The organism is Streptomyces sp. NPDC031670, assembly GCF_055580545.1.
Map to the genome: position 1 here is coordinate 166,807 of NZ_JBVILC010000012.1, position 56,683 is coordinate 223,489.

The following is a 56,683-nucleotide window of genomic DNA, read 5'->3' on the forward strand; positions in this document are numbered from 1 at the left end:
GGGGGTCCTGCTGGTGGCCGGCGTCCTCGTCCTGCTGCTCGCGCTCGGCGCCCTGGTCTGGGCGCTGGTGCACAGCGGGGGCGACTCGGAGGCCGGGAAGAGCACGGCCGCGACCTCGGTGCCGGGCCCGGCCTCGCACTCCGCCCCGCGCGGCGGCGCCGCCACGAGCCACGGCGCCACCACCGGCGCCGCGAGCAGCACCAGCCCCGGCCCGAGCGGTTCGGCGACGCCCGCGCAGTCCGTGCAGGTCTCCCTGCGGAGTCTGCGCGGAAGTTACCGGGGAACGTGCCCGCCGCCGGACGACGCCGCCCCGGCCGTGGTCGCCACCTTCACCATGGGCCGTACGCCCGTGGACGTCCAGTACCGCTGGGTGACGGCGGACGGGGAGTCGTCCGACCCGGGCTGGAAGACGCTGGACTTCGGGTCCGGCGCAGCGAGGAGCAGGCAGGTGCGGCACGTCGAGTCGGGGTACGGGGCGGCCGGGACCACGCGGAACGCGGTGCGGCTGGAGGTGCGCTCACCGGTCGCGGCGACGTCCAACTCCGTGGCCTACGCGATCACGTGCGAGAAGGAGACCCCGACGAGCGGAGCCCCCTCCTCACCCAGTTCTTCTGCTTCTTCGGCTTCTTCGGCTTCTTCTGCTTCTTCTTCCGCTTCTTCCACGCAGCCGGCGGGCGATGGCTCCGGTCCGCCCGCCGGCTGAGGTGACGCGGGGTGGGGATCAGGCCGCGTTGGCGAAGGTGGGCAGGTAGCCACCGGACTGGCCGGCGGCGGTGGGGTGGTAGGACTCGCCGATGTTGGTCCAGACGAGGCTGTTCAGCCAGGAGCTGCTGGAGCAGATCTCGTGGTTGGTGAATGCCGGGACGACCGAGGCGAAGCTGTAGCCGTGGTCGGCGGCGCGCTTGGCGGTGACCGTGTTCAGCTCGTCCGCGGCGCTGTTGATGGCCGCGCGCGAGGTGTCGCTGAGTCCGAGGAAGCAGCTGCCGCCGATCTTGTAGAAGTGCGGGTAGCCGATGACGACGACGTGGGCGTTGGGGGCCTTGGCTCTGATCGCGTCGTAGACGGAGTCGAGCTTCGCGGGCAGGACGGTGTCGGCGTAGGTGCGCGCCTGGTTGATGCGGTTGAGGCAGGTGGACTGCGAGTTCAGGACGCAGGTGGTCATGACGTCGGAGAAGCCCGCGTCATTGCCGCCGATGGTGATCGAGACGAGGTCGGTGGCGGAGTTGAGCGGGCCGAGCTGACCTGCCTTCACATCGTCGGTGGTCGCGCCGGAACAGGCGGTGAAGGCGAACGAGGCGGGGGCGTGGGACGCCGCCCACAGGGACGGGTAGGCCTTGGGCGAGCGCTTGCAGGAACCACTTGAGCTGTCGTACGTACCGGTTCCCACTCCCGAGGAGTAGGAGTCGCCGAGCGCCACGTAGTCGGTGCCCGCGGCCTGGGCGTGGGTCGCGGCACTGGCCACGCCTGCCCCGGTGAGGGCGAAAGCGGCGGTCAGGAAGATCGACGACACATGGGCCGTCATACGGGAGAGCTTCATGTGGGGGCCTCCTAGTGCGGGATATCCGCCACAGATGTGGTACCAGCGAGTAGGGATCACCGGAAGTGGACATGCCAAGAACTTTCAGAAATACGCTCCTACGGGGGAACCCCTGACCATGAGTTCCCGTCAATTGACCTTGGCAGCACGGAACTTCACTGCACGCCCCTTGCCCCGGCGGGCCTGCGGGGAGTGCGCGCGGCGCCGCCGGCGGTGCCCGGGCGGAAGGACTCCTGGGGGGCGCCCGCTACCGCACGGCTCCCCCGGCGCCCCGGCCCAACGGGACAAAACACCGTGCACGGCGGGGCGTGTTGCCGGATCATGGAAGCCATGTCCGCGAACCCTGAAGCAACGCTGCCGATCCGGCTGAACGTGGACGACAGCGACTCCCCCTCCGATGTCGTCGACGCGCTGTTCCTCGGCCGGTTCGCCACGGGCGAGCAGCCCTTCTCGCACAGCTCCTCCATCGACCGCGTCAAGAAGGGCGCCAGCCTGCTGCCGCCGAGTGCGTCCGTACTGCGCGCGGCGCGCGACGACGACCGCAGCGCCACGCTCGCCGAGGGCGAGGGCTGGACGCTGCTCGTCTCCCGCTGGAACCGGGGCGCGGACGTCACGGTGACCGCGACCAGCGAGGAGCTCGCCGAGCGCGTGCTCAAACAGGCCACCGAGGGCGCGGAGGACGAGCCGGAGCCGGTCCCGGAGAACGTGACCATGGGCTTCTGGTACGTCTCACCGCGCCGCGGCCCGCACCGGACCACCCGTCAGATCGCGGCCGGTACCTGGGACGAGGTCCGCCCCAACTACACCGCCCCGGTGGCCGAGGCGATGGACCGCCTGATGAAGGTGACCCCCGACGACATCGCGGGCCGGCTGCTGCTCCTCCACGGCCCGCCGGGCACCGGCAAGACATCGGCGCTGCGCACGCTCGCCCGCTCCTGGCGCGACTGGTGCCAGGTGGACTGCGTACTGGACCCCGAGCGCCTCTTCAACGACGTCGGCTATCTGATGGACATCGCGATCGGTGAGGACGACGGCTCGGCGAAGGGCCGCTGGCGGCTGCTGTTGCTGGAGGACTGCGACGAACTGATCCGGGGCGAGGCCAAGCACACGGCCGGGCAGGCCCTGTCCCGGCTGCTGAACCTGACGGACGGTCTGCTCGGCCAGGGGCGCAACGTCCTGGTCGGCGTCACCACCAACGAGGACCTGGAGCGCCTGCACCCCGCGGTCGTCCGCCCCGGCCGGTGTCTGGCCCGTATCGAGGTGGGCCCGATGACCCGCCGCGAGGCGGTCACCTGGCTGGGCACGGAGGAGGGCGTCGGCCGCGAGGGCGCGACCCTCGCGGAGCTGTTCGCACTGCGGCGCGGGACGGCGCCGCCGAGCGTCCCGGATCCGAGGGAGAACGCGGACGCGGGGCTGTACTTGTAGGAGGGGTTGGAGGGGTTGGAGGGGTTGGAGGGGTTGGAGGGGTTGGAGGGGTTGGAGGGGTTGGAGGGGTTGGAGGGGTTGGAGGGGTTCCAGAGGGGTTTGCAGGAGGGGTCAGTCGCCGTACACCGCCCGTACCGCGTCCGCCACCGCCGCCTGCGCGGCTTCGCGGCCGAGGCCCAGGCGCCGCACCTCCTGGGCGTACGTCCGGGCCGCCGCCGCGGCCCGGCGCTCCGCCGCGTCGCCCGCCGCCGCGACGAACGTGCCGTTGCGGCCACGCGTCTCGATCACCCCGTCCGCCTCCAGCGCGCGGTAGGCCTTGGCCACGGTGTTGGCGGCGAGCCCGAGCTCCTCGGCGAGGCCGCGCACGGTGGGCAGTTTGTACCCCACGGGCAGCACCCCCTCCCGGGCCCGCTCGGCGATCTGGGCCCGCAGCTGCTCGTACGGCGCGTCGGGGGCTTCCTGGTCAATGACGATCTTCAGGGTCACAGGCCGATTCTGCCCCTCCCGCGCGCGGGACGAAAATGGGAGGCGCCCGCAACGCCCCGCGCGTAGCGTCCGACGCGATGTCCGACGACTGCGCTACGGAGACATGTCTTGTCCGCGAACTTGGCTGAACCCGGCTCCGCCCTCACCGTCACTCTGGTCAAGGGCGGCCGTACGAAGATCGGCTACCCGGCGACGGTGGTGTCCGACGACGGCGTCCGGCTCACCGTCCGCGCCCCCTGGGCCGCCGACGGCGTCCGCGACTTCGGGTTCGTCCGCTTCGAGCCGGGCGATGTCTTCACCGAGCACTACTGGCGGCACCGCTGGTACGCGGTGAAGGAGGTCCGGGCGGCCGACACCTCGCTCAAGGGCTGGTACTGCGACATCACCCGGCCCGCCGTGGTGCGTGAGGGGGCGCTGGTCGTCGAGGACCTGGACCTCGACCTCTGGGTCTCCGCGGACGGTACGACCGTGCTCCGCCTGGACGAGGACGAGTTCGCCGAGAGCGGTCTGGCCGACCGCGACCGGCAGGCGGCGGACCGGGCCGTACAGGCCCTGGACGAGCTCGAACTCCTGGCCCGGCGGGGCGGACTCACGGCGTTGACCGGCCAGTCGTCCGGGCCGGCGCGGGAGAACGGCTCTTCTTAACCGGCTCTCAGTCGTCCCTTAACGCGGCCATAAAGATCGCCGTCTCCCGCTCCCAGCAGCCGTTTTCGCGTGATCCGGCGGCTAGCGTGCTGCACGCCCACCCCCCGTGCAGCACCGAAGGAGAACGCCACGATGACCGCTCGTCGCACCGCCACCGCCGCCGCCCTGGCCCTGGCGCCGCTCGCGCTGACCGGGCTGGCGGCCGGTCCTGCCGCCGCCCACGGCTCGATGACGGACCCGGTCAGCCGGGTCTCCGCCTGTTACGCCGAGGGGCCGGAGCACCCCCGCTCGGCCGCCTGCAAGGCGGCCGTCGCCCTCGGCGGCACCCAGGCGCTCTACGACTGGAACGCGGTCAACATCGCCAACGCTGCGGGCCGGTCGAAACAGATCATCCCGGACGGCAGGCTCTGCAGCGCGGGCAACGACAAGTACAAGGGGCTCGACCTGGCGCGCGCCGACTGGCCGTCCACCCGGCTCAGCCCCGGGCGGCACACCTTCCGCTACAAGGGCACGGCTCCCCACAAGGGCACCTTCGAGCTGTACCTCACCAAGGACGGCTACGACCCGACGAAGCCGCTGAAGTGGTCGGACCTGGAGGCCGCGCCGTTCGCCAGGGTGGCGAACCCGCCCATGAGCAACGGCGACTACGTCTTCGACGCCACGCTGCCCGCCAAGTCGGGCCGCCACCTCGTCTACTCGGTCTGGCAGCGCTCCGACAGCCCCGAGGCCTTCTACACCTGTTCCGACGTGGTGTTCGGCAAGGACAGCGCCTCCGGGTCCGCCCCGGCCCCGACCGCCTCGGCGCCGACGCGGCGGCAGATCGAGGACGGCGCCGCCAAGTCGACGGTGGAGCACCACGGTCACGGTGACGACGACGCCAAGACCGGTGCGGGCGCCCCGGCGCGGCCTGCGGCCGGCCAGGGCGAACCGGGCGGCGCCGGGAAGCGGTCGGGCAACGCGCCGCACACCGACAGTGTGGCCGCGGCTCCGGCCGCCAGCGCCGTGCCCCGCACCGAGAACCTCGCCGAGACGGGCGGCAGCGGGTCCACCCCGTATCTCGCGTTCGGTGGTGCGGGGACGCTGGCCGCCGGGGCCGTGTTGCTCCTGCTGGCCGCCCGCCGCCGGCGCGGTTTCAGCCGATGACGGACGCGCAGGTGGTGGGGGTGGCGTGCGCGGGGTCGAGCGCGTTGACGACCTCGTGGTAGGTGACGCGGTCGGTGAGGCCCATCGCCACGTGCTCGGAGAGGTCCAGGGCGCACTTGTCCTGGATGAGGACGTTGTCGACGTCCGGGCCGTTCAGGAACTGGGTGCGGTACGGGGTGACGACCTCGTCGTACCGGCTGGTGATGACGGTGTAGTGCACTCCGGGAACGGTGTCGCCGCCCGCGTTGAGCTTGGTCAGGAACGGTGATCCGGCCACCTGGTCGGCGAGGCCGGGGGTGCTGAGTCTGAGCAGGTCCTCGGCGCCGGGGAAGTAGGGCAGCAGCGCGGTGAGGCCGAGCAGGGTGGTGCCGTGGTTGTCGGGCGCTATGCCGACCAGGGCGTTCACCTTGGAGGCGCCGCCCAGGAACTTCAGGTACCAGCGCGGCATCATCCCGCCCTGGGAGTGGCCCACGAGATCGGCCTTGGGGGCGCCGGTCGCCGCGAGCACCCGGTCCACGAAGCCGGCGAGCTGTCCGGCCGACTTGTCGATGGGGCCGAGGCCGTCGAAGAGCGGGACGCCGGGGAGCTGGCCGTAGTCGAGGGAGAAGACGCAGTAGCCCCGGTCGACCAGGTACGGGGCGAGGGCCAGCCAGTTGTCGACCGAGTTCCCGAAGGTGCCGTGGACCAGGACGACGGGGCGCGGGTGGGCGGCGGAGGGCTTGCAGGAGTAGTCGTTCCAGCCGCTGGTGGGGGCGGCGGTCTGGGCGTGCGCGGCGGTCGCGGGCACCAGGGCGGCGGCGGCGAGCAGCAGGGCTGCCAGCGGACGGGCGGACAGACGTCTGCGGGGGCGGCGGATCCTGGAGGGCAGCATGGGGTGAACTCCTTGCGGCTCAGGGGGAGTTGTGGGGGTATGCGCCCTGTGATCCGGACCACAAGTGTTGTTCTTTCGCCAAATTACGCACCAGTAGCCGGAGAGTGAAGTTACGCGTCAGTAAAAACTGCCGTGCCCCCGGTGATTGACTGGTACGGCCGGACCGGTGTCAGGCGGCGTCGGCCCGCGGGCCGTCGGAGGCGGCGGCCGGGGCGGGCCGCGCCAGCGCCCCCGGCATGATCGCGGCCGGGCCGAAGCGGGCGCGGGCCCGGTCGGCGACCGCTTCGATCCGGCGGGCCCGGTCGTCCACGGGGTCGAACGTCAGCTGCCGGGAGGCCTGCCGGGCGGGGACGAGCCCCTCGGCCCGCAGGGAGACGCTCCGGACGCGGGCCCGCTGGAGGCCGAGCGACTCATGGATCGCGTAGGCCGCCGCGATGAGCGCCGGGGAGTGGGCCGTGGGCTCGCGCAGGGTGCGGCCACGGGTGGTGGTGGAGCGGTCGGCGTACCGGACGGTGAGCGTCAGGGAGCGGCACACCTGCTCCGTGCCGCGCAGCCGGACGCCCAGCTCCTCCGCGAGGGAGAGCAGCGCCCGGCGCTGGCGGTCACGGTCCACCTCGTCGCGGGGGAAGGATCGTTCGGCGCCGAGGGAGCGGGACGCCGCGCTCGGGACGACGGGGGTGCGGTCGATGCCCAGGGCCCGTTCGTGGAGTTCGCGCCCGGCCCGCGCGCCGACGATCCGCTGGAGGGTGGCGAGCGGGGCGGCGGCGACCCTGCCGATCGAGTCGAGCCCGTACGAGCAGAGGGTGCGGGCGGTCGCGGGGCCGACCCCGTCCAGCGCCGCGACGGGCTTGTCGGTCAGGAACCGGGGCACCTCCTCCGGGGGCAGCACCAGGGTCGCGCCCGGCCGGGCGCCCCGGGCCGCCATCCGGGCCAGCATGGGGTTGGGCCCGGCCCCGATGGTGCAGTCCACCCCGCGGTGGGCGAGCGCCCTGACCCGGATGACGGAGGCGAGCTGGGCCGCGTTCCACCCGAAGTACCGCTCGGCGCCCCGCACATCGACGAGCGCGGCGTCCGGCGGGAGGGCCTGGACGACCGGGGTGAGACCGCCGAGCATCGCGAGCAGACCGGGGAGGGCGGCCTCGCAGCCGCCGGTGTCCCCGGACGGCACATGGAAGCGGACGCAGAGGATCATCCCGCACTCCCCCGGCTCTGGTGCCACAGCTTCCGGCCGGTGGCGGCGGGTTCACCGGCGGGCCGGAGGTCGGCCCAGGGGTTCAGCCGGTAGCCGGTGGGCAGCTCGATGCGGCGCCCGTCGTCGCTCTCCCCGCCGGGCGTCCCCTCGCCGTCCCCGCCGGCGCCCTCGTCTGCGTCCTCGCGGTCAGGGGCAGGGGCCGACAGCCGGGCGGCGACCGCGTCCAGGCCGCCCTCGCGGCGCAGTTCGGCCAGCTCGGCCAGGTTCCAGGCCGCGGCGCCCACCACGCTGAGGCTGCGCGGCCCGCGCCGCTGCACCACTCCGCGTACCAGCAGAAGCCAGGAGTGGAAGACGGTGTGGGCGCAGGCGGCGTGGCTGTCGCCGAAGAAGGCGAGGTCGACCAGGCCCGTCCCGTCGTCCAGCGTGGTGAAGATGACCCGCTGCCCGGACCGGACGGGCGGGGTCTGGGTGGCCGCCTTGGCGCCCGCGACCAGGACGGTCTCCCCGTGCGCGGCGTCCCGCAGCCGCTTGGCCGAGACCACGCCCAGCTCCTTCAGGAACGTCTCGTGGTCCACCATCAGATGGCGGGAGGCGTCCATGCCGAGGACGCCCAGCTCGGCGCTGAGCCGCTCCGCCTCGTCGAGGTCGGGCAGTCCCGCGCGGGCCGTCCGCCGCCCGTCGCCGAGCGGGAGCTGACCGCCGCCGGACCCGGCCGCCCGCTGGGCGCGGTGCAGTTCGGCGAGGTGCAGCAGCAGGTCGCGCCGGTTGCCGCCGAACGCGTCGAGCGCGCCGACCTGGGCGAGCCGTTCGGCGACGGGGCGGCTGGGCCTGGCCCGCCGCCAGAAGTCGAGCAGCGAGGAGTAGGGCTGCTCCTGTTCGATCCGGGCGGTCTCGGCCTCGCTGATCCCCTGGACGTCCGCGAGGGCGAGGCGGAGCCCCCAGGTCCGGGAGTCGGACACCAGTTCGATGCGATGGACGGCCGCCGACCGGTTCACGTCCACCGGCAGGATCGGCACCCCGCGCCGCCGCGCGTCCGCGAGGAGCAGCCGCTTGGGGTACATCCCGGGGTCGTGGGTGAGCAGCCCGGCGTAGAAGGCGGCCGGGTGGTGGGCCTTCAGCCAGGCCGACTGGTAGGTCGGCACGGCGAAGGCGACGGCGTGCGCCTTGCAGAAGCCGTACGAGCCGAAGGACTTGATGATCTCCCAGGTGCGCTCGACGACCTCGGGCGGATACCCGCGCCCGGCCGCGCACGCGGTGAACCAGACGCGGATCCTCTCCTGCGACTCGGGGTCGGAGAGGGCGCGCCGCGCCTGGTCGGCCATGGCCCGGTCGCAGCCGGTCATGACGGCCAGCATGTTGATGATCTGCTCGTGGAAGACGACCACGCCGTAGGTCTCCCCCAGGACGTCCGCCAGGTCCTCGTGCGGGTGGCGCACCGGGGCCCGGCCGTGGCGCGCCTCGATGAACGGCCGGACCATGTCGGCGGCGACCGGTCCCGGCCGGAAGAGCGAGATGTCCACGACCAGGTCGTGGAAGGTCGAGGGCTGGAGCCGCCCGATCAGATCGCGCTGGCCCGGCGACTCGATCTGGAAGCAGCCGAGCGTCTCGGCGGAGCGGATGAGCCGGTAGGTCGGCAGATCCCCCTCCGGGACCTGGCGCGGGTCGTCGAGGTCCGGTGTGCGGCCGGTGGTGCGGCCGATCTCGGCGACGGCGTGCGCCATCGCCGACTGCATCCGCACCCCCAGGACGTCCAGCTTGAGCAGGCCGAGGTCCTCCACGTCCTCCTTGTCGAACTGGGACATGGGGAACCCCTCCCCGCTGCTCGCCACCACCGGGGTGCGGCGCAGCAGGGTGATGTTGGAGAGCAGCACCCCGCACGGGTGCATGGCGATTCCGCGCGGCAGCCCGTCCAGCGCCTCGACCAGCTCCCACAGCCTGCCGTGCCGCCCCTGCTCCGCCGCGATCTCGCGCAGCTCCGGCAGTTCGGCCATGGCGGTGCGGGCGTCGCGGGCCCGGATGTGCGGGAAGGACTTGGCGATCCGGTCGATCTCGGCCGGGTCCATCGACAGCGCGGCGCCCACGTCGCGTACGGCGTGGCGGACCCGGTAGGTCTCGGGCATGGAGACGGTGGCGACCCGTTCGGTGCCGAAGCGGCCCATGATCGCGCGGTAGACGTCGAGGCGGCGGGCGGACTCCACGTCGATGTCGATGTCGGGCAGCACATAGCGCCGGTGGGACAGGAAGCGCTCCATCAGCAGGCCGTGCTCGACGGGGTCGGCGTGGGCGATGCCGAGGAGGTGGTTGACGAGCGACCCGGCGCTGGAGCCGCGCGCGGCCACCCGGATGCCCATCTCCCTTACGTCGTCGACGACTTGGGCGACGGTGAGGAAGTACGCGGCGAAGCCGTGGAAGGCGATGACGTCCAGCTCCCGGTGCATCCGCTCCCAGTACGCGCGGTCGCGGTCGTAGCCGCGCAGCACCATGCCGGCGGCGGCGCGGGAGGCGAGGACCCGCTGCGGGGTGCGGTCGGCGGCGCCGACGAGATGGGGCTCGGGGAAGTAGCTGTACGTCTTGATGCCCAGCTCCCGGGCGGGGTCGACCCGGCACGCGGCGGCGCTCTCCTCGGTCGTGGCGAGCAGCCGGTGCGCGGCGTCCCGGCGGAACCCGGCGGCCTCGGCGACCCGCTCGGCGGCGCGGGCCATGGCGGCCGGGTCCTTGAGCCAGCGCTCGCCGCTGTCCAGCCCCCGGCGCGGGTCGACGGGGACGAGCCGGCGGGCCGCGTCCAGGACGTCGGCGACCGGCCCGAGCCCGGCGTCCGCGTACCGCACGGCGTTGGTCAGCACGGCCGGCACGCCCTGCTCGGCGGCGAGGCCCAGGGTGCGGGCGGCGAGCCGCAGTGAGCCGGGCCCGGTGCCCGCGCGCCCGTGGTGCACGACCTCAAGCCGCAGGGCGTCGCCGTACAGCTCGCGCCAGGGCGCCAGGAGGCGTACGGCGAGGTCCGGGCGGCCGGCGGAGAGTGCCCTGCCCACCTCGGAGCCGGGTCCGAGCAGCACGGTGAGCCCTTCGGCGGGCAGCGCGGACCAGGACAGGACGGGCGGCCCGTCGGCCGTGTGGGCGGCGGTGATCAGCCGGCAGAGCTCCGCCCAGCCGGTGGCGCCGTCCCGGGCGAGGAAGGTGGCGCGCGGCGCCGACTCGTCGACGAAGGCGCCGCCCCGCACCGGGGTGCGCGGGCGCCGGGCGGGAGCGCTTCCCTTCGCCGGTTCGAGGGGGTGTTCCGGGACGGCCAGGTCGGTGCCGAAGAGCGGGCGCACCCCCTTGGCCGCGCACGCCTTGGCGAAGCGCACCGCGCCGGCGAGGGTGTCCCGGTCGGTGAGGGCGAGCGCGTCCATCCCCAGGTCGGCGGCGCGCTCGACGAGCCGTTCCGGGTGGGAGGCCCCGTACCGCAGGGAGAAACCCGAAACCGTGCGCAGATGCGTGAAGCCGGGCATCCGCACCTCCTGGACCGATCGTTCTCACTTCCCCCTCCTTTCACCATAGACCAATTTCGAACGCACGTACGACACAGATGTTCGATGCGGATCGGGGCGCTCCGCGCGACGGGTCAGCCGTTCGGCTCAGCCCCGACTGCGCCGCCCTGCGGCTCCCCGGAGCGTGAGGACATGACGTTCGTCGACGAGGTGAAGAGCGCCGTCACGGTGCGGGCCGCGCTGCTGGTCATCGGGGTACTCGGGCTGATGGTCGCGTTCATCGCGTCCTACGCCGGGGCCTTCCACAACCCCAGACCGAAGGACGTCCGGTTCGGGGTGGTCGCGCCCGCCGCGGTCAGCGACACGACCGTGGGGCGGCTGAACGCCCTCCCCGGTGGCGCGCTGGACGCCCGCGCGGTCAAGGACACGGCCACCGCCACCCGGAAGCTGCGCGACCGCGACCTCGACGGCGCGCTGATCGTCGACCCGAGGTCCACCACCGACACCCTGCTCGTCGCGGGCGGCGGCGGGGCGTCCCTCTCCCAGGCCGTCGAGCTGGTCGTCACCTCGGTGGAGAAGGCCGGGCACCGGAGCGTGAAGGTGATCGACGTCGCCCCGGCCGACCGGCAGGACGCCCGGGGCCTGTCCTCGTTCTACCTGGTCGTCGGCTGGTGCGTGGGCGGCTATCTGTGCGCCGCGATCCTGGCGATCAGCCATGGCGCCCGGCCCGCCAACATCCAGCGGGCGGTGATCCGCCTCGCCGCCCTCGCGGTGTACTCGATCGCCGCCGGGCTGCTCGGCGCGCTGATCATCGGGCCGGTGCTGGGCGCGCTGCCGGGCAGCTACCCGGGCCTGGCGGGGCTGGGCGCGCTGGTCGTGTTCGCGGTCGGCGCCACCACCCTGGCCTTCCAGGGGCTGGCCGGGATCATCGGCATCGGTCTCGCCATCCTGGTCGTGGTGGTCCTGGGCAACCCGAGCGCGGGCGGCGCCTACCCGTATCCGCTGCTGCCGCCGTTCTGGAAGGCGATCGGCCCCGCGCTGCCCCCGGGCGCCGGCACCTGGGCGGCGCGCTCCATCGCGTACTTCCGGGGCAACGCGGTCACCGGCCCGCTCCTGGTGCTGTCGGCGTGGGCGGTGGCCGGGGCGGCGGTCACCCTGGTCATGGCCGGGCTGCGCAAGAGGGACGAAAACGCGGGGAACGACCCACTGGAGGTGGGCACCCCCTAAGGGGCGTGAGGCACCGCGCGACCAGCCACAAACGGCCCGCAGCCAAGAGACCACCCGATAAGGGGCGCGGGGAACTGCGCGACCGGCCCCCCACCAGCCCGCACCCGAAAACGCCCCCCACGCGCCCTAATACGCCGCAGCCAGCAACCCCTTCGTGTACTCGCTGGACGGCGCGTCGAACACCTGATCCCGCTCCCCGCTCTCCACCAGCACCCCACCCCGCATCACCGCGACTTCGTCGCACACGTGCCGCACCACCGCCAGGTCGTGCGAGACGAACAGGAGCGAGAGGCCGAGCTCGTCGCGCAGGTCCATCAGCAGGTTCAGCACCTGCGCCTGTACGGACACATCGAGCGCCGACACCGGCTCGTCCGCGATGACCAGGCGCGGGCGGACCGCCAGCGCCCGGGCGATGCCGATGCGCTGGCGCTGGCCGCCGCTGAACTCGTGCGGATACCGGTCGAGCCGGTCCTCCGCGAGCCCCACCTGCTTCAGCAGCCCCGCGGCCCGCTCCCGCCGCTCGTCCCGGTCCATCCGGGTGTGGGCGCGCAGCGGCGTGGTGACGATCTCCTCGACCGTGCGGCGCGGGTTGAGCGAGGCGTACGGGTCCTGGAAGACCAGCTGGACGTCCCGGCTCAGCTCGCGGCGCAGCGCGGTGTCGCGGGCGGCGTCCGAGACGTCCCGGCCGTCGAAGCGCACGGTCCCGGCGGTGGGCCGCTGGAGCCCGGCGAGGACCCGGGCGGTGGTGGACTTGCCGGAGCCGGACTCCCCGACCAGACCGAGGGTGCGGCCGGGCTCGATGCGCAGGCTCACGTCCCGTACGGCCACCACCGGCTCGGGCCGGCGCACCGACAGACCGCGCCTGCCCGGGAACTCGACCCGGATTCCGGTGAGTTCGGCGAGAGGCGGGCCGTCCACCACGGGCGCGGCGGGCCGCGGCGGGGTCACCGGCGCCGGCTCGTCGACCGTCGCCAGCCTGCTGCCCGGCACCGTGGCCAGGGTGGGGGCCGCCCCGGTCAGCGCCCGGGTGTAGGGGTGCGAGGCGGCGGCGAGGAGCCGGGCCGTCGCCCCCTCCTCGACGATCCGGCCGTTCCGCATCACCGCCGTACGGTCGGTGAACTCGCCCACCACGCCCATGTCGTGGCTGACGAACAGCACGGCAGTGCCGTTCTCGCGCCCCAACTCGGCGAGCAGATCGAGCACTTGGCGCTGCACCCGGGCGTCGAGCGCGGTGGTGGGCTCGTCCGCGATGACCACGTCCGGTGCGTTGATCAGCGCGGCCGCGATCATCACGCGCTGGCGCATCCCGCCCGAGAACCGGTGCGGATGGTCCCTGGCCCGGGCGGCCGCGATCCCCACCCGCTCCAGCATCGCGGCCGCCCGCTCCCGGCCCTCGGCCCGCGAGGCACCCCGGTGGTGTATCCGGTAGGCCTCCGCGAGCTGCGCCCCGACCGTGTGGAAGGGGGAGAGCGCGGCGAGCGCGTCCTGGAACACCATCGCGATCCGGGAGCCGCGCAGCCCTCGCAGCCGGGACTCGGGAGCGCCGACCACCTCGGTCCCGGCCACCTCGACGCTGCCCTCGATCCGGGTGCGCGCGGGGTCGTGCAGGCCCAGGGCGGCGAGCCCGACGGTGGACTTGCCGGAGCCCGACTCCCCCACCAGGCCGAGCACTTCACCGGCCTTGACCTCCAGGGAGACCCCCTCCACGGCCCGTACGAGCGCGCCCCGCGGGCCGGTGAAGGAGACGGACAGGTCGCGGATGCGGAGCACGGCACTCATACGAGTCTCACTCTCGGGTCGAGCCGCGCCACCAGGAGGTCGGCGAGCGCGACGAACACCACCACGAAGAAGGCGGCGAGCAGGACGGTCCCGACGACCGTGGGCAGGTCGTTCTGGACGACGGAGTCGACGGCGAGCTTGCCGATGCCGTCGATGCCGAAGACGGTCTCGGTGATGAAGGCCCCGCCGAACAGCGCCCCGGCCTCCAGGCCGAGCAGTTGCACCAGCGGGGCTCCGGCGCCGCGCGCGGTGTACTTCAGATGGGCGCGCAGCGTGGACAGGCCCCGGGCGCGGGCGGTGCGGACGTACCCCTCGTGCATCGCCTCCAGCATCTGCGCCCGCGCGAGCCGGGCGAACACGGCCGCGTTGACGAAGCCGAGGACCAGCCAGGGCAGTGCGAGCCCGGCCGCCCAGGCCCCGGGCGAGGAGCCGAAGGGGGTGTAGCCGGGCACCGGCAGCGCGCCCGTCGCGTACACAAGGAGGTACTGGAGGGCGTAGCCGAGGAAGTAGATCTGCACGCTCGCACCGACCAGGGTGAAGCCGGACAGCAGCCGGTCGGTGCGGGTGCCCCGGCGCAGCGCGGCGGTGAAGCCCACGCCGACGCCGAGCACCACGATCACCACCAGGGCGCCCGCCGCGAGCGACAGGGTCGCCGGGAAGCGGTCCTCGATGGCGTCGAGGACCGGCTGGTGCAGGGCGTAGGAGTAGCCCAGGCAGGGCGCCGGGCAGTCGATGGGGCTGCCGTCGACGTCGGTGATGGTGCGGCCCGCCACCAGGCCGCCCAGATAGTCGCCGAACTGGGCGGCGACGGGCCGGTCCAGGCCCATGCTGTGGCGTACGGCCTCGACCTGCCCGGTGTCGCACTTGGGTCCGCAGGCGATGAGCGCGGGGTCGGAGGGGGCCGCGAAGAACAGCCCGAAGGCGGTGGCGGTGATCGCGAGGAGCACCGCCACGGCCTGCAGGGCGCGTCGGACGACGTAACCGGTCATGGGAGGGTCAGGACTTCTTCAGGTAGAGGTCGGCCGCGGCGACGGAGCCGTAGATCGGGTGGATGGCGGCGCCGCCGATGTTCTGCCCGCGGAACTGGGTGACGGCGGCGTAGAGGAACGGCACGACCGGCACGTCCGCCATGACGACCTGCTCCAGGTCGATGAGCGCCGCGGCCTTCTGCCGTGCGTCCCCGATGGTCCTGATGCGATCGAGTTCCCTGTCGACCTTCGGGTTGCTGTAGCGGGTGCCGTTGGAGAGGGCGTCCAGACGGCTGTCGAAGCTGTCGGGCAGCAGGGTCGCCGGGGTGGGCCAGTCGACCGAGTTGGTGGACATCCACAGGTCGTAGGGGGCGGGCCCGCGGGAGACCTCCTTGGTGAACGCGGCCTTGTCCAGGGGCTTCACGACCAGCTTGATCCCGGCCTTGCCGAAGGCGTCGACGAGGACCTGGGCGAGCCGGTCCTTCTCGGGCGCGTCGGCCTCGTAGGCGTAGGTGAGCGTGTCCACCTTGGTCTTCGCCTTGGCCAGGTGCTCCTTGGCCTTCTCGATGTCGCCACTGGGCCTGACCGGGTAGAGGTCGTACTTCTTCCAGCCGACGACGGCGGGCGAGGAGAGCGTGGTGGCGAAGTCGCCCAGGCGCGGGCCGCCCAGCACCTGGCGGGCCTGCTCGCGGGGGAAGAGGTAGTGGATGGCCTTGCGGACCTCGGGGTCGGTGACCCGGCTGTTCTTGATGTAGAGGTCGCTGGTGTAGGCGCCCTGGCTCCCCGACACCAGGAGCGCCTTCTTCTTCGGGTCGCGCTCGGCCTGCGCGTACAGCTCCGGCGGTACCTCGCTGTTGGTGCTGACGGTGTCCGGCCCGGCGCCGCGCCCGTTGAGGACCTCCTGCGCAGTGTTGAGGATCTTCTTGCCGAAGGTGAACTCGAAGCGGTCGGCGTACTGGTGGCGGATCGGGTCGGTCTCCGCCTTCCAGTGCGGGTTGCGCTCCAGGGTGAGCGACTGGTTCTGCTTGTGCTCGACGATCTTGTACGGGCCGGTGGCGAACGGGTGGGTGTCGTACGCGGTGCCGGTGTCCTTGTCCGCGCGCACCGGCGAGGAGGAGGACTGGGCGGCCATGTACGGCACGTCGGACTGCGGCTCGGGGAAGTGGAAGACGACCGTCTTGGCGTCGGGCGTCTCGATGGCGTCCAGGCCGCCGCTCTTGGGCCCGGCGTACTTCTTGACGGCGGCGCTGCGGTCCTCGGAGCCGGTGAGCCACTCGGGCCAGTAGCTGGGGCCGAGTTCGAATCCGGGGGCGAAGGTGCGCTCGATGCCGTACTTGATGTGCTCGGAGGTGATCGGCTGCCCGTCCTCCCAGGCGATCCCGTCCTTGAGCGTGTACGTCCAGGTGCGACCGCCGTCCGAGGAGCGGCCGGTGTCGGTGGCCAGGTCGCCGACCAGGACCGGCTTGCCGTCGACGACTTGATATTGCGTCAGCTGGCGGCCCCACAGCAGCGAGGTGCTGTAGCCCTCGCCCGCGTAGATCTTCTGCGGGTCGAGGTGGCTGTAGTCGTTGAGGTTGGCGACCTTGACGGTGCCGCCGGACCGCGCGCCCGTGACGGCGGGGGCCGGGCCCAGGCTGTCCTTCGCGGTGCCCAGGGCGGCGGTGAGCCGCTGCCCGCTCCTGACCTCGGCGGGCTTGGCCCCGCCGTCCCCGTCGCCCTTGCCCGCGCCCGCCGAGCAGGAGCAGAGCAGCAGGGCGGCGGCGGTGGCGAGAGCCGGAACGGCTGCGGTGCGCGGGCTGAATCTGGACATGACGAACTCCGGTGTGACAGAAGGTGGTCGAGCGGGAGAAGGTGGTGCGGTCAGCGGGCGGTACGGGGATCGAGGGCGTCCCGTACCGCGTCACCGAGCAGGTTGAAGGCGAGGACGAAGACGAGGATCGTCACGCCGGGGAAGACCATGTAGGTGGGGTCGTCATAGAAGACCTCCGCGCCTCGGGAGATCATCCGGCCCCAGTCGGGAACCGGCTCGTCGATGCCGACCCCCAGATAGGAGAGCGCGGCCTCGGCGGTGACGATGCCGGGCAGCGTCAGAGTGACGTTGACCAGGATCGGCGCCCAGATGTTGGGCAGCAGCTCACGGACGAGGATGTGCCACCGGCTCGCTCCCGAGGCGCGCGCCGCCTCGATGAACTCCCGCTCCCGCAGGGACTTCACGGTGGTGCGCAGCACCATGGCGAGCGGCACCCACCCGAAGGCGGCGAACACCAGGATCAGCACGGTGAACTGCATCCAGACCGGCTCGTTCTCGCCCGGGTCCACGAACCGGGTCTTGACGACCGGGCTCAGCGCCAGCAGGAGCAGCAGGGTCGGGAAGGCGAGCAGGACGTTGCAGACGAAGGTGAAGGCCCGTTCGGCGAGCCCGCCGAGGTAGCCGACGACGAGGCCGAGCACGGTGCCGAGCAGCGCGATGACGGCGGTGGCGGCGACCGCCACGACGAGCGACGTCCGCATCCCGTACAGGAGCTGGGCGAGGACGTCGCGCCCGAGCCCCGGCTCCAGGCCGAACCAGAACTCGCCGGAGATCCCGCCGTTGGGGAGCACCGGAAGCCCTTCGGGGCTGAGCAGTCCGGGGGTGTTCTGCCCGTAGTGCTCGGTGGCGTTCTTGCCGTAGAGCGCGGTGATCAGGGGTGCGGCCAGGGCGAGGACGACGAACAGGAGCACCGCGCAGAGCGCCGCCATGCCGGTGCGGTCGGCCCGCAGGGCGCGGATCGTTGACATGGCCGCTATTAGAGCCAGCGCCCGGACGCCCGGCAAATCGGGTTCGGGGCCCGCTGCGGCTTTGCGAAGTGCTTGTGTCGTACGTCCTGTTGGTGTCACATGGCCGCAATATTCCAGCCATGATCATTCGGCCGAAAAGGGGCGAATCACCCTCCGTCGGCGGCTCGCGCCTTCACAGGTGAGACTCTGCTCACAATCATGGAATCGAATGCGGCTCTACTGGTGGACCTTCCATTCCAAGATCCGAGTGGGCCTGCGCCCCTGGAGCTTCCGGAGCGGAGGCTTCCGCCCCGACCGATTCGGCCCCGACCGCTTCCGCCGCGACCGCCTCCGCCGCGGGCGCTTCCCCCGCGGGCAGCGGGGTCGCCCGCTCCAGGAACCGAAGGAGCTCCACCGGGAACGGCAGGACCAGCGTCGAGTTCTTCTCCGCCGCCACCGCCACCACCGTCTGGAGCAGCCTCAGTTGGAGCGCCGCGGGCTCCTGCGACATCACCCCGGCCGCCTCGGCCAGCTTCTTCGACGCCTGGAGCTCCGCGTCCGCGTTGATCACCCGCGCCCGGCGCTCCCGGTCGGCCTCGGCCTGACGGGCCATCGACCGCTTCATCGTCTCCGGCAGCGAGACGTCCTTGATCTCCACCCGGTCGATCTGCACGCCCCACCCCATCGCCGGGCTGTCGATCATCAGCTCCAGCCCCTGGTTGAGCTTCTCGCGGTTGGAGAGCAGATCGTCGAGGTCGCTCTTGCCGATGATCGAACGCAGTGAGGTCTGGGCCATCTGGGAGACCGCGAAGCGGTAGTCCTCGACCTGGATGACCGCGTCCGCCGGGTCGACCACCTTGAAGTAGATCACCGCGTCCACCCGGACCGTGACGTTGTCCCGGGTGATTCCGTCCTGCGCCGGGACCGGCATCGTCACAATCTGCATGTTCACCTTGTGGAGACGGTCGGCGAACGGAAGGATCAGGGTGAATCCCGGGCCCCGCACCGACCCCCTGAGTTTGCCCAGCCGGAAGACCACACCGCGTTCGTACTGCTTGACGACCCGGGCCGCCGCCATCACATACACGATGCCGGCGGATCCGACGGCCACGGCCGTCGCCACCAATGCCTCGACCATCACGGCCCCCAAGGGTCCGAATCGGACGTGTACTTCGACGGTAACTCCGCTTCCGCCCCGGGGGGAGTCCCGGTCACACTCCACTGAATGGGTAAAACGCGGACGGGAGGGGAATGCCGCAACAGTCGATGCCTGTATACGGCAAACGAAATGGGCGGTACGGGGACGGGCCCGGCGATCGGTGTCGCGATCCACTACCGGAGGGGGCACGCGTGCGCGGTCGGGTGCGAGCGGCCGACGGCCGGCATCTGATGGTGGAGCGCTTCGGGGACCCGCGGGGCAGGCCGGTCTTCCTGCTGCACGGCACCCCGGGCAGCCGTCTCGGCCCCGCGCCGCGCGGCATGGTGCTCTACCAGCGGCGGATGCAGCTGATCGCCTACGACCGGCCCGGCTACGGCGGCTCCGACCGGCTGGAGGGCCGCAGCGTCGCCGACGTCGTCCAGGACGTGAAGACGATCGCGGACAGCTACGGCCTGGAGCGGTTCGCCGTCGTCGGCCGCTCCGGCGGCGCCCCGCACGCCCTGGCGTGCGCGGCCCTGCTGCCCGAGCGGGTCACCCGCACCGCGGCGCTGGTCACCCTGGCGCCCCGGGACGCGGCCGGGCTCGACTGGTTCGACGGGATGACCGCCTACAACGTGGAGGAGTACACCGCCGCCACGCTCGATCCCGAGGAGTTCGCCGCCCGGCTCATCCCGCGCTCCGACGAGATACGCAAGAACCCCATCCGGCTCCTGGACGAACTGCGCCACGACCTCACCCATGCCGACCGGATGGTGGTCAAGGACGCGGGCGTGCGCTCCATGCTGCTGCGCAACTACCAGGAGGCGCTGCGCACTTCGGCGTACGGCTGGATCGACGACGCGCTCGCCCTGAGCAGCCCGTGGGGGTTCGACCCCGCCGACATCATCGGTGAGGTACTGCTCTGGCACGGAGTCAAGGACGTGTTCTCCCCGGTCGGCCACTCCCGCTGGCTCGCCGAACGCATCCCGGGCGCGACGGCCGTCCTGGAGCCGACCGCCGCCCACTTCGACGCGCTGCACGCCCTGCCCGCCATCCTCACCTGGCTGATCGAGGAGGACTGAAGAACGCGCGGCACCCGGTGAGGGGAGCCGGTGCGATCCCTCCGGTCGCACCGGCCGTCCCCTCGGCTCACACGGCCCCTCGGCTCACACCGCCAGCGGCTCCAGGTCCCGCTGCACCCGGCGCTCGTCCCGGGCGATCCGGACGAACGCGTGCTCGTCGCCGAGCAGGCGCTGGAGCTCCTCCACGGCCTCCGTCCGCACGTGCGACGCCTCCTCCTTGCGGCCGAGCGCGTCGAGCGTCACCGACATGTTCGACGCGCAGGCCAGCGTCTCGGGATGGTGCGCCCCCAGCACCTCCCGCAGCCGCGCGACCGTGCTGCGCTCGATCTCCAGGGCGCTCTCCAGATCACCCATGTCGGCCTTCACGTTGGCGAGGTTGATGGTCGCGAACAGGGTGTGCGGATGGTTGTCCCCGAGTATGTCGCGCATCGTCCCGATGGTGTTCGCCAACAGGGTGTCGGCGGCGTCCAGCGCCCCGCAGCCCCACTGGTAGATGCCCAGGTTGTTGGTGGCCGCCAGGGTGTACGGATGCCGCTCCCCCGGCACCTTGATGTACTGGTCGACGACCTCCTGGGCGGCGTCCCGGGCCGCCGCCGGGTCCCCGGCCGCGAACAGGTCGGCGGCCATGTTGAGGTCGCAGGCCAGCCAGTCGGGGTTGGCGGAGGTGTACTTGGCGCGGTAGCGGTTGCGGGTCGCGGTGGTCAGCCGCCGCGCGTCCTCCAGCCGGCCCGCCCGGCGCAGCGACACGGCGAGGCTCTTGGCCGCCGCCAGGGTGCCCGGGAAGGCCCGCCCCAGCTGCTGCTTGTAAAGGTCGTAGGTCCGGCTGAGCAGCGCCACCGAGTCCTCGTAGCGCCCGATCTCCCGCAGGTCGCGGGCCAGGTTCATGGCGGAGGAGAGGGTGTAGGGGTGCTCCGGGCCCAGCACCTCGGTGCGCCGGTCGTAGACGTCCTGGTCGAGCTCGCGGGCCCGGGCGTACTGACCGAGCATGCGCATGTTGAGGGCGAGGTTGTTGGCGGCGGCGAGCGTACGCGGGTGCGACTCGTCGAAGATCTGCCGGAACCCCTCGTGCGCCTCGGTCGCCAGCTCCATCGCCCTGCTGTACTGGCCGAGCGCGCCGAGGTCCATCGCCAGGGCGCTGGTGGTCATGTACGTGTGCGGGTGCGAGGCGCCCAGTACCTCCGTCTGGCGCGAGAGGGTCTCCTCGTCCAGCTCCATCGCCTCCACGTAACGGCCGCGGGAGCGCAGGATGTTGGAGAGGTGGAAGCGCAGGTACAGATACTGGAGGTCGTTGGGCCCCAGCTTCTCGCGCCACTCCTCGCGCAGGTCCTCGGCGAGGTTGGCGGCGGCGTTGAAGTCGCCGCGCTTCCACAGGTAGCGCACCCGGTCGATGAGGAGCCGGCGGGTCTCCGGCTCGTCGCAGAGCCGCGCGCCCGAGGGGGTCAGATGCGGCCAGATGGTGTTGAACTGCGCCCAGGTCTCCGGGTTGTCGATCGGCTCGTCGGCGTCCGGCCGGGCGCCCGCGAGGATGCGGTGGACCGCGTGCCGGGCGTCCATCTGCTCCTCGTCGCTGAGCTGGGCCCGGATCACGGCCTGGACGAGCCGGTGCACCTGGATGGAGCTGCCGACCTGGTCGACCTTGGCGAGGGCGAACCGGCCGATCTCGCGGATGACCCGGCCGAGCACCAGCTTCTCCTGGAGCGTGGCGTCGTACGGCTTGAGGGCGTCGATCATCTCCTTGCTGTAGAGGAGGTTGGCGGAGATCGGCTCGGGCGCGAAGAAGGCGCAGAGCTGGAGGAGGCGGACGGCCGCCGGTGAGCGCTGTTTCAGCCGCTCGATGGAGACGTTCCAGGTGGCGGCGACCGGCTCGGGGTAGCCGGCGGGCTGGTTGAGGGCGAGGACGCTCGGGGCCTGCTGGGCGAGCTGTTCCAGATAGGCGGCGACCGGCGTCGCGGTCTCCGCGATCCACGCCGCCGCCTGCTCGACGGCGAGCGGCAGGTCGCCCACCGCGGTGGCGACCTGGTCGGCGTCGTCCACGGTGAGTCCGGGGGCGCGCCGCTGGAGGTGCTCGATGGACTCCTCGCGCAGGAACACGTCGACCGGCAGCGCGTCGCCGTACTGCGACCAGGTCTGGTTCCTGGAGGTCACCAGGACGTGGCCCGGGCCGCCGGGCGGGAAGAACTTCTTGAGCTGCTCGGGGTCGTCGGCGTTGTCGAAGACCAGCAGCCAGCGCGAGGTGGGAACCCCGCGCCGCAGCAGGTCGATGGCCTCGCGGGAGGCGGAGTTCATGTCGTCGCCGCCCTGTACCCCGAGCCGTACACCGAGCTCGGCGAGGCCTGCCACCACGTCGTCGGGCTGTTCGGCGGAGATCCACCAGACTAGGTCGTAGTCGGCCATGAACCGGTGGACGTACTCCAGGGCCACCTGGGTCTTGCCGACGCCGCCGAGTCCGTACAGCGTCTGCGGCTGCGGCAGGACGACGGCGAGGCCGCCGCCGAGCTGGTCGCGCATCCGCTCCAGGACCAGCGAGCGGCCGGTGAAGCCGGGGTTGCGCGGCGGCGCGTTCCAGATCTTGGGGACGGTGCCGGGGAAGCGCGGTCCGGGCGCCACCCCGTCGCTGATCTGCACCGGCCGCTCCAGGGCCCGCAGCAGGGCGGTGGTGGCGTGCACCTCATCGAGGCGGAACAGGTCGACGGGGTTGCGGTCGATGTAGGGCGCGGTGAGCCGGACGTCGCCGACGCGCAGCGGCAGCAGCTGGCGGCGGGCGCCCGAGGGGTCCTCGGCGGCGGCCCGGGACCAGATCTCCACGGCCCGGGCCGACTTGAGGTAGGCGCTGGAGAGCAGGACCACGGTACGGGCGGCGTTCTCGGCGGCCACCGCCTCCCCGTCGGCGCTGCTGGGCTCGGCCGACACGTCGCGGGGCACCACCCGGAACCCGGCCCGGGTCAGCACGGACTCGATCCAGTCGGCCCACATCCGGTTCTCGGCCACGTAGCTGAGGAACAGATCGGCCGGAAGGGCGGGCCTGCGCCGGGTGAAGGCGTCGCGGATGCGCAGCCGGATCTCCTCGTTGACGGTGGGCATCGAGGTGATCCGGCCCTCGGTGACCACGGCGGCCAGCCGCTCGAAGGCGGAGAGCAGCGAGTTGGACAGCCCGGCCTCGTCGCCGAAGGTCGCCAGCGTCTCCTCGTAGGCGTAGTAGGGGCGGTACGGGATCTCCACCGCGCCCCAGTACGCGGTGAGTTCGTCACCGGAGAGGGCCGCCGGGAAGCGGTCGAACTTGAGGCGGGCGAGGGCCCGGCCGGCGTCCGCCTTCTCCTTCTCGCCCTCGTCGATGCGCATCGGGACCGGCAGGATGCGGATGTTCTGCCCGCTGTAGCGCTCGTCTATCTGGCGGGCCACCGAGGCCGCTCCGTCGATGGACTGGTCGCTGAGGGTGAAGCAGTCCACCAGGACGTCGGGGAGGTGGACGGTGCAGATGTCGGCGATGTCGCTGAGGCCGGTGCGGCTGTCGATCAGGACGTAGTCGTAGTTCTCCTTCATGTCCTCGCGCAGGGCGTCGAAGAAGTGGCCGCCGCCGAGCCGGTCGTAGAAGTTGTCCCAGTCGAAGGTGGAGACGGTCGCCGAGTACTCGCGGTTCTGCCGGCCGGCGGAGACGAAGTCCAGCGTGCCGCCGTCGGGGAACTGCCAGCCCAGCGCCTCGGGTGTGAGCGAGACCGCGTGCGGCTGGATGCGCGCGTAGTCGCGGTGCCAGTCGTCCGAGCGCGGCACGGGACTGGTGGCCGCCCAGGCGTATTCGGTGATGAGGTCGATGACCCCGGTGGTGGCACCGAGCGTCGAGGGGTCGAGGAACGGGTGGAAGAAGCGGTGCAGCCCCGGGGCCTCCAGGTCCCAGTCCACCGCGAGGACCCGCTTGCCGTTGGCGGCAAGGATCCAGGCCGTGTTGGCGAGGGCCATGGTGCGGCCCGTACCACCCTTGTACGAGTAGAACGTGACGATGCGTCCGTCACGACTGGCTGTCATCCGTCTCCTCCGCATCGGGCGCGTGATCGAGCCTGTCGGGGATGTACTGCGTGGTGCCGAAATCGGTGCCCATCGGCCCGACCAGGCGCGGCCGTTCGGTGTGCCCGCCCCCCGCGGGCGGGTAGACCGTCGCGTGTCTCAGATACTGCTGTGCCGCCGCCTCCACGACCTGGGGCAGTATCTGCCCGAAGGCCTCCATGCTCGGTACGCCCTTGGCGGCGGCCCGGCAGGCGGCCCGCCCCTGGCGCATCTTGGACGGCATGGTCTCTTCCAGCCGGCGCGACAGCTCCGCCTCCGCCGCCCGGCTCTGCTGGTCGTCGCGGTTCCAGGGGACGACCACGCTCACCCAGGGCCGGTGTTCGGCGTCGAAGGCCGCGAGCCGGGCCCGCCGGTCCTCGTCCTCCAGCGCCCACCGGTCCACCAGCAGGATCTCCGGCCGTGAGGGGGGCTGCTTGCCGTCGAGGTGCAGCACCTCCTCGTCGAAGGAGGAGACGGTCGTCTGGTAGTTGAGCGAGCGCACCATGTCCTCCGCCACCAGGCCCAGCGGCCGGGCGGAGAGGGGGTGGTAGGGGTTCCACTCCAGCGGGCTGTCGCCGTAGTACGCCTCGTCGCGGCCCTCGGGCAGCTCGTGGCGGGTCGGCGCGGCCACGGTGACGTGCATCGGGCGGGGGCCCTCGCCCGCGGACGCGCCGAAGGCGCTGGGCGCCAGCCGGTAGTCGACGTGGCGGCCGGGCCGGATCGCGGTGGCGTCGGCGACGCTGACGATCCGCTTGGCGAGCTCGTAGACCGCGCGTTCGTACTCCTCGGCGAATATGCGCAGTTTGATCAGCCCGTAGAGGCCGTCGGTGACATAGCGGTCGCCGAAGGCCCGGTGGTTGAACTGCAACCGCTCGGCGGGCCCGGGCAACTGCTCGGGCGGGACCGGCACCCACAGGGCCGGCACGATCGCCTCGGCCGGGCGGTTGGTATAGGCCTGGTGCTGGATGGTGCGCTGCTCGAACGCGTACCACTCGCGACCGCACATCTCGCTCGCGAAGTAGCGCGGCGAGAACAGCGGCACGAACACCCGGCAGGAGGCGAGGACTTCGCCGAGACGTTCCGACCAGCCCTCGCCGGACCGTATCTCCCAGTCCATGAAGCCGGCGGACGCACCGGCGGGCAGGTCGGTCATGGCCATCACATGACCGCAGAGATCACGGAAAAGCCGCTCCACCCACATGTCGGGGTCCGGGCCGCCCGCCCCGTACCTCGGCGTGTGCGCGTAACTCAGAAAGAAGTAGGGCCGATGTTGGTCGGCCGGACGCGGCTGCGCTGATGCGTGCACACGACCCCCGTCCTGCAGTATTGAAGAACATCATTCCGGAGCGCACGGCGCTCCATCCCCTCACCGTTCGGTCAAACAAGGCCGCTTTTCGGCCATCCAGCCCACCGCATGGTCCACCGCCCTCTTGATCGAGAACAACCGGGCGGTCCGTCGTCCCAGCGGCCACTCCCTGCGCATTTCTTCCGGAAGGTCGGCCCCGACGGCTTCGAAGTCGCTGTCGTCGAGATCGACGTCGGGATAGTGGAACCATCCCCGCCGCCCGCTTTCGTCCCGCACCACACAGCTGTACAGCTTCTTGGGCGGATTCCGCCGATATCGGTATTCCGCGAGATGAAAGGCGCTGCAGACACCGAATCCCACATTGATCATGAGCACCCGGGCGTCCGCGTGATAGAGAGCCGCCAGCGGCGACCTCTCCCCCAGATGGCAGTCGGGTTCATGGCCCTCCATCAGCTCCAGGGCGCGGCACCCCCAGGCCGCGAAGGACGTCTGGGGGTGGGTGCTGCGCACCGCCCCGTCCGAGGTCCGCACCCACTCCGCCAGCCGGCCCATGCCCTGACTGCGTGTCCGGTCCGGGTCGAAGGGCTCCATCCTGCGCTTGAAGTCCCGGTACGCGGGCGTGTGCCGGACGCCGCGGGCCCGCCGCAGATGGGAGGTGGAGGTGAGCGAGTTCTCCGGCGTGAAGGCCGGAACCACCAGCGTGCCCTTGAGCGGCCCGCCGACCGCCGCGCGCAGGGCTCTCCCCACCGCTCCCGGGCCGTGCCCCAGACCGCTCATGGAGGCGTGCACGAGGAGGGTGTCCCCCTCCCCGACCCCCATGGCGGCCAGGTCGTCGCGTAAGGCGCTCTCCGGCACTGCTCGGGCTCGCTCATCCACGGGCTGCCTCTTCCCACTCCAGCAGGACATCGGCGACCAGCCTCTTCCCGCTCACGGTGAGTTCGGCCGCCTCCTGAAGAGCTTCCAGCGCGCGCCGGGTCTCCGCCAGAGTGCGTGCGCTTCTGTCGTACGCGGCGACCGCCACCCGCTCATATGTTTCGGCCAGCAGGACCGGAACCGGTACGGGCTCCCGCTGCCGGCCGGTCCGGTGGTGCGGGCCCTCGTCCGGCGCGTACAGGTCCGTCACATCGCGCAGCGCCCGGAACCGCGCCCTGCGGAAGCCCCGCAGCAGCCCCAGCGCCAACGCGTCCCCCGTGAGCCCCACGGGCACCCCCAGCGCCCCGTAGCCGTGCCGCCCGGCCACCGTCTCACCGGCGCCCACGAGCGGGGTGAGCGTGGTCAGTCCGGCGGCGGCGTCCGCCGCGTGGCCCGGCACCGCGGCCGAAAGCAGCCCCCAGGCCGCGGCCAGGCGCCCGCTCCACTCGTCGGCCTCGGCCAGTCCGAGCCGGGGCAGCACCGCGGTGCCGAAGCAGTCGCGGTAGGGATCGAGGTCGTCGAGCGCGGTGTCGGGTGCCCCGTCCCGGCCCAGCCCCCGCACCGGCAGCCAGTCGCCGCACGGCTCGCGCGGGCACTCCACCTCCCGCTCGAAGCGCCCGCCCCGCACCCCCCGGACACGAAAGCCCTTCTCCGCCGGGACCACCTCCGCGTGGCCGGACACACCCGGGTCCGCGACCCTCAGCTCCCCGAGGGTGGGCAGCGTCAGCCGACCGTCCTCGTACCCCACGGTGACGGGGAGGTCGAGCCTGCCGCGCACGGCCGCAGCGGCGGTGTAGGCGGCCAGGCGGCGGGCGTGGGCGAGAGCGTCGGGGCGGTCCTCGCGCAGCGCCTCCAGGGCGGTGAGCAGCCAGCCGCGCGCGTAGGGGTGGGCGAGCACCTCGTCGAGGGCCGGCCCGTCCACGAGCGCGGTCAGCCGCCAGGCCTCGGCCCACTCGGCGCCACCGCGCCCGGCCAGATCGGCGTGGAGGCGGGCGAGCAGGGTGCGGGTGAGGTCGTGCTCGGCCGCGACGAGCTCCACGGGGTCGCTCAGGGCCGCGGGGACGAGCCGGGCCGCCGTACGGGCCTCGATGCCCCGTACCAGCGCCTCCAGGTCCGCGCAGTAGACCGAGGGCCCGTCGAAGGCGTCCCGGCCCGCCGCCTCGTTCGCCGGGCGGTAGCGGTGGGTGTAGAGCCCGCCGCCGCAGGAGCGGACGACCGGGCACCGCCGGCACTCGGGCCCCACCCCGGCGAGGCCGAGCTGGCGCACCCGTACGCCCGGGTGGGCGGCGACCTCGTCGAGGGAGTGGCGGAAGACGTCGAAGCCGGTGGCGGCGGCGCCGTCGTAGGCGCTCTTGAGCGAGTCGACCTGCTCCAGGGTGCCGTCGGTCTCCACCACGACCAGGTCGGTGGGGGCCAGGCCCAGGGACTCGGTGAGGCTGGGACCGCCGTTCAACGTCGACAGTACGGACTCGAACAGCCGGACCGGAACCGGCCTGCCCTGTTCCTCCCACCGGTCGAAGACCGCGAGGAGCCATTCGGCGTACTCGGTCGGGGAGCCGCGGGGCCGGGCCGGTGGCGCCGCCCAGGTGGCGTGCGGCAGCAGGTAGTCGATGCGCGGCGGGTCCAGGGCGATCAGCGCGTCATGGACGGCGACCGGGTCGTTGGCCACGTCGATGGTGCAGAGCAGCCCGAGGAAGAGATGGCGGTAGCGCTCGCTCCGGAGCAGTTCGAGGGCTCTGAGGACCAGGGGATGACTGGTGCGGCCGTCGGCGAAGCGGCGGTGGCGGTCGTTGGCGGACCTGTCTCCGTCCAGGGAGACGCCGACGCGTACGCCGAACTCGTCGAAGAGGTCGAGGTAGCGGGGGCTGAGCTGGAGGCCGTTGGTGTGGATGCGCAGATCGAGCTCCGCGACGCCGTCGAGGGCGGCGGTCAGCTCCTCGCAGACCTTTCGCAGCCGCGCCGGTCCCGCCAGCAGCGGCTCCCCTCCGTGCAGGATCACTGACACGGAGGGCAGTACGTGTTTCCCGGCGTGCTCGGCCAGTCGTCGGGCCGTCCGGGAAATCGCCTCGTCGGAGATTGCCTTGGGGCGGGTACGCCAACTCTGATCAGGTGCTTCGTAGATATAGCAGTGATCGCACGCAAGATCGCAGCGGCTGTGGACCTTGAGCACGATCTCGCGGAATGGGACCACGGGTCCAGTCATTCCGCCAGTCTAGGGCTCTCCGACTGTCTACAGCGCCGAGTTGAAGGTCGACGCCTGAACCGGGCGGCCGTTGGAGGAGGGGAGCACGCGGCCGATCTTCCGGGCGGCGTCGGCGCCGCGGACATCGATGTCGGCCAGGGGCACACGGCTCTTCTTCGCAGGGGCGAAGGAGAGAGAATTCACGGAGGTCTTCACGGCCGTCCTTGGTGGGTAATTCCTGCATGTGGACAGGGGGACCGACGACATGCACCGTTGCAGTGTCGGCGGCACGACTTTACTCTCTTGGCCACTGTTGGCAACTGAGCACGACCGCTTGCCCCGAACGCCTGACCCGGTATGGCGGAAGGTGTACGGAACAAGGCGTTCCACCGAAAGAGTGATGAACAAAACCGCAGACAGGGGTGGATGTGACGGCGATTCCCGGACCTCTGCAAAGCATGGTCTTCCGCAATGCCGACCTGCCGGGTCTCTTCCACCACGCGGACTCCCTGGCCATAGGGCGTCAGCGGGCCGCGGTGAACGACACCCGCTGGCAGCTCTGCCTGCTGGTGGCGGGGGCGGCACTGGCGGTACTGCCGTGGAAGATGACGCTCGGTGGTGACTTCCAGCTGGCGAGCGCACTCAGCGCACTGGCGTACGCGGGGGTGCTCGTGGTGAGTTTCCGCGCCACCCGCGGACACGCGAAATCGCATTGGCAACTGAATCGTTCGGCGGCCGAGTTCATCAAATCCATGTGCTGGCGCTATGCCGTGCACGGGACCCCCTTCGATTCCCACGCCGCCGATCCCGAAGGTCTGTTCACCCTCCGTCTGGAGGAAGGGCTGCGCGAACTGCGCCGGGTCGGCTGGCGCGATCCGCGCGAGGAGGGGGCGTCGGACCTGGCCGCCGCCCCGCTCATCACCGCGCCCATGCGGGAGTTACGGGCGAAGGCGTTCGCCGTACGCAAGGAGACGTACGTAAGGGACCGTCTCATCGAGCAGCGCAACTGGTACCGGCGACGGCAGGAGGCGTCCCGGCGGGCCACCGCGCTGTGGACCACCGCCATCACCCTGCTCACCGTTCTCGCGTTGCTCTTCGCGACGCTGCACATGTTCGGCGCGGCCGAGGGCGTCAAGGCCGCCGGACTGCTCTCGGCCACGGCGGCGGCGTGCCTGGCGTGGAACGAGATACGCCGCCACCAGCCGCTGATCTCGGCCCACTCGCTGGTGGAGCAGGACCTCAAGGCCATGCACGTGGCCATGGAGAACACCGTCAGCGAGCGCGACTGGCCGGCGGCGGTCTACGAGACCGAGCGGGTCGTCTCGCCCCAGCACACCGACTGGCTGGCCCGGCTCCGCAGTTGACCGTCCCGCGAGGGGCGTCAGGGGCGCCGCACCCCGTCGCACCACACCACCGTGACCGACTTCCCCAGGCTGCGGGCGTACTGGACGATGTCGCCCGTGCCGCCGAGCCCGCGCGCGGGCCGGCCGTCCCAGACGGCGACCAGCCGGTCGCAGTTGTCCGCGATATAGGCGCCGGCCGCGTAGTAGGCCTCGTCCGTGGCGTGCGGGAAGTCCATCCGGACCTCCTGTGCGGCCTGCCCCTTCAGCCCCTGGTAGCGGGCGAGTTCGCCGGGCTCCGCGAAGCCCGTCTCGTAGTCGCCGCTGGGAATGACGACGGTCAGGGAGGCCCCGCACTCCAGGGCGATGGCCGCGAACAGCTGGTCGGCGCCGACCGCGAGGCTGGAGAGCACCTCCAGGGAGCCGTCGTAACCGCACAGCAGGCTCCGCAGGCCCGCGCGGATCTCCCCCAGCGCCTCGGAGGGAATGTCGCGGTGGCCGGTCACTCCGATGCGTTTCACTGACTCACCCCGTGGGTCCGGTCCCTCTCCGCCGTGAACATCCTCCCAAAAAGGCGCATCCCGTCCAGCCGACATCGGCCATCGGGCGCAGGGAACGAGCCCCCGCCCGGTGGCCGGACGGGGGCTCTTCGCTGCCGGGGCAGCGCGGGCGTTCAGCCGTCAGAAGAGGCTGACACCATAGGCGTTCATGGCCTCGACCACGGGCTGGAAGAAGGTCGTGCCGCCGGAGGAGCAGTTGCCGCTGCCGCCGGAGGTGAGGCCGAGAGCCGTCGAGCCGGCGTAGAGCGGGCCGCCGGAGTCACCGGGTTCGGCGCACACCGTGGTCTTGATGAGGCCGTACACGATGTCGCCGTTGCCGTAGTTCACGGTGGAGTTGAGCGCGGTGACCCGGCCGCTGTGGATGCCGGTGGTCGAGCCGCGCCGGGTGACCGTCTGGCCGACGGTGGGGTTGGCCGCGCTGCTGATGTGCTGGCTGCCCACGGCGCTCGGGTGGGACAGCGAGGTGTTGCTGTATTGCACGAGGCCGTAGTCGTTGCCCGGGAAGCTGGTGCCGACCGTCGGGCCGATGCTCGTGGTGTGCGACGAGCTGGTGTAGTAGTCGGGGTAGCCCTCGGTGCAGTGACCGGCCGTCAGGAAGTAGTAGGTGCTGCCCTTCTTGACGTTGAAGCCGAGGGAGCAGCGCCAGCTCGGCGCGTAGATGGCGTCGCCGCCGGAGAGCAGTTTGCTGAACTTGCCGGCGGTCCGCTCGACGCGTATGGCGGACGCGTTGACGCCGGCCTGCCTCTTGATCCTGGCTATGTCGGCCTTGCTCACGGTGGAGTCGGCGGTCACGACGACCGTGTGGGTGGCGGGGTCGATGTTCCAGGCGGTGCCCGCGACATCGGCGCCGAGGACGGCCGAGCTCGCGGCGGAGAGCTGGGTGGCGCTGAACACCTGGGACGGGGTGGCGCTCGCGGTGGGGACCGCGAGGGCACCGGCGGCGAGCAGCCCGGCGGAGAGGGCGACTGCCTTGGTGCGTCTCGCGAGACCGCGGGTGGGGGTGGTGCGCTTGATCCTCACTTCTGTTCCTCCCGAGGGGAATCGAGGGGCCCGGGTCGGGTGGGGGGACCCCGTGAGGCGCAGCCGGAGCTGGGGCAGCACTGGTGAGCGCAAGCCGTGCTCCTGACAAGCGCTGGGAGGGAGTATTCGGCCGCCCGGCCGTGGCGCGCAAGGGCGCCTTTCGGCCGGGCGGTTGGGGTTTCGAAGGCTGTGGATCAGCGGGTGAGGACGGTCCGCTCGCCCGCGGTGACCGCCGGGGCGAGGGTGTTGCCGGGGGGCGGGAAGGGGCAGATGAAGTGTTCCGCGAAGGCGCACGGCGGAAGCAGCGCGCGGTTGAAGTCCACCGTGAGCCGGCCGTGCGCGTCCGGTGCGCCGGGGCGCAGGAAGCGGAACCGGAAGGTCGAGTCCCCGCTGGTCGCGTCGGCGAACACCGCCCAGAGCGCGCCGTCGTCCTCGACCGCCACCTGAAGGGTGTGCTCCCGGCCGTCGAGCGTGAAGACGAGCTCCCCGCCGAGGCCGAGCCCGCGCTCGACACCGTCGGCGTTCGCCACCCGCACGGTCCGCGCCTCGCCGTACGGGCGGAAGACGGCGGGCACCGCCCAGCTCGGGTCGTACGGGAAGGCCTCGATGCCCGCGAAGGCGCGGCGCCGCTCGGCCCCGGGGTCCCAGACCCGTACCGCCCACAGCCCCTCGCGGCGCAGTACCACCAGCCGCCGCGCGCCCTGAGCCAGCCGGGATGCGGCGACCGGCGTGTGGTCGGCGGTCAGCCGTGCCTCACCGGTGAAGGGCTGTCCGTCGAGGGCGATCCCGTCCTCGGAGCTCGCCGTGAGCACCAGCGCGTCGTCTTCTTCACGCCAGACGCCGGGCACGGCCGGAATTCGCCCCTCCACCGCGTCGGCGAGCCAGTGGGTACCGGTCAGGGCCAGTGGGCCGTGGGGCGCCGAGACGGACTCGACACGCCTTTCGTGCCAGTTCTCCCATTCCTGTGCCGCGTCCGAGCTCATGGTGTTCGACCCTTTCGTACGGGGGTGGGCAGGCCCCGGTGCGAGCGCGGTGCCGGGCCGGAGTATTCCGTACGGAGGCCTTCGGCTCCCTCTTCACCCCGCCGCCGTCGTCCGCGTCCCGGAAGCTCACCCTCCGAACACAAGTGACCGTGTGTGCACCTGCCGTGACGGTAGGTCAGCAGTCGCAGCCGCAGTCGCAGCAGTCGCACCCATCGCAGCACTCGCAGCCTTCACAGCAGTTACAGCAGCCGCAGTCCCCGCAGTCACAGTCGCAGTCACGGCAGAAGCCCTCATGCTTCCTGCGCGACCAGGGGCCCTCGTACTCCTTGGCGCAGCACATCTGGCAGGTGCAGCAGAGGCCCGCGAAGACCGCGCATCCCGCCAGGAACCCGCGCGGCGCGGGCGGCCGGGGGCCCTCGCCCTGCGGAGGCGCGCCGTAGGGGTTGCCGGGCACCGGCGTGTACGGCCCGCCGGGCGGCGGCGACCCGTAGGGGCCGGGCTGGTGGGAGCCGTGGGCCTCCGGGTGCCCGGAAGCTGCGCCGTGGGCGCAGCCCGCCGTGCCGAAGGACCGGTCGACCGACTGCTTCAGCTCATGGGCGAGCAGGACGTGCGCCAGCCTGCCGTCGACGAAGTCGACCTCGCGCAGGGCGAGCCGGATGCCGTGCACCGCGTCGTCGGCCAGCCGCCGGGCCTCGATCAGGTCGGTGCCGGTCGCCGTGAGCGGGTTCCAGGCACCCGACGCGGCGTCGGCGGCCTGGTCCTCCACGGCGTCCAGGAGGTGCGCGAGCCGTCCGAAGAGGCGGCCGGCCTCGGCCAGCGGCTCGGTGTTGTGCGGCCGGCCGGCGAGTACGGCGGTGTGCGCGAAGGCGGCGGCGGTCGCCGTCTCGGTCGGCTCGGTGACGGTGAGCAGGGAGGTGCCCGGCCCCGCCAGCGCCTCGATCGCGCCCTGCCGGTCGACCGCGTCGACCAGGACCGCCGTGTCGAAGCCGAGGGAGGCGCCGGTGCGGGCGCCCGCGCGGTCCCAGCTCGCGGCGATCCGGCGGGCCGCGAGCGCCACGGGCCTGCGCTTCAACAGGCCGTCCCGGTCGGCGACGTGGTCACGGACCTTCGCCGAGGCGAGGACCAGCGAGACGGCCGCGGCGAGCCGGGCGCCTTCACCCCTGGCCACCGGGGCCGTCCGCATCGCGCGCAGCGGGCAGGGCCCGGCGGTGCGCCTGCGCCCGGTGCGGCTCTCGACCTGAGCCTCCGTCAGAACCGAGACGATCAGCCCGTCGTAGTTGGTCACGATCCGGGCGAACTGGCCGTGGTCGGAGCGAAGTGCCAGGCAGAGGCCGCAGAGATGGGCCATCCACTCGGTTCGCAGCCCCTCGGTGAGCCGATGCGAGCAGGGCCTGACGATTCCGAACACGAAGCTCCCCCGGGTGCCGTGGGACACCCCGCCCCACGTGTCGTTCAACAGTGCGGCAGGCATCGTATCGGCCGGATCCGTTCACCCGTACGTCTGCCGTCTCACCCGTCTGGACGGAAGTTCATATTTTGTATCCGTTAGCCGTCATGGACCGGAACAAAGCTGACGATTCGCCACATCTTCTGCACCAGTACCGTCACGAATCCCCTGCGCGGCGACTATCCACTTGGCGCGGTATCCGCATCATGGACGAGCATAGGGATGCGGAACGCGAGAAGAAGCAAGAAGAAGTCCGCTGTGAGAGGAGGCGTCCATGGGATCGGTGCGCAAGGCGAGTGCCTGGCTGGGACTTGTCGAGGACAACGACGACCGCTACTACGACGACGAGTACACCGAGGAAGCCGGGTCCGGCGAAGCCTGGGTGACGGACCCGCGGGTGCGGGTGGCCTCCGAGGCGGCCGAGGAGCAGGGCCGGCGGATCGCCACGGTCACGCCCGACGGCTTCCGTGACGCGCGCGGCATCGGTGAGCTCTTCCGCGAGGGCGTCCCCGTCATCGTGAACCTCACCGCCATGGAGCCCGGCGACGCCAAACGCGTCGTGGACTTCGCGGCCGGTCTCACCTTCGGACTCCGCGGCTCCATCGAGCGCGTGGCGACGCGGGTCTTCCTGCTGACCCCCGCCGACACCCAGATCGTCAGCGGCGAGGCCGCGGGCCGCGCCACCGGCGGCTTCTTCAACCAGAGCTGAGCAGGGCGCTCACCGGACCACCGCCGCGCCTAGCGGAAGGCGTCGAGCCCGGTGAGCGCCTTGCCCAGCACCAGCTGGTGCATCTCCACGGTGCCCTCGTAGGTGAGCACCGACTCCAGATTGGTGGCGTGCCGCATCACGGGGTACTCCAGCGAGATCCCGTTGGCGCCGAGGATCGTGCGCGAGGTGCGGCAGATCTCGATCGCCTCCCGGACGTTGTTGAGCTTTCCGAAACTGACCTGCTCCGGACGGAGCCTGCCCGCGTCCATCCGCCGCCCCAGATGATGGGCTAGCAGAACGCCCTTGTGCAGCTCGACCGCCATGTCGGCGAGCTTGGCCTGGGTGAGCTGGAAGCCGCCGATGGGCCTGCCGAACTGCTCGCGGGTCCTGGCGTACTCGACCGCCGCCTCGAAGGAGGCGCGGGCCGCGCCCATCGCGCCCCAGACGATTCCGTACCGCGCGTGCGAGAGGCAGCTCAGCGGGCCCTTGAGGCCGGTGACCCCCGGCAGCACCGCGTCGGCGGGCAGCCGCACCTCGTCCATGACCAGCTCGCTGGTGACCGACGCCCGCAGCGACCACTTGTGTTTGATCTCCGGCGCCGAGAAGCCGGGGGCGTCGGTGGGGACGGCGAAGCCCCTGATGCCCTCGTCGGTCTGGGCCCAGACCACGGCGACCCCGGCGACCGAGCCGTTGGTGATCCACATCTTGCGGCCGCTGAGCACCCAGTCGGTGCCGTCCCGCTTGGCATACGTCCGCATCCCGGCGGGATCGGAGCCGTGGTCGGGTTCGGTGAGGCCGAAGCAGCCGATGGTCTCGCCCGCCGCCATCGAGGGCAGCCAGCGCCGCTTCTGCTCCTCGGAGCCGTACTTCCAGATCGCGTACATCGCCAGCGAGCCCTGGACGGAGACGAGCGAGCGGATGCCGGAGTCGGCGGCCTCCAGCTCCAGACAGGCCAGGCCGTACTGGACGGCGGTGGCGCCCGCGCAGCCGTAGCCGGTCAGGGACATGCCGAGGGCGCCGATCGAGCCGAGCTCCCGGGCGAGTTCGCGGATGCCGGGGAGCTCGCCGCTCTCGTACCACTCGGCGATGTGCGGCAGGACCCGGTCGGCGGCCCAGGAGCGGACGGTGTCGCGGATCGCGAGGTCCTCGTCGCTCAGCAGGTCGTCGAGCCCGAGGGGGTCGGCCGGGTCGAAGGGGGGCAGCTTGGCGGATGCGGACATATGGATGCCTCCGGCGTCCCTGGGAACCTGTGCGGCCCAGCTAAAACTAGCGGTGGTAGTTATTGCTGACCGCTGACGTTACGGCTCAGTGTGCCGCGCGTCCAGACCCGCCCGTGCGTCCGGACCCGCCCGTGCGTGCGGGCGCCCTGCCTCAGGAACCGCCCGGCCCCGCGCCCGCCCCTTCGGCGCCCGCCGTCGCGGGGACACGCAGAGCGGGTTCGGCGCGCTGCTCGGGCAGCCCGGGAGCGGAGGGGGCGTGCTGCGCCCCGCACTCCATCACCCGGGGCAGCCGCAGCGCGGCCAGCGCGCCCAGGACCAGCAGACCCGCGCTGACCAGCAGCGTCACATGCAGGCCGTGGACGAAGGAGTGCTGGGCCGCGCCCCGCAGGGCGGCTCCCGCGGGTCCGCCGAGGCGGTCGGCTATGTCGTAGGCCTCGCCCAGCGAGTTGGCCGCGTCGGCCGACGCCTCGCGCGGGACGCCGGGGACGGAGGCGAGCCCGGGGGCGTAGGCCGCGTTCATCACGCTGCCGAGGAGGGCGATGCCCATGCCCGCGCCGAGCTGGTAGGAGGTCTCGCCGATCGCGGCGGCCCCGCCCGCGCAGTCGGCGGGCGCCTCGCTGAGCATCGACTCGTACGCCCCGAAGAGCGTCGTCTGGAGGCCGAAGCCGAGGACGACGAAGGCGCCGGTGAGCAGCAGCGGCCGGTCGTGGCGGCCCATCAGGACGAGCAGCAGTACGGCGGCGGCGGTCAGCAGGAAGCCGCACACGACCATCCGGCGCGGACCGAACCGGCGCAGGGTGTACGAACCGGTGGCCCCGGCGGTCATCGCGGCGAAGGTGAGCGGCAGCAGCCGCAGCCCGGTCTCCAGCGGGCTGAGCCCCAGGACGAGCTGGAGGTACTGCACGGCTATGAGCTCAAGGCCGACCAGCGCCAGCATGGCGAGGACGATGCACCCCACCGAGGTGGAGAAGGTGCGCCGGGCGAACATGCGCATGTCGACCAGCGGATGCGTACGCCGCCGCTGGCGCCGCACGAACAGGATGATCAGGGCGGTGCCCGCGCACAGCGGTCCCAGGGTGAGGGGATCGAGTGGGCCGTGGCCCGCGCCCATCCGCTTGACGCCGAGGACCACGGTGATCACACCGGCGGCGGCCGTCAGCGCGCCGAGCACGTCCCACGGCCCGTCGGCGCCGCCCCTGGACTCGGGCAGCAGTCTGCGGCCCAGCGGCAGGATCAGCGCCATCAGCGGGATGTTGATCAGGAAGACGGAGCCCCACCAGTAGTGCTGGACGAGGAAGCCGCCGAGCACCGGTCCGGCGGCGGCACCTATCGCGGCGGTCGCGGTCCACACACCGATGGCGGTGGCGCGTTCACGACGGTCGGGGAAGACCGCCCGGAGGATGGAGAGCGTGGCGGGCATGATCATCGCGCCGCCGACGCCGAGCAGCGCGCGGGCCGCGATCAGGACGCCCGCGGACCCGGAGAAGGCGGCCACGGCGGACGCCAGGCCGAAGATGCCGTAGCCGAGGAGCAGCACCCGGCGGCGGCCCACGCGGTCGCCGAGGGTGCCGAAGAGGATGAGGAGGGCGGCGCAGACCAGCGGGTAGGCGTCGACGATCCACAGCAGCGCGGTGGCGCTGGGGCGCAGGTCCTCGGTGACCGAGGGGACGGCGACGTGCAGCACGGTCGCGTCCAGCGCGACGAGCAGCAGACTCACACAGAGGACGACGAGGACGACCCAGCGGTTGGCGGCGCCGGCGTTCGCACGCGCGCGTGCGGCGTCCGTCGTCGTTCCTGCCATGTGTGTACCTCCTGTACGGCGGCCCCGCGGGGGTCCCGGGACGCGCCGTCCTCGCGGTGGCCCGTCGTCCTCGCTCTCGGCGGATCCTGGACCGGTGCGGTCTCGGACGGGTCCGGCATCGACGAGCGAGTGATTCGTCAGCGTACGCGAGTTCCAGCCATCGGCACGTGGTACACCTCTCACCCCTTTGGGCACGCCCTGTGTCGTGCGCCACAGCGTGTGGAGTGAGGTGATCGGAGCGGGCGCCATTAATGATCTTGGCACGCCGTGTCGGTGCATCCTGGCACCCGGTGTCAGGGGTGATGGACGAACGATGAATTCCGTCCTGCTTCCCGGAAAATCCCCCGGAGAAAATCCCGGCGCGTTTCCGGAGCGGCCCGCAGCGGAATAGATTCCAAGGTCACCCACCCATTTCGGGGACCCGGGAATAAACGGTGACGTGAGACATACTCCACATCACATCGTCATCACAAACCCGCCGGATCGGCCTGGGCCCTCACTCACTCGCTGTAACGTCGATTGAGTGCGTACCGACCGAATCTTCGCCCGTCTGGACCGGGAGCCCGAGCCGCCGAAGATAGCGATCCCGCGGATGAGCCGTCACCGCGTGATCCTCTTCAGCGCGACGATGGCGTTCTACCTCGCCATCGTCGTCGCCGTGCTCGCCTCGTCCTGGCTCGTCGAGCTGGACTGGAAGGTCATGCTGTTCCGGCCGTACGAGCAGTGGCCGCAGATGCACGCCTTCCTGGACTACTTCGTGGTCCTGGGCCAGCGCGGCCCCACGGCGGTGATGGTCGCGGCATGGCTGGGCTGGAGATCCTGGCGGCAGCACACCCTGCGCCCGCTGCTCGCCCTCGGCGCCTCGCTGCTCCTGCTGAACATCACGGTCGGCGCGGTCAAGCTGGGCCTGGGCCGGCTGGGCCCGCACTACGCGACGCAGATCGGCTCCGCCGAACTGTTCGCGGGCGGCGATATATTTCCTTCCGGCCACACCGCCAACGCGGTCGTGACCTGGGGCATCCTCGCCTATCTGGCCACCACCCCGAGGGCCCGGCGCTGGCTGTCGGTCATCTCCGCCGTGGTCGCCCTGGGCGTCGGCGCCACCACCGTCTACCTCGGTACGCACTGGGTCAGCGATGTGCTCCTCGGCTGGGCCGCCGGGCTGCTCATCCTGCTGGCCCTGCCCTGGTGCGAGCCGGTGATCGCGCGCGCCGAGGCCCTGGTCTTCGCCCTGCGGGCCAAGTGGCGCGCACGGGGAACGGCCGCGCCCGTACTGCCCGTTCCGGCCGGCGCGCTGCCCGGCGTGTTCGCCCAGCGCACCGCGAGCGAGCCCGAGGCCCCGGTACGCGAGCCGGTGGGCGCGGCCAGCGGCGCCCGCCCCGTCGGCGCCCGCGGCCCGGCCCGGCCGCCGCACAACGGCCCCCGCCCCGAGCGTCCGCCGGTGCCGCCGGCGGCCGGCAGGCGCCCGCAGCACGTCGAGCGTGCCCCGCGCCCGGCCCCGGCCCGCCCGCTGGGCGGCTGACGGCGCGCGGCGCGCGGCGGGGACGGTACGCACCACCCACCCGCACGGCGAAGGCCCCGGCACTCCGTCAAGGAGCGCCGGGGCCTTCGCCGTCCGCGGGAGGAGCCGCTCAGCCGCGCCAGCAGCGGATCACCGTGCCGTCCGCCACCTCGAAGTTCAGCCGCCCCTCCAGGTACTCCATCGTGATGATCGAGCCGGGCGGGAGCGACCTGACGGTGGTCCAGCCACGCGCGCGTGCCAGCCGCTCGGCGGCCTCGCCGGCCAGGCCCACATAGGCCTCGGGAGCGTCGTCGGGATGTCCGGAGGGAGTCGGTAGGGGTGCCATGCCCACCACCGTAGGCGCACCGGGACGGAGGCGGAAGCGGGGCCCCCTGCCCTGCCGCTGTCCGCACCACGTCCCCCGCCGGTCACACTTCTGTCACAGGATCTTGGGTCGCGTTTGCCTCGAACTTGGTCACTCGTACGGGGAGTTCCGGTCGATCGGGCGGGAAATCACTCAGCCCTCGCCCGTCCGTTCGGACCCCTTACGGAATTCCCCCGCCAACCACCCGGGAACACCCCTCAGAATTTCCCTTCCGGCCCCCCACACGGGAAATTGACGGGCCATGGGGAATTCACCGCATCCTTACACGATCCGCACCGACGGGGCGATGTCGTTCGCCGTCGGACGCCGCCCGGCGCGTTGGCTCGTATGCGCCTATCCGGCCGCGCACGCGCCCTGTCGGACGGGCACGCGCGCGAGCATCATGGCTACCGGCCTGATGCCTGACACCTAGTGGGGGCGGCGATGGGTACCGAGACGGCGACCGCGGACACGGGACATCGCGAGGCCCGGCCGGCGGGCCGGGTGATCGTGGACTGGCTGACCACCACGGACCACAAGAAGATCGGGCACCTCTACCTGATCACGTCGTTCGGCTTCTTCCTGATCGCCGGACTGATGGCCATGCTGATGCGCGCCGAGCTGGCCCGCCCGGGGCTCCAGGTCATGTCGAACAACACCTTCAACCAGATGTTCACCATGCACGGCACGATCATGCTGCTGCTCTTCGCCACCCCCACCTTCGCGGGCTTCGCCAACGAGATCATGCCGCTCCAGATCGGCGCGCCCGACGTGGCGTTCCCCCGGCTCAACATGCTGGCGTACTGGCTGTTCCTCTTCGGCGGACTCATCGTCCTGGGCTCGCTGCTCGTGCCCGGAGGCCCCGCGGCCTTCGGCTGGTTCGCCTACGCGCCGCTCAACTCCGCCACCCGCTCCCCCGGCGTCGGCGCCGATCTGTGGATCATGGGGCTCGCGCTCTCCGGGTTCGGGACGATCCTGGGCGCGGTGAACTTCCTGACCACCATCATCGGGATGCGCGCACCCGGGATGACCATGTTCCGGATGCCCATCTTCACCTGGAACGTGCTGTTCACCTCGATCCTGGTGCTGCTCGCCTTCCCGGTGCTCGCGGCGGCCCTGCTCGTCCTGGAGGCGGACCGCCGGTTCGGGTCGGTGGTCTTCGAGCCGCAGTGGGGAGGCGCGCTGCTGTGGCAGCACCTCTTCTGGTTCTTCGGGCATCCCGAGGTCTACATCATCGCGCTGCCGTTCTTCGGGATCATCACCGAGATCATCCCGGTCTTCGCCCGCAAGCCGATCTTCGGCTACACCACCCTGGTGGGCGCCACCATGTGCATCACCGGACTGTCGGTCGTGGTGTGGGCGCACCACATGTTCGCCACGGGCGCGGTGCTCCTGCCGTTCTTCTCCTTCATGTCGTTCCTGATCGCGGTGCCGACCGGGGTGAAGTTCTTCAACTGGACGGGCACGATGCTGCGCGGCTCGCTCAGCTTCGAGACACCCATGCTCTGGGCCGTGGGCTTCCTGATCAGCTTCCTGTTCGGCGGGCTCACCGGCGTCATCCTCGCCTCGCCGCCGCTCGACTTCCACGTCACCGACTCGTACTTCGTGGTGGCCCACTTCCACTACGTCGTCTTCGGCACGGTCGTGTTCGCGACCTTCGGCGGCTTCTACTTCTGGTGGCCCAAGTTCACCGGCAGGATGCTGGACGAACGGCTCGGAAAGATCCACTTCTGGACGCTCTTCGTGGGTTTCCACACCACGTTCCTGGTCCAGCACTGGCTGGGCGCCGAGGGCATGCCCCGCCGCTACGCCGACTACCTGGCCGCCGACGGCTTCACCGCGCTCAACACGGTCTCCTCCATCGGCGCCTTCCTGCTCGGCATGTCGACGCTGCCGTTCCTCTACAACGTCTGGAAGACCGCGAAGTACGCCCCGAAGGTGGAGGTCGACGACCCCTGGGGGTTCGGACGCTCCCTCGAATGGGCGACCTCCTGCCCGCCGCCGCGCCACAACTTCGTGACCATCCCCCGCATCCGCACCGAGTCGCCCGCCTTCGACCTGCACCACCCGGAGTTCGCGCCGTTCCGCGACGACCTGCTGCCGGACCGGCCGAGGAAGACCGTGCCGGAGACCGCGAACGAGGCCGCGAACGAAACCGCGGAGGAGCCCTCGTAGGAGCCCTCGTAGGAGACGGACGCGCCCCGCCCGGTCGTGGGGCCGGGCGGGGCGGTGGTGCTTGGTACGCGGTGGCGGTACGGCCTACAGGGCGAGCCGCTCGCCGGGCAGGATCAGGTCCGGATCGCCGCCGATGACGGCCTTGTTGGCCGCGTACACCCTTTCCCACGTCGTACCGTGCGCCCCGGCGATGGCGGACAGGGTGTCCCCCTCGCGGACGGTGTAGTCGCCGCCGCGCGAGCCGCGGCCCGTCCGGACCGGCGGGCGCTCGGGCGCCTTCGCCGGTGCGGCCTTCACCTCGACGCGGCCGGTTCCCGCCCGGTTCGCCTCCCGCTTCGGCTGGGCCGCGTGCGCGGCCCTGGGCTTGGGGTCCGCCTTGGGCTTCGCCTTGTGGCCCGGCGGCTTCGGCGCCGATGGCGCCTCCCCGTAAGCCCCCGCCCGCGCGGCGCACACGGGCCACGCGCCCCAGCCCTGGGCCCGCTGGAGCCGGGTGGCGACGGCGATCTGCTGCGCCCGGCCGGCCCGGTCGGCGGTGGACGCGTACGCCCCGCCGCCGTAGGCCCGCCAGGAACCGGCGGAGAACTGGAGTCCGCCGTAGTAGCCGTTGCCGGTGTTGATGTGCCAGTTTCCGCCGCTCTCGCACTGCGCGATGCGGTCCCACACCGCACCGTCCGCCGCGCCGGCCGGACCGGCCGAGACGGCGAGCAGCGCCAGCGGCGCCGCCAGCACGGCGACCCCGATCGCCGCGACCGTGCCGCGTCCGCGCCTGGAGCTGGAACGACTGGTACCAACAGACATGAAGTCCCTCTTCCGAAGGACCCGGGGCTCCCAGGCGGTACGGCTCGTGACGCGTCCGGCGTCCCGTTCCGTGCCGCCCCGCCCGCCGGGGTCGTGCTCGTGCCTGTGGTGCGGTCGTACGCGTCGTGACGTCGTGCGGCCGTACGGGGCGGGCTGCCCGGGCGGTGCTCGGTGCACACGGCGTTGGAATCTAGGGACCGGGCCGCGCTGGTATCAACCAATGCCCTGTCGCTCCAGGCCAGTTGGCTATTACCATCGGTAACATCGATTTCCGGACACCCACTTGATTGGGGGATTTCAGGATTTGTCGACCTGCCGCCCGCCCGGTCTGTGACTCAGTTCACCGCGCCAACTCCCTTGCACCCACCAGAGGTTGACTGGGAGTGAGGGGTTCCGGGGGTACGTTCACCCTCCGCGCGCGGTGGTTCGATTCTGTTCGCCCTGGGGCGTGACCCCTGCCACAGATCCGCCGTTGTTCTTTCAGGAGCCGGGAACCACCCGGCGCACGCATCCAGTAGGAGCCACCCGTGCCGCGCATGCTCGACGTCAGCGAGGACGTCCGCGCCGAGATCGGCGACGAAGAAGCCGACCGGCTGCTCGCCGGCGAGAACGCCCCGGGCAGCTACGACTGCACCTCCTGCCGCACCCCGGGCGACTCCGAGCACGAGGCCACCAGCACCGTGCTCTTCGTCGGTGAGGAGACCGCGGTCCTCGCCTTCGCCCACGCCTCCTGCATCCCCTCCCAGGTCGTCCAGGTCTCCGAGGAGCAGCTGCAGGGCGCCGTCCGGTCCATCACCGGCGACGAGTTCGGGGGCCGGGCGCCCCAGCAGGCCGTCCTCGGCATCACCAGCGGCCTGATCCTGATCGAGGGCGCGCTGCACCCGGCGCTCGTCGTGGAGCCCACCGCCCCGATCGCCCGTCCCGGCTCGGCCGGCACCATGGACGAGTTCCTTCCGCTCCTGATCGAGCAGGGCTTCGTGCCGGTCACCGACGTCGGCCGGATGCCCTCGGTGCTGGCCGGCTGGTCGGTGCTGCTCGCCATGGGCCAGCTGCACGCGATCCTCCAGCCCGGCACGGGAGGCGGTGGCGGCCCGGTGTCGTGGTGGCAGGCCCATCAGCCGCTCCAGGTCACCGACGGCTGGCGCGCCGCCGCCAACCGCACCCAGCGCGTCCTGGTCTTCGCGGCCCCGGTCGGCTCCATCGGCCAGCAGCCCCGCGAGGACCTGCTGCGCGACGCCCTGGAGAAGGCGGCCTCGGACGGCACCCTGGTGTCGGCGGCGATGCCGCTGGCAGGCACCTGAGCCTCCCCAGCGCATAGCTCCCACCGCCTGAGCCCTCCACCCCCGGGGCCCGGTACCGCTCGACCGGTCCGGGCCCCGGGTCCGTCACCACTCCGTCGAGCCCGCGTGACCCCGCGCTCCCCCGCACATCCGCGCCGGGCCTGCGCCCCGCCAGGCCTGCACTCCCGGGCCCCGGCCCCTCCCCTTTACCCGCCACCGCGCCCGCGTGCCCCGCGCCCCCCCAGAGGCCCTACCCGAGCCCCCGTGTGCCCGGTTCACCCCGTGCATCCGGTGATGCGTGATATCTGCCGTCAGACCGCATCCGACGGCCGCCGGGGTCGTTGGCACATACGTGCACGCATACGAGCCCTCCCGCCAGCCGTACCACCAGTCGCAGATCCCCTCCATGCGCCCCGCCCAGGACCTCATCAGCGGCCACTCGCCCACCCCGATCTACGACGCGCTGTACTCGGAGTACCGCCGGTCCTTCCGGGCCCTGCCGGGCGACCGCAGCGGCGAGGACGACTTCGGCTTCCGGGGCTTCGCGGCCGTGGGCCGCTCGGGGTCCCTCGGTTTCCGGGGCGTCCACCAGCACCACCACCCGACCCGCGCCCAGGCGCAGCACCCCCAGACCGCCCCGGGCTTCCAGCCGTACCCCGCCCACGGCGGCACCCACTGGCAGCTGGGCGGGGTGGCGAACGGCGTCACCGGACATATGCAGGGGCGGCAGCACACCGGGCTCCAACCGCTCCCGGCGGCACTGCCGCCCGGCCCCCGTCGGGGGCTGTGAGATCCGTGGCGGGAGCCGCGCGGCCGTAAGCCCGCGGCCCCCTCCGGGACTACTTCTTCCTGTTGCTGCCGCGCTTCTCGCGCACCCGCACCGAGATGTGGATCGGGGTGCCCTCGAAGCCGAACTCCTCGCGCAGCCGGCGCTCGACGAAGCGCCGGTAGCCGTGCTCCAGGAAGCCGGAGGCGAAGAGGACGAAGCGCGGCGGCTTGGTCCCGGCCTGCGTGCCGAACAGGATGCGCGGCTGCTTGCCACCGCGGATCGGGTGCGGGTGGGCCGCGACGATCTCGCCGAGGAAGGCGTTGAGCCGTCCGGTCGGCACCCGCGTCTCCCAGCCCGCGAGCGCCGTCTCGATCGCCGGGACCAGCTTCTCCATGTGGCGGCCGGTCAGCGCCGAGACGTTGACGCGCGGTGCCCAGGCCACCTGCTGCATCTCGGTCTCGATCTCGCGCTCCAGGTAGTAGCGGCGCTCCTCGTCGAGGTCGTCCCACTTGTTGTACGCGATGACGATGGCGCGGCCCGACTCGACGGCCATGGTGATGATGCGCTGGTCCTGGACGCTGATGTTCTCGGTCGCGTCGATCAGGATGACCGCCACCTCGGCCTTCTCGACGGCGGCGGCCGTGCGCAGCGAGGCGTAGTAGTCGGCGCCCTGCTGGAGGTGGACCCGCTTGCGGATGCCCGCGGTGTCGATGAACTTCCAGGTCACCCCGCCGAGCTCGATCAGCTCGTCGACCGGGTCGCGGGTGGTGCCGGCCAGCTCGTTGACGACGACGCGGTCCTCCTTCGCCACCTTGTTCAGGAGCGAGGACTTGCCGACGTTCGGGCGGCCGATCAGCGCGATACGGCGGGGGCCGCCGGGGGTGGCGGAGCCGAAGGTCTGCGCGGGCGCCTCGGGCAGCGCCTCCAGGACGGCGTCCAGCATGTCGCCGGTGCCGCGGCCGTGCAGCGAGGAGACGGGGTGCGGCATCCCGAGGCCCAGCGACCACAGCGAGGCGGCGTCCGCCTCGCCCGACTGGCCGTCCACCTTGTTGGCGCACAGCACGACGGGCTTGCCGGCCCGGCGCAGCAGCTTGACGACGGCCTCGTCGGTGTCGGTGGCGCCGACCTTGGCGTCCACGACGAAGACACAGGCGTCGGCGGCCTCGATCGCGTACTCCGCCTGGGCGGCGACGGACGCGTCGATGCCGAGGACGTCCTGCTCCCAGCCGCCGGTGTCGACGACCTTGAAGCGGCGGCCGGCCCACTCCGCTTCGTAGGTGACGCGGTCGCGGGTGACGCCCGGCTTGTCCTCGACGACCGCCTCACGGCGGCCGATGATGCGGTTCACCAGAGTCGACTTACCGACATTCGGGCGGCCGACGACGGCGAGGACGGGGAGCGGGCCGTGGCCCGCCTCCTCGATCGCGCCTTCGACGTCCTCGATGTCGAAGCCCTCTTCCGCGGCGAGCTCCATGAACTCCGCGTACTCGGCGTCGCCAAGCGCTCCGTGGTCGTGCTGGTCGTTCATGAAGTCCGTTCCTCGTTCTGCGTCATCGATGGACCGGGCGTCCGGTCCACTACTCAAGTCCCAAGTCTCGCTCAGCGCCCGGTGAGGCGCCTGGCGTTCTCCAGGTGGCGGGTGAGCCGCTCCTGGATGCGTACGGTCGCCTCGTCCAGCGCCGTACGAGTGCGCCGGCCGCTGCCGTCGCCCGCTTCGAAGGCGTCGCCGAAGACGACGTCCACCCGGCTGCGCAGCGGTGGCAGCGCCTTTATCAACCGTCCCCTGCGCTCGGTGCTTCCCAGTACCGCCACCGGGACGATCGGCGCCCCCGAGCGCAGGGCGAAGTAGGCGAGCCCGGCGCGCAGCGAGGCGAAGTCGCCCTCGCCACGGGTGCCCTCGGGGAAGATCCCGAGCACACCGCCCTCCTCCAGCACCCCGACGGCCTGGTCGATCGCGGTCCGGTCGACGGTCGACCGGTCCACCTTCACCTGCCCGATGCCGCGCAGGAACGGGTCGAGCGGCCCGATGAAGGCTTCCTTCTTGATGAGGAAGTGCACCGGTCTGGGCGCGGTCCCCATCAGCATCGGCCCGTCGATGTTGTGCGCGTGGTTGACGGCGAGGATGACCGGGCCGTCGGCCGGCACCCGCCAGGCCCCGAGCACCCGGGGCCTGAACAGTCCGTACATCAGGCCGACGCCGATGCGGCGCCCGACCTCGGCGCCGCGCTCCGTGACGGGCGGGTGCGGCGCGGAGCGTCTCGACGAGAGGCGGGGGCCGGGCGACGGGAGAGCTGTCACAGGGCGGCTCGCTTCTCCTCGATGAGCGTGACCACGCACTCGATGACCTGGTCGAGGGTGAGCTCGGTGGTGTCCACCTCGACGGCGTCGGCCGCCTTGGCCAGCGGGGACGTCTTGCGGCCGGAGTCGGCCGCGTCCCGCTTCAGCAGGGCCTCCCGGGTGGAGGCGACGTCCACGCCCTTCAGCTCGCCGCTGCGGCGGGCGGCACGCGCCTCCGGGGAGGCGGTGAGGAACACCTTCAGGTCGGCGTCGGGCAGCACGGTCGTGCCGATGTCACGGCCCTCGACCACGATGCCTGCCGGGGCGGAGGCCGCCGTGTCGCGCTGGAGCTGGGTGACGAGCGCCCGCACCTCCGGGACGGCGCTGACCGCGCTGACCTTGGCGGTGACCTCCTGCGTACGGATCGGACCGGAGGCGTCGAGGCCGTCGACGGTGATCGTCGGCGCGTTCGGGTCGGTCCCCGAGACGATGACCGGCTTGGCGGCGGCGGTCGCGATCGCCGCCGGGTCGTCCGTGTCGATGTCGTTGAGGAGCATCCACCAGGTGATCGCCCGGTACTGGGCGCCGGTGTCCAGATAGCTCAGCCCCAGCTTGGCGGCGACCGCCCTGGAGGTGCTGGACTTGCCGGTGCCGGACGGGCCGTCGATGGCGACGATCACAGCTGCCGGGGCGGTCCGGGCGGCGCTTTCCACGGTGACGGACACCTTCCTGGTACGGGGACGGGGTGGGCGGGCAGGCATCCGCCCCCACACAAGGTTACTGGCTCATACGTGCGCCCAGATCCCCGCCCGCCCGGCACCCCGGGCCGGGCCTCACTGCCGGATCGCCCAGCCACGCTCGCGCAGCGACGCCGCCAGGCCCGGGGCCGCGGCCGGCTCGACCATGAGCTGGACCAGGCCCGCCTGCTGGCCGGTGGCGTGCTCGATGCGCACGTCCTCGATGTTGACCCCGGCGCGGCCCGCGTCGGCGAAGATCCGGGCCAGCTCGCCGGGCTGGTCGCTGATGAGCACCGCGACGACCTCGTAGGCCGTGGGGGCGGTGCCGTGCTTGCCGGGGACGCGCTCGCGGCCGGCGTTGCCGCGCCGCAGCACGTCCTCGACGGCCGCCGCGCCGCCGCGCCGCTTCTCCTCGTCGGAGGAGTCCAGGGAGCGCAGTGCCCGTACGGTCTCGTCCAGGTCGGTGGCGACGGCGGCCAGGACGTCGGCGACCGGGCCCGGGTTGGCGGAGAGGATCTCCACCCACATCCGCGGGTCGGAGGCGGCGATCCGGGTGACATCGCGGATGCCCTGCCCGCACAGCCGTACCGCCGTCTCGTCGGCCTCCCGCAGCCGGGCCGCGACCATGGACGACACCAGCTGGGGGGTGTGCGAGACGAGCGCGACCGCGCGGTCGTGGGCGTCGGCGTCCATGACCACGGGCACCGCGCGGCAGAGCGCGACCAGCTCCAGGGCGAGGTTGAGCACCTCGGTGTCGGTGTCCCGGGTCGGGGTGAGCACCCAGGGGCGGCCCTCGAAGAGGTCGGCGGTGGCGGCGAGCGGGCCGGAGCGCTCCTTGCCGGACATCGGGTGCGAACCGATGTAGGCGGTGAGGTCGCAGCCGAGCGCCTCCAGCTCGCGGCGCGGGCCGCCCTTGACGCTGGCGACGTCGATGTACGCGCGGGCCGCGTCCGAGCGGATCGCCCGCGCCAGGGTGGCGGCGACATGGGCGGGCGGCACGGCCACGATCACCAGGTCCACCCGGCCCCCGGGCGCCTCGTCGGTCCCGGCGCCGAGCGCCGCCGCTGTGCGGGCCTGGTCCGGGTCGTGGTCGGTGAGGTGGACGGTGACGCCGCGTGCGGCGAGGGCCAGCGCGGCGGACGTACCGATCAGGCCGGTACCGATGACGAGTGCGGTCCTCACGGAGTGTTCCTTGCGAAGTGCGGCGGCTGCGCCGGGGCGGACGGGCGGGCTTGCCCGTTCAGCCTAGTCAAGCCGCGGGGGCGGTGGCCGCCGCCGGGAGGGGCCGGTGCGGTAGAACGGGTCCATGATCTTCCATGTGGTGCCCGCGCCGGAGTGGGGCGACGGACCGGGCCCGTACGCCCCGGCGTCCCTGGCCTCCGAGGGCTTCGTCCACTGCTCGGCCGACCGTGCCGCCGCCCTGGTGGCGGCGAACGCCCACTACGCCGACTACACCCCCGCGCCCGGTCCGCTCCTGCTGCTGGGGATCGACCCGGCGCGGCTGGCGGCCGAGGTCCGCTGGGAGGGGGCGTTCCCCCATGTGTACGGGCCGGTCGAGCGGGAGGCCGTGGTGGAGGCGGTGGAGCTGCGCCGGGACGAGGGCGGATGGGTTGCGCCATAGGGCGTACGGCACGCGCGCGTCACGGAATTCGACGCCGGGTTGCACCAGGATGCTGCCCATGACGACGCCAACCTCCCGCCGCGCGGTGCTCGCGGTGGCCGCGGGCACCGCCGCGCTGGCCGGCTGCGGCAGCAGCGACGACAAGAGCAGCGGTACGGGCGGGACGCCCACCGGTACCGCGACCTCTCCCCCGGTCGCGTTCGCCCCGGAAACCCCGCACGCGTCCTCCGCGTCCCCCGGCGGGGCCGTACTGGCGAAGACGGCGGACATCCCGGTCGGCGGCGGCAAGGTCTTCGCGGACCGCAAGGTCGTGGTCACCCAGCCGGAGGCGGGCACCTTCAAGGCGTTCTCGGCGGTCTGCACCCACCAGGGGTGCACGGTCAAGGACGTCTCGGGCGGGACGATCAACTGCCCCTGCCACGGCAGCAAGTACCGCGTGGCCGACGCCTCGGTGGCGGCGGGACCGGCGCCCCGGCCGCTCGCGGCCGAGCGGATCACCGTCGAAAACGGTTCGATTCGTCTGGCCTGACCGGCCACAATCGGCGGATGACACCGCCCGAGGAGCTGGTCCGCGACCACACCGTGTACGCCTGTGTGACGGGGTCGCGCGCCTTCGGCCTGGCCACTCCGGCGAGCGACACCGACCGCCGGGGTGTCTACGTGGCCCCGACCCCGCTCTTCTGGCGCTTCCAGAAGCCGCCGACGCATGTGGAGGGCCCGGCCGAGGAGCAGTTCAGCTGGGAGCTGGAACGCTTCTGCGAACTGGCCCTGCGCGCCAATCCCACCGTCCTGGAGTGCCTGCACTCACCGCTCGTGGAGCGGGTCGACGACACCGGGCGGGAGCTGCTCTCACTGCGTGAGGCTTTCCTCTCCCGTCGCACCCACACCACGTTCACCGCCTATGCGCTCAGTCAGCACAGGAAGCTGGAGGCGGACGTACGCCGCGACGGCGCCCCGCGCTGGAAGCACGCGATGCACCTGGTGCGCCTCATGACGAGCTGCCGCGATCTGCTGCGCACCGGCGTCCTGGTGGTCGACGTGGGCCCCGACCGCGACCGTCTCCTGGCCGTCAGACGCGGCGAGGTCCCCTGGGCCGAGGTCGAGGCCTGGATGGCCCGCCTCGACGAGGAGAGCACCCGGGCCGTGTCCCGCACCCCGCTCCCCGAGGCCCCGGACACGGCCCGGGTGGCGGACTTCCTGTTCCGGGTGCGCCGGGACTCGGCGCTGAGGCCGTACCCGTACGCCGAAACCGCGCGCTTGGCGTCCGGCGGCGGCCCGGGGCGGTAGCGCAAGCTCCCGGTTCAGGAATCCCAGAGCGCCCCGAGGGTCAGCAGTTCGCTCCGGTACTCGATGCGCTCCGCCCACTCCTTCGGCCAGGCGGCGGCTCCCAGGTGGGCACCGGCGAAGGCACCGGTCAGACAGGCTATGGAGTCCGAGTCGCCCTTGGTGCAGGCCGCCCGGCGCAGCGCGGTGAGCGGGGCGTCGGGGAAGAGCAGGAAGCAGACCAGCGCCGTGGCCAGGGCCTCCTCGGCCACCCAGCCGTCGCCCGTCTCCAGGCACGGGTCCGTCTCCGGCGAGGGGTTGCGCAGGGCCTTCAGGACCCGGTCCAGGGCGTCCAGGCACTCGTCCCAGCCGCGCGCCATGAACGCCGCGGGCGTCTCGTCGTGGGCGCGGGTCCACAGGTCGCCCAGCCAGCGGTCGTGGTAGCGGGTGCGGTTCTCGTACGCGTACGAACGCAACTGGCCGACCAGGCCCACCGGGTCCGCGCCCTGGGCCAGCAGGAAGACCGCACGGGCGGTGAGATCACTGGCCGCCAGGGCCGTGGGATGGCCGTGGGTCAGGGCCGACTGGAGCTGCGCCGCGCCCGCCCGCTGCTCCTCGCTCAGACCGGGCACCAGGCCGACCGGGGCCACCCGCATGTTCGCGCCGCAGCCCTTGGAGCCGAGCTGGCTCGCCTGCTGCCAGGGCAGTTCGCTGTCGAGGAGCCCGCAGGCGACCATGCAGGTGCGGCCGGGGGCCCGGTTGTTCTCCGGGGAGTGGTACCACCGGACGAACCCCTCGCGCACCGGCCGCTCCAGGCGGCGCGGGCCGAGCAGACCCCGGTCCATGGCGGCCCGGATGCCCTCGCCGACCGCCAGCGTCATCTGGGTGTCGTCGGTGACGACCGCCGGCGTCGGCAGCCGCATCTCCCGCCACGGACCGCACTTGTCGAGGATCGCGGGCACGCCGATGAACTCGGTCGGGAAGCCCAGCGCGTCCCCGAGCGCGAGTCCGGTCAGCGCGCCCGTCGCCGCCTGCTTCGCCCGGCTGTTCACGCGAGTGGTCATGAGGGTCGTCCTTCCGGCCGCAGGAGCGGGGGGTGCAGCACGGTCGCCGCGCCCGCCCGGTACAGCGCGGCCGGCTTGCCCCGGCCGCCGGTCAGACGCGCGGCGCCCGCCACCGGCTCGACGAAGCCCGGCGTGGCGAGGACCTTGCGTCGGAAGTTCGGGCGGTCCAGGGCGGTCCCCCACACCGTCTCGTAGACCTGCCGGAGCTCGCCGAGGGTGAACTCGGGCGGGCAGAAGGCGGTGGCCAGGCAGGTGTACTCCAGCTTGGCGCCGATCCGCTCGCGCGCGTCGGCGACGATCCGCTCGTGGTCGAAGGCGAGGCCCTCGTACGCCCCGAACGGCACCCACTGCGCGTGCGCCGCGTCGCCGCCGCCGTGCGGCTCCGGGAGATCCGGTACGAGCGCGGTGTACGCGACGGAGACCACCCGCATCCGAGGGTCGCGGCCGGGGTCGCTGTAGGTGCGCAACTGCTCCAGGTGCAGGCCCGCGACCACCTCGTCCGACAGCCCGGTCTCCTCGGCCAGTTCGCGCCGCGCCGCCTGCCCGGCGCTCTCGCGGGGCAGCACGAAACCGCCCGGCAGCGCCCATTCGCCCCGGTAGGGCTCCTCGCCGCGCCGGATCAGCAGGAGGTGCAGACCGCCGTCGCGGACCGTGCAGACCGCGAGGTCGACGGTGACGGCGAACGGTTCGAAGGCGTACGGGTCGTAGCCCTCCGGCGCCCTGGCCGGGCCCGCGGCGCTCACCACCGGCCCCCGGGCGGGCCGTCCAGGTCCCAGCTCGCGCCCAGGAAGGTGTCGACCGCGTCGACGGCGGCGCCCAGCAGCCCGCCGGGGCCCGTGCCCCGCAGCACCACCTCGCGCCCCCGGGCGGGCAGCCCCCCGTCCTGCGGGCCCGCGAGCAGCCACAGATGGCGCTCGGCACGGGCGGTCGCCGCCGCGCAGAAGAGCACCGGCGCCCCCGTGCGCGCCGCCTGCTCCTCCCGCGCCCGCTCGCACCGGGGCACCCACCGGGTGCCCGCCCAGACCCCGCCGCGCCGCTGGTAGTGCTCGGCCAGTGAGCGGGCCAGGGTCGTGGCGGCCGGGTCGGCGCCGAGCACCGCGACCCGGCGGGTGAGCCAGGCCCGTACCGGCCGCTCCAGGAAGTCCCAGCACCCCACCGGGTCCTTGCGCACGGCGGCGGCGGAGACCGGGAAGAGCGCGTGCTCGGCATCGACGCACACATGCTCGGCGCCGAAGGCCCGGGCGAGGCGGTCCCCGTGCCGCTCGGAGGTGAAGACCGCGTCCACGCGCCCCCGGGCGCGCACGGCGCGGACCGACCGGACGACGCGGACGCGCGGATGGACCTCGGCCATCCAGCGCGCCCGCGTCCGGGCCGCCGCGAGTTCCCCGGCCGCCGTGCACACCATCACGGTCAGCGCCTCGCAGCGGTCCTCGGCGGTCCGGACGAGGTGGTGGTGGCCCGCGTGCGGCGGGCAGAACGTACCGATCACCAGACCGTGCCCGTACCGCTCCACCGCCGCCACCCCCTCCCGTCGCACCGTCGCTTTTTAATAGTCATGATGACTATAAAGGTGCGAAGGGGCCGCGCACAACGGGCCTGCGCGGGTATTCGGCGGGGCGCACGGCGTACGCGCGGGCGCCCGCGCACAGCGGCGAGCCCGGCCCCCGTCGGTCAGGGGCCGGGCTCGGTACCGGGGTGCGCGGAGCGGCTACAGGCCGACCTCGCGCATCAGCATGCCGACCTCGGTGTTGGTGAGGCGGCGCAGCCAGCCGGACTTCTGGTCGCCGAGCGCGATCGGGCCGAAGGAGACCCGGACCAGCTTCTCGACCGGGAAGCCGGCCTCCGCCATCATGCGGCGCACGATGTGCTTGCGGCCCTCGTGGAGCTCGATCTCCACCAGGTAGTTCTTGCCGGTCTGCTGCACGACCCGGAAGGCGTCCGCGCGCGCGTAGCCGTCCTCCAGCTGGATGCCCTCCTTGAGCCGCTTGCCGATCTCGCGCGGCAGCGGGCCCGTGATGGCGGCCAGATAGGTCTTCTTCACGCCGTACTTGGGGTGCGTGAGACGGTGGGCCAGCTCGCCGTGGTTGGTGAGCAGGATGATGCCCTCGGTCTCGGTGTCGAGCCGGCCGACGTGGAAGAGACGGGTCTCACGGTTGGTCACGTAGTCGCCCAGGCACTGACGGCCGTCCGGGTCCTCCATGGTGGAGACGACACCGGCGGGCTTGTTCAGCGCGAAGAACAGGTACGACTGGGTGGCGACCGTCAGGCCGTCCACCTTGATCTCGTCGCGCTCCGGGTCGACGCGCTTGCCCTGCTCAAGGACGATCTCGCCGTTGACCTCGACGCGGGCCTGCTCGATCAGCTCCTCGCAGGCGCGGCGCGAACCCATGCCGGCGCGGGCGAGCACCTTCTGCAGCCGCTCGCCCTCCTGCTCGGCGCCCGGGAAGGTCTTCGGGGTCCTGATCTCCGGCTTGTCCGCGTACCGGTCGCGGTTGCGCTGCTCGATCTTCGCGTCGAGCTCGCGCGGGCGGGCCTGCCCCATCCGCTGCCCGTGCGGGCCGCGGCGCACCGGGGTGCCGCCCTGGGGGGCCTTGGGGCCGCCCTTGGCGCCACCGCGCGCGGCGGCGCCACGGCCGCCACGGGGGGCGTCACCCCGGTTGTCGGAGCCGCCCATGTCGTAGGTGCGCTCCTCGGGGCGGAGCGGGCGCGGCTTGCCGCTGCCGCTCTGGCGCGGGCCGCCACCCTGACGCTGGCCGCCGCCCTGGCGCTGACCGTCCCGGCCACCGCCCGCGCCGCCGCGGCCGGCGCCGCTCCGGCCGCCACCGCCGCTGCTGCCGCGGCTGCCGCTGTTGCCACCACGGCTCCCGCCGTTGTTTCCGCTGCTGTTACTGCCGCTGCTTCGCATCAAATTTCCGTCTTGTCGTCTGCTGGGGTTTCCGGGGCGTCGGGCGCGTCCGGATCGAACGACGGCACACCCTCCAGGGTCTCGGCCTCGATCGCGTCCGCCTCCGGGAGGAAGGGTGCGAGCTCGGGGAGCTCGTCCAGACCGCGCAGGCCCATCCGCTCAAGAAAGTAGTTCGTCGTCCTGTACAGGATCGCACCTGTTTCGGGTTCCGTGCCCGCCTCGTCGACCAGACCGCGCTGGAGCAGGGTCCGCATGACCCCGTCGCAGTTCACTCCGCGCACCGCCGAGACCCGGGACCGGCTCACCGGCTGGCGGTACGCGACCACCGCCAGGGTCTCCAGGGCCGCCTGGGTGAGCCGCGCCTGCTGCCCGTCCAGGACGAAGCCCTCGACGGCCGGGGCGTACTCGGCCCGGCTGTAGAACCGCCAGCCGCCCGCCACGAGCCGCAGCTCGAAGCCGCGGCCCTGGACGGTGTACTCGTCGGCCAGCTCGCGCAGCGCGTCCGCCACGGCCCGCCGGGGCCGCTCCAGCACCTTCGCGAGGTGCTCCTCGGTGGCCGGCTCGTCCACGACCATGAGGACGGCCTCCAAGGCGGGCTTGAGCGCGAGCTCGTCTCCCGGCGCCTCGGGGGATTCCTGGATCACGCCGTCTCCACCTCCACGACTCGGTCGAACTCGTCCGTGACGGCGGCCCGGGCCCCGTCGCCGCCGCTCCAGCGCACCATCAGCTCACCCAGCGCCTCGTCCTGGTCCAGGACCACGACCTTCTCGCGGTACAGCTCCAGCAGGGCCAGGAAGCGGGCGACGACCGTGAGGGTGTCGGGCGCGTCCAGGGTCAGCTCCCGGAAGCTGGCGTCCCCGGCCTCCCGCAGCATCGCCACCACGACGGCCGCCTGCTCCTGTACGGAGACGAGGGGCGCGTGGATGTGGTCGACGTACACCTGGGGCCTGGCCTTCGGCTGCATGGCCTTGACCGCCAGCTTGGCGAACCCGTCGGGGCCGATGCTGATGACGACCTCGGGCAGCAGCTCGGCGTGGTGCGCCTCCAGCCCGACGGTACGGGGGTACCGGCGCGCCTCGCTGTCGAGCCGCTCGCTGAAGATGTCCGCGATCCGCTTGTACGCGCGGTACTGCAGCAGCCGCGCGAACAGCAGGTCGCGGGCCTCCAGGAGCGCGAGGTCGGCCTCGTCCTCGACCTCGGCGGCGGGCAGCAGCCGGGCCGCCTTGAGGTCGAGCAGGGTGGCGGCGACGACGAGGAACTCGGTGGTCTGATCGAGGTCCCAGTCCGCGCCCATGGCCCGGATGTGGGCCATGAACTCATCGGTCACCTTGGAGAGCGCGACCTCGGTGACGTCCATCTTGTGCTTGGAGATGAGCTGGAGCAGCAGGTCGAAGGGCCCCTCGAAGTTGACGAGCCGCACGGTGAACCGCCCGTCGGGGGGCCTGACGGCCTCGTCCCGCGCGGCCGGCCCCGGGCGGTCCGCTGCCGCCGACGGGAGATCGGGCGCCTCTTCGGAGGCGGGGGCGGGGGCGGAAGCGGAGGCTGAAGCGGGGCCCGGGGGCGTGGCCTCCGGGAGACCTTCCTCGTCCCCCACCGGCCCCGGCCCCGGCTCCGGCTCCGGCCCCCGGAGGGTTCCGGAAAGGGGCGGGGCGGGGGAGACACCCCCCGGCCCCCGCCCGAGCGCACGCCGGGCCCCCCGCGCGGCGGGAGCGTCCGGTGCGTCGTCGGCGGTGGGCAAGAGTGGTTCCAGGGGAGTGCGGAGCGGGCGGTACATGGCGCGCGGCGGACGCCGCACGCCGCAGGCTAGCCGCTACCGGCCGCGCAGACGCCGTACGAGAATGCTCGCGTCGCCCCGGGACTCCAGATCCGCCAGGACGACCGCGACGGCCTCGCGCACGATGCGGCCCCGGTCGACGGCGAGCCCGTGCTCCCCGCGCAGGACCAGGCGCGCGTGCTCCAGGTCCATCAGCTCCTCCGCGGAGACGTACACGGTGATCTTCTCGTCGTGCCGCTCGCGCCCGCTGGGCCGCCGGTTGGCCGCCCGGGCCCGCCGCCGCTGCTGCGCGGTGCCGGAACCGCCGCCGGCCGCGGCCGGAGCACCCGGACGGGCGCCGGCGGCCTTGGCGGCCTCGGACGCGGCGGCGCCGCGGCTGCGCGGCTCGCCCGACGCGGGCTCCTCCTCCGCGGCCGAGTGCTCGGCCCGCCCCGCGGACTCCTGCGCGGCGGGGTCGCTCTCGCCCGCGGGTCCGGGCACCTTCGCCTCGCCGTTGGTCCGCCTCGGGGTGGAGGACTGGAGTGCCATTCCTCCGGTCGTACGGAACAGTTCGTCGGCCCCGGGCAGACTCACTCGGCGTGACACCGGGCGAGCACCTCCCTGGCGAGCTGGCGGTAGGCGGCGGCACCGACGGAGTTGGACGCGTACGTCGTGATCGGCTCACCGGCGACCGTGGTCTCCGGGAAGCGCACGGTCCGGCCGATCACCGTGTGGTAGACGTGGTCGTCGAAGGCCTCGACCACCCGGGCCAGGACCTCGCGGCTGTGCACCGTGCGCGAGTCGTACATCGTCGCCAGGATGCCGTCGAGCTCCAGGTCGGGGTTGAGCCGCTCCTGGACCTTCTCGATCGTCTCGGTCAGCAGGGCGACACCGCGCAGCGCGAAGAACTCGCACTCCAGCGGCACGATCACCTTGTGAGC

General features: G+C 72.4%; 50 protein-coding genes (2 of these 50 running past the window's edge). 15 read left to right on the top strand and 35 right to left on the bottom strand.

The features are described 5' to 3' along the window. Window positions 1–703: the 3' end of a serine/threonine-protein kinase gene (locus ACZ5ID_RS22940; RefSeq protein WP_468900920.1), read on the top strand. Its footprint begins 992 nt before the window's first position; only the last 703 of its 1,695 coding nucleotides appear in the window; its start codon lies off the left edge, out of view; its stop codon occupies window positions 701–703. An 18-nt stretch (window positions 704–721) separates the two neighbouring features. Here ACZ5ID_RS22940 and ACZ5ID_RS22945 read toward each other — a convergent pair whose 3' ends face one another. Continuing rightward, on the bottom strand, window positions 722–1,537 hold the full coding sequence (locus ACZ5ID_RS22945) for an SGNH/GDSL hydrolase family protein (protein ID WP_468900923.1): 816 nt from the start codon (window positions 1,535–1,537) through the stop codon (window positions 722–724). Between the two features lie 321 nt (window positions 1,538–1,858). Between ACZ5ID_RS22945 and ACZ5ID_RS22950 the strand changes: the two genes are divergently transcribed. Beyond that, window positions 1,859–2,962, top strand: coding sequence for a DUF5925 domain-containing protein (locus ACZ5ID_RS22950; RefSeq protein WP_468900926.1), 1,104 nt, complete (start codon window positions 1,859–1,861; stop codon window positions 2,960–2,962). Window positions 2,963–3,073: 111 nt separating this feature from the next. On the opposite strand, the gene ACZ5ID_RS22955 is transcribed toward ACZ5ID_RS22950, so the two are convergent. After that, complete coding sequence (locus ACZ5ID_RS22955; RefSeq protein WP_468900928.1) at window positions 3,074–3,448, bottom strand: GntR family transcriptional regulator; 375 nt, start codon at window positions 3,446–3,448, stop codon at window positions 3,074–3,076. Window positions 3,449–3,556: 108 nt separating this feature from the next. Between ACZ5ID_RS22955 and ACZ5ID_RS22960 the strand changes: the two genes are divergently transcribed. Together ACZ5ID_RS22960 and ACZ5ID_RS22965 are read left to right on the top strand one after the other, a co-directional pair. After that, window positions 3,557–4,093, top strand: a complete 537-nt coding sequence (locus ACZ5ID_RS22960; RefSeq protein WP_468900931.1) for a ribonuclease FAU-1 family protein — start codon at window positions 3,557–3,559, stop codon at window positions 4,091–4,093. Between the two features lie 132 nt (window positions 4,094–4,225). Beyond that, window positions 4,226–5,236 carry a lytic polysaccharide monooxygenase auxiliary activity family 9 protein gene (locus ACZ5ID_RS22965; RefSeq protein ID WP_468900934.1) on the top strand — a complete coding sequence of 337 codons (1,011 nt, stop codon included), beginning with the start codon at window positions 4,226–4,228 and terminating at the stop codon, window positions 5,234–5,236. Here ACZ5ID_RS22965 and ACZ5ID_RS22970 read toward each other — a convergent pair. The 3 genes from ACZ5ID_RS22970 to ACZ5ID_RS22980 all read right to left on the bottom strand — a co-directional run bounded on the left by ACZ5ID_RS22970 (window position 5,226) and on the right by ACZ5ID_RS22980 (window position 10,787). Then, entirely contained in the window at window positions 5,226–6,107 is an 882-nt protein-coding gene (locus ACZ5ID_RS22970) for an esterase/lipase family protein (RefSeq protein WP_468900937.1), read from the bottom strand. The two genes, ACZ5ID_RS22965 and ACZ5ID_RS22970, sit on opposite strands and share 11 nt — an antisense overlap. A gap of 169 nt (window positions 6,108–6,276) precedes the next feature. Next, window positions 6,277–7,299 carry a DNA polymerase Y family protein gene (locus ACZ5ID_RS22975; protein WP_468900940.1) on the bottom strand — a complete coding sequence of 341 codons (1,023 nt, stop codon included), beginning with the start codon at window positions 7,297–7,299 and terminating at the stop codon, window positions 6,277–6,279. Beyond that, window positions 7,296–10,787 (bottom strand): DNA polymerase III subunit alpha, encoded by a 3,492-nt coding sequence (locus ACZ5ID_RS22980; protein ID WP_468900943.1) that lies wholly within the window; start codon window positions 10,785–10,787, stop codon window positions 7,296–7,298. The genes ACZ5ID_RS22975 and ACZ5ID_RS22980 overlap by 4 nt, the downstream gene beginning before the upstream one ends. A gap of 171 nt (window positions 10,788–10,958) precedes the next feature. On the opposite strand from ACZ5ID_RS22980, the gene ACZ5ID_RS22985 reads away from it, so the two are divergent. Further along, on the top strand, window positions 10,959–11,993 hold the full coding sequence (locus ACZ5ID_RS22985; protein WP_468900945.1) for a DUF3533 domain-containing protein: 1,035 nt from the start codon (window positions 10,959–10,961) through the stop codon (window positions 11,991–11,993). A gap of 126 nt (window positions 11,994–12,119) precedes the next feature. On the opposite strand, the gene ACZ5ID_RS22990 is transcribed toward ACZ5ID_RS22985, so the two are convergent. The 5 genes from ACZ5ID_RS22990 to ACZ5ID_RS23010 form a co-directional block, all read right to left on the bottom strand. Then, the gene (locus ACZ5ID_RS22990) at window positions 12,120–13,772 is read right to left on the bottom strand and encodes a dipeptide ABC transporter ATP-binding protein (RefSeq protein ID WP_468900947.1); all 1,653 of its coding nucleotides are present in this window, start codon (window positions 13,770–13,772) and stop codon (window positions 12,120–12,122) included. After that, entirely contained in the window at window positions 13,769–14,761 is a 993-nt protein-coding gene (locus tag ACZ5ID_RS22995; RefSeq protein WP_468900949.1) for an ABC transporter permease, read from the bottom strand. Before ACZ5ID_RS22995 ends, ACZ5ID_RS22990 begins: the two co-directional genes overlap by 4 nt. A gap of 7 nt (window positions 14,762–14,768) precedes the next feature. Next, window positions 14,769–16,550 carry an ABC transporter substrate-binding protein gene (locus ACZ5ID_RS23000; protein ID WP_468900951.1) on the bottom strand — a complete coding sequence of 594 codons (1,782 nt, stop codon included), beginning with the start codon at window positions 16,548–16,550 and terminating at the stop codon, window positions 14,769–14,771. Between the two features lie 50 nt (window positions 16,551–16,600). Continuing rightward, complete coding sequence (locus ACZ5ID_RS23005; RefSeq protein WP_468900953.1) at window positions 16,601–17,518, bottom strand: ABC transporter permease; 918 nt, start codon at window positions 17,516–17,518, stop codon at window positions 16,601–16,603. Between the two features lie 196 nt (window positions 17,519–17,714). After that, entirely contained in the window at window positions 17,715–18,635 is a 921-nt protein-coding gene (locus ACZ5ID_RS23010) for a slipin family protein (protein WP_468900956.1), read from the bottom strand. Between the two features lie 212 nt (window positions 18,636–18,847). Here ACZ5ID_RS23010 and ACZ5ID_RS23015 point away from each other — a divergent pair, with 212 nt between their 5' ends. Further along, window positions 18,848–19,717, top strand: coding sequence for an alpha/beta fold hydrolase (locus tag ACZ5ID_RS23015; protein WP_468900959.1), 870 nt, complete (start codon window positions 18,848–18,850; stop codon window positions 19,715–19,717). A gap of 84 nt (window positions 19,718–19,801) precedes the next feature. On the opposite strand, the gene fxsT is transcribed toward ACZ5ID_RS23015, so the two are convergent. From fxsT to fxsA, 5 genes are read right to left on the bottom strand one after another with little or no spacing between them, the layout of a single operon-like run. Continuing rightward, window positions 19,802–23,737: an FxSxx-COOH system tetratricopeptide repeat protein gene (gene fxsT, locus ACZ5ID_RS23020; protein ID WP_468900962.1), complete on the bottom strand. Its 3,936-nt coding sequence runs from the start codon at window positions 23,735–23,737 to the stop codon at window positions 19,802–19,804. Then, window positions 23,721–25,061, bottom strand: a complete 1,341-nt coding sequence (gene fsxC, locus ACZ5ID_RS23025; protein ID WP_468900965.1) for an FxsC protein — start codon at window positions 25,059–25,061, stop codon at window positions 23,721–23,723. Before fsxC ends, fxsT begins: the two co-directional genes overlap by 17 nt. A gap of 60 nt (window positions 25,062–25,121) precedes the next feature. Further along, window positions 25,122–25,937, bottom strand: coding sequence for an AAC(3) family N-acetyltransferase (locus tag ACZ5ID_RS23030; RefSeq protein WP_468900968.1), 816 nt, complete (start codon window positions 25,935–25,937; stop codon window positions 25,122–25,124). After that, window positions 25,930–28,176: a radical SAM/SPASM protein FxsBH, inactivated beta-hydroxylase extension form gene (gene fxsBH / locus ACZ5ID_RS23035; RefSeq protein ID WP_468900970.1), complete on the bottom strand. Its 2,247-nt coding sequence runs from the start codon at window positions 28,174–28,176 to the stop codon at window positions 25,930–25,932. Before fxsBH ends, ACZ5ID_RS23030 begins: the two co-directional genes overlap by 8 nt. Window positions 28,177–28,203: 27 nt before the next feature. Then, on the bottom strand, window positions 28,204–28,371 hold the full coding sequence (gene fxsA / locus ACZ5ID_RS23040; RefSeq protein WP_468900973.1) for an FxSxx-COOH cyclophane-containing RiPP peptide: 168 nt from the start codon (window positions 28,369–28,371) through the stop codon (window positions 28,204–28,206). 242 nt (window positions 28,372–28,613) lie between these two features. On the opposite strand from fxsA, the gene ACZ5ID_RS23045 reads away from it, so the two are divergent. Next, on the top strand, window positions 28,614–29,519 hold the full coding sequence (locus ACZ5ID_RS23045; RefSeq protein WP_468900976.1) for a DUF4231 domain-containing protein: 906 nt from the start codon (window positions 28,614–28,616) through the stop codon (window positions 29,517–29,519). A 17-nt stretch (window positions 29,520–29,536) separates the two neighbouring features. On the opposite strand, the gene ACZ5ID_RS23050 is transcribed toward ACZ5ID_RS23045, so the two are convergent. The 4 genes from ACZ5ID_RS23050 to ACZ5ID_RS23065 all read right to left on the bottom strand — a co-directional run bounded on the left by ACZ5ID_RS23050 (window position 29,537) and on the right by ACZ5ID_RS23065 (window position 33,466). Beyond that, window positions 29,537–30,016, bottom strand: a complete 480-nt coding sequence (locus tag ACZ5ID_RS23050; RefSeq protein ID WP_468900979.1) for a hypothetical protein — start codon at window positions 30,014–30,016, stop codon at window positions 29,537–29,539. A 159-nt stretch (window positions 30,017–30,175) separates the two neighbouring features. After that, complete coding sequence (locus ACZ5ID_RS23055) at window positions 30,176–31,075, bottom strand: S1 family peptidase (protein WP_468900982.1); 900 nt, start codon at window positions 31,073–31,075, stop codon at window positions 30,176–30,178. 194 nt (window positions 31,076–31,269) lie between these two features. Then, entirely contained in the window at window positions 31,270–32,058 is a 789-nt protein-coding gene (locus ACZ5ID_RS23060) for a DUF1684 domain-containing protein (protein ID WP_468900985.1), read from the bottom strand. A gap of 175 nt (window positions 32,059–32,233) precedes the next feature. Next, the gene (locus ACZ5ID_RS23065; protein WP_468901100.1) at window positions 32,234–33,466 is read right to left on the bottom strand and encodes a DUF5685 family protein; all 1,233 of its coding nucleotides are present in this window, start codon (window positions 33,464–33,466) and stop codon (window positions 32,234–32,236) included. Between the two features lie 313 nt (window positions 33,467–33,779). Between ACZ5ID_RS23065 and ACZ5ID_RS23070 the strand changes: the two genes are divergently transcribed. Beyond that, window positions 33,780–34,214: a cell division protein SepF gene (locus tag ACZ5ID_RS23070; RefSeq protein ID WP_468900988.1), complete on the top strand. Its 435-nt coding sequence runs from the start codon at window positions 33,780–33,782 to the stop codon at window positions 34,212–34,214. 29 nt (window positions 34,215–34,243) lie between these two features. Here ACZ5ID_RS23070 and ACZ5ID_RS23075 read toward each other — a convergent pair whose 3' ends face one another. Beyond that, a complete protein-coding gene (locus tag ACZ5ID_RS23075) occupies window positions 34,244–35,434 on the bottom strand; it encodes an acyl-CoA dehydrogenase family protein (protein WP_468900991.1) in 1,191 nt (396 codons plus the stop codon). 151 nt (window positions 35,435–35,585) lie between these two features. Beyond that, window positions 35,586–37,235 (bottom strand): MFS transporter, encoded by a 1,650-nt coding sequence (locus ACZ5ID_RS23080; protein ID WP_468900993.1) that lies wholly within the window; start codon window positions 37,233–37,235, stop codon window positions 35,586–35,588. Between the two features lie 523 nt (window positions 37,236–37,758). On the opposite strand from ACZ5ID_RS23080, the gene ACZ5ID_RS23085 reads away from it, so the two are divergent. Next, window positions 37,759–38,757, top strand: coding sequence for a phosphatase PAP2 family protein (locus ACZ5ID_RS23085; protein ID WP_468900996.1), 999 nt, complete (start codon window positions 37,759–37,761; stop codon window positions 38,755–38,757). Window positions 38,758–38,866: 109 nt separating this feature from the next. On the opposite strand, the gene ACZ5ID_RS23090 is transcribed toward ACZ5ID_RS23085, so the two are convergent. After that, entirely contained in the window at window positions 38,867–39,082 is a 216-nt protein-coding gene (locus ACZ5ID_RS23090; RefSeq protein WP_468900998.1) for an I78 family peptidase inhibitor, read from the bottom strand. A gap of 462 nt (window positions 39,083–39,544) precedes the next feature. Between ACZ5ID_RS23090 and ctaD the strand changes: the two genes are divergently transcribed. After that, a complete protein-coding gene (gene ctaD / locus ACZ5ID_RS23095; protein ID WP_468901000.1) occupies window positions 39,545–41,275 on the top strand; it encodes an aa3-type cytochrome oxidase subunit I in 1,731 nt (576 codons plus the stop codon). Window positions 41,276–41,359: 84 nt separating this feature from the next. On the opposite strand, the gene ACZ5ID_RS23100 is transcribed toward ctaD, so the two are convergent. Continuing rightward, window positions 41,360–42,073: a transglycosylase family protein gene (locus tag ACZ5ID_RS23100; protein WP_468901003.1), complete on the bottom strand. Its 714-nt coding sequence runs from the start codon at window positions 42,071–42,073 to the stop codon at window positions 41,360–41,362. Between the two features lie 527 nt (window positions 42,074–42,600). On the opposite strand from ACZ5ID_RS23100, the gene ACZ5ID_RS23105 reads away from it, so the two are divergent. Both ACZ5ID_RS23105 and ACZ5ID_RS23110 read left to right on the top strand, forming a co-directional pair. Continuing rightward, entirely contained in the window at window positions 42,601–43,374 is a 774-nt protein-coding gene (locus ACZ5ID_RS23105) for a hypothetical protein (protein ID WP_468901006.1), read from the top strand. 331 nt (window positions 43,375–43,705) lie between these two features. Then, window positions 43,706–44,143 carry a hypothetical protein gene (locus ACZ5ID_RS23110; RefSeq protein ID WP_468901008.1) on the top strand — a complete coding sequence of 146 codons (438 nt, stop codon included), beginning with the start codon at window positions 43,706–43,708 and terminating at the stop codon, window positions 44,141–44,143. Between the two features lie 49 nt (window positions 44,144–44,192). On the opposite strand, the gene der is transcribed toward ACZ5ID_RS23110, so the two are convergent. The 4 genes from der to ACZ5ID_RS23130 all read right to left on the bottom strand — a co-directional run bounded on the left by der (window position 44,193) and on the right by ACZ5ID_RS23130 (window position 48,318). Beyond that, window positions 44,193–45,650 (bottom strand): ribosome biogenesis GTPase Der, encoded by a 1,458-nt coding sequence (der, locus tag ACZ5ID_RS23115; protein ID WP_468901011.1) that lies wholly within the window; start codon window positions 45,648–45,650, stop codon window positions 44,193–44,195. Window positions 45,651–45,721: 71 nt separating this feature from the next. Next, window positions 45,722–46,309, bottom strand: a complete 588-nt coding sequence (locus tag ACZ5ID_RS23120; RefSeq protein WP_468901103.1) for a lysophospholipid acyltransferase family protein — start codon at window positions 46,307–46,309, stop codon at window positions 45,722–45,724. A 107-nt stretch (window positions 46,310–46,416) separates the two neighbouring features. Continuing rightward, window positions 46,417–47,160, bottom strand: a complete 744-nt coding sequence (gene cmk / locus ACZ5ID_RS23125) for a (d)CMP kinase (RefSeq protein WP_468901015.1) — start codon at window positions 47,158–47,160, stop codon at window positions 46,417–46,419. A 72-nt stretch (window positions 47,161–47,232) separates the two neighbouring features. After that, on the bottom strand, window positions 47,233–48,318 hold the full coding sequence (locus tag ACZ5ID_RS23130; RefSeq protein ID WP_468901017.1) for a prephenate dehydrogenase: 1,086 nt from the start codon (window positions 48,316–48,318) through the stop codon (window positions 47,233–47,235). A gap of 124 nt (window positions 48,319–48,442) precedes the next feature. Between ACZ5ID_RS23130 and ACZ5ID_RS23135 the strand changes: the two genes are divergently transcribed. From ACZ5ID_RS23135 to ACZ5ID_RS23145, 3 genes are read left to right on the top strand one after another with little or no spacing between them, the layout of a single operon-like run. Further along, entirely contained in the window at window positions 48,443–48,757 is a 315-nt protein-coding gene (locus ACZ5ID_RS23135) for a DUF952 domain-containing protein (RefSeq protein ID WP_468901020.1), read from the top strand. Window positions 48,758–48,815: 58 nt separating this feature from the next. Further along, the gene (locus ACZ5ID_RS23140; RefSeq protein ID WP_468901022.1) at window positions 48,816–49,286 is read left to right on the top strand and encodes a Rieske (2Fe-2S) protein; all 471 of its coding nucleotides are present in this window, start codon (window positions 48,816–48,818) and stop codon (window positions 49,284–49,286) included. Window positions 49,287–49,303: 17 nt separating this feature from the next. Next, window positions 49,304–50,044 carry a nucleotidyltransferase domain-containing protein gene (locus ACZ5ID_RS23145; protein WP_468901024.1) on the top strand — a complete coding sequence of 247 codons (741 nt, stop codon included), beginning with the start codon at window positions 49,304–49,306 and terminating at the stop codon, window positions 50,042–50,044. A 14-nt stretch (window positions 50,045–50,058) separates the two neighbouring features. Here the strand turns inward: ACZ5ID_RS23145 and ACZ5ID_RS23150 are convergent, their stop codons facing one another. The 8 genes from ACZ5ID_RS23150 to ACZ5ID_RS23185 form a co-directional block, all read right to left on the bottom strand. Beyond that, complete coding sequence (locus ACZ5ID_RS23150) at window positions 50,059–51,084, bottom strand: ADP-ribosylglycohydrolase family protein (protein WP_468901026.1); 1,026 nt, start codon at window positions 51,082–51,084, stop codon at window positions 50,059–50,061. Then, window positions 51,081–51,827, bottom strand: a complete 747-nt coding sequence (locus tag ACZ5ID_RS23155; RefSeq protein WP_468901029.1) for an NUDIX hydrolase — start codon at window positions 51,825–51,827, stop codon at window positions 51,081–51,083. Before ACZ5ID_RS23155 ends, ACZ5ID_RS23150 begins: the two co-directional genes overlap by 4 nt. After that, entirely contained in the window at window positions 51,824–52,597 is a 774-nt protein-coding gene (locus tag ACZ5ID_RS23160) for an adenylyltransferase/cytidyltransferase family protein (RefSeq protein ID WP_468901106.1), read from the bottom strand. Before ACZ5ID_RS23160 ends, ACZ5ID_RS23155 begins: the two co-directional genes overlap by 4 nt. Before the next feature lie 195 nt (window positions 52,598–52,792). After that, a complete protein-coding gene (locus tag ACZ5ID_RS23165; protein ID WP_468901032.1) occupies window positions 52,793–53,989 on the bottom strand; it encodes a pseudouridine synthase in 1,197 nt (398 codons plus the stop codon). Further along, window positions 53,989–54,633 (bottom strand): SMC-Scp complex subunit ScpB, encoded by a 645-nt coding sequence (gene scpB, locus ACZ5ID_RS23170; protein WP_468901035.1) that lies wholly within the window; start codon window positions 54,631–54,633, stop codon window positions 53,989–53,991. Before scpB ends, ACZ5ID_RS23165 begins: the two co-directional genes overlap by 1 nt. Beyond that, window positions 54,630–55,763 (bottom strand): segregation and condensation protein A, encoded by a 1,134-nt coding sequence (locus ACZ5ID_RS23175; RefSeq protein ID WP_468901037.1) that lies wholly within the window; start codon window positions 55,761–55,763, stop codon window positions 54,630–54,632. The genes scpB and ACZ5ID_RS23175 overlap by 4 nt, the downstream gene beginning before the upstream one ends. Before the next feature lie 36 nt (window positions 55,764–55,799). Next, a complete protein-coding gene (locus ACZ5ID_RS23180; RefSeq protein WP_468901040.1) occupies window positions 55,800–56,348 on the bottom strand; it encodes a hypothetical protein in 549 nt (182 codons plus the stop codon). After that, window positions 56,333–56,683 carry the final stretch of a ParA family protein gene (locus ACZ5ID_RS23185; RefSeq protein ID WP_188275230.1) on the bottom strand. Its footprint extends 771 nt past the window's final position, so 351 of the gene's 1,122 nt are visible here — the last part of the coding sequence; the start codon falls outside the window, past its right edge; the stop codon is at window positions 56,333–56,335. Before ACZ5ID_RS23185 ends, ACZ5ID_RS23180 begins: the two co-directional genes overlap by 16 nt.

Coding starts and splice junctions, on each gene's coding strand:
- ACZ5ID_RS22945 (WP_468900923.1), bottom strand. CDS start 1,537: ATGAAGCTCTCCCGTATGACGGCCCATGTGTCGTCGATCTTCCTGACC.
- ACZ5ID_RS22950 (WP_468900926.1), top strand. CDS start 1,859: ATGGAAGCCATGTCCGCGAACCCTGAAGCAACGCTGCCGATCCGGCTG.
- ACZ5ID_RS22965 (WP_468900934.1), top strand. CDS start 4,226: ATGACCGCTCGTCGCACCGCCACCGCCGCCGCCCTGGCCCTGGCGCCG.
- ACZ5ID_RS22970 (WP_468900937.1), bottom strand. CDS start 6,107: ATGCTGCCCTCCAGGATCCGCCGCCCCCGCAGACGTCTGTCCGCCCGT.
- ACZ5ID_RS22975 (WP_468900940.1), bottom strand. CDS start 7,299: ATGATCCTCTGCGTCCGCTTCCATGTGCCGTCCGGGGACACCGGCGGC.
- ACZ5ID_RS22980 (WP_468900943.1), bottom strand. CDS start 10,787: ATGCCCGGCTTCACGCATCTGCGCACGGTTTCGGGTTTCTCCCTGCGG.
- ACZ5ID_RS22985 (WP_468900945.1), top strand. CDS start 10,959: ATGACGTTCGTCGACGAGGTGAAGAGCGCCGTCACGGTGCGGGCCGCG.
- ACZ5ID_RS22990 (WP_468900947.1), bottom strand. CDS start 13,772: ATGAGTGCCGTGCTCCGCATCCGCGACCTGTCCGTCTCCTTCACCGGC.
- ACZ5ID_RS22995 (WP_468900949.1), bottom strand. CDS start 14,761: ATGACCGGTTACGTCGTCCGACGCGCCCTGCAGGCCGTGGCGGTGCTC.
- ACZ5ID_RS23000 (WP_468900951.1), bottom strand. CDS start 16,550: ATGTCCAGATTCAGCCCGCGCACCGCAGCCGTTCCGGCTCTCGCCACC.
- ACZ5ID_RS23005 (WP_468900953.1), bottom strand. CDS start 17,518: ATGTCAACGATCCGCGCCCTGCGGGCCGACCGCACCGGCATGGCGGCG.
- ACZ5ID_RS23010 (WP_468900956.1), bottom strand. CDS start 18,635: ATGGTCGAGGCATTGGTGGCGACGGCCGTGGCCGTCGGATCCGCCGGC.
- fxsT (WP_468900962.1), bottom strand. CDS start 23,737: ATGACAGCCAGTCGTGACGGACGCATCGTCACGTTCTACTCGTACAAG.
- fxsBH (WP_468900970.1), bottom strand. CDS start 28,176: ATGACTGGACCCGTGGTCCCATTCCGCGAGATCGTGCTCAAGGTCCAC.
- ACZ5ID_RS23045 (WP_468900976.1), top strand. CDS start 28,614: ATGGTCTTCCGCAATGCCGACCTGCCGGGTCTCTTCCACCACGCGGAC.
- ACZ5ID_RS23060 (WP_468900985.1), bottom strand. CDS start 32,058: ATGAGCTCGGACGCGGCACAGGAATGGGAGAACTGGCACGAAAGGCGT.
- ACZ5ID_RS23070 (WP_468900988.1), top strand. CDS start 33,780: ATGGGATCGGTGCGCAAGGCGAGTGCCTGGCTGGGACTTGTCGAGGAC.
- ACZ5ID_RS23075 (WP_468900991.1), bottom strand. CDS start 35,434: ATGTCCGCATCCGCCAAGCTGCCCCCCTTCGACCCGGCCGACCCCCTC.
- ACZ5ID_RS23080 (WP_468900993.1), bottom strand. CDS start 37,235: ATGGCAGGAACGACGACGGACGCCGCACGCGCGCGTGCGAACGCCGGC.
- ACZ5ID_RS23090 (WP_468900998.1), bottom strand. CDS start 39,082: ATGGCACCCCTACCGACTCCCTCCGGACATCCCGACGACGCTCCCGAG.
- ctaD (WP_468901000.1), top strand. CDS start 39,545: ATGGGTACCGAGACGGCGACCGCGGACACGGGACATCGCGAGGCCCGG.
- ACZ5ID_RS23100 (WP_468901003.1), bottom strand. CDS start 42,073: ATGTCTGTTGGTACCAGTCGTTCCAGCTCCAGGCGCGGACGCGGCACG.
- der (WP_468901011.1), bottom strand. CDS start 45,650: ATGAACGACCAGCACGACCACGGAGCGCTTGGCGACGCCGAGTACGCG.
- ACZ5ID_RS23120 (WP_468901103.1), bottom strand. CDS start 46,309: ATGTACGGACTGTTCAGGCCCCGGGTGCTCGGGGCCTGGCGGGTGCCG.
- cmk (WP_468901015.1), bottom strand. CDS start 47,160: ATGCCTGCCCGCCCACCCCGTCCCCGTACCAGGAAGGTGTCCGTCACC.
- ACZ5ID_RS23135 (WP_468901020.1), top strand. CDS start 48,443: ATGATCTTCCATGTGGTGCCCGCGCCGGAGTGGGGCGACGGACCGGGC.
- ACZ5ID_RS23140 (WP_468901022.1), top strand. CDS start 48,816: ATGACGACGCCAACCTCCCGCCGCGCGGTGCTCGCGGTGGCCGCGGGC.
- ACZ5ID_RS23145 (WP_468901024.1), top strand. CDS start 49,304: ATGACACCGCCCGAGGAGCTGGTCCGCGACCACACCGTGTACGCCTGT.
- ACZ5ID_RS23150 (WP_468901026.1), bottom strand. CDS start 51,084: ATGACCACTCGCGTGAACAGCCGGGCGAAGCAGGCGGCGACGGGCGCG.
- ACZ5ID_RS23165 (WP_468901032.1), bottom strand. CDS start 53,989: ATGCGAAGCAGCGGCAGTAACAGCAGCGGAAACAACGGCGGGAGCCGT.
- ACZ5ID_RS23175 (WP_468901037.1), bottom strand. CDS start 55,763: ATGTACCGCCCGCTCCGCACTCCCCTGGAACCACTCTTGCCCACCGCC.